The sequence below is a fragment of the Phreatobacter sp. genome (assembly GCF_016793595.1).
Taxonomy (GTDB): Bacteria; Pseudomonadota; Alphaproteobacteria; order Rhizobiales; family Phreatobacteraceae; genus Phreatobacter.
Genome location: NZ_JAEULY010000015.1, coordinates 225289 through 280639, shown reverse-complemented (window position 1 = coordinate 280639; position 55351 = coordinate 225289). Strand labels below are relative to the sequence as shown.

Sequence of the window (55351 nt, the reverse complement as noted above, 5' to 3'; positions counted from 1 at the left end):
CCTTCGCCACAAGGATGACTGTGGGTTGAACGGAACGCGCGAGGTGGATGGCCTGCGCGTCCCAACAGCGTTGCTAGAGGGCATTCGACATGCGGTGGGGCGTTCTCGCATTGGCGGCCGTGGTGCTGGCCGGCTGCAACAACCAGACGGTTTCCTCGTCCGGGCAGATATCCGATCGTGATCGCACGCTGATGGCGCAGGCGCCGCAGGTCGAGATGGACTACTGGCGCATGCCGCTGCGCGTGCCCTATCGCACGAACGAGGCGCCGGGAACGATCGTGGTCGAGACCGCGTCCAAGCATCTCTATCTGGTCGAGCAGGGCGGCACCGCCATCCGCTATCAGGTCGCGGTCGGCAACGAAGCCTTCGGCTGGACCGGCACCGCCATCATCCAGCGCAAGGCCGAATGGCCGACCTGGACGCCGCCGGCCGAGATGCGCCGCCGCTGGCCGACGCTGCCCGCCTTCATGGAAGGCGGCCCGCAGAACCCGATGGGCTCGCGCGCGCTCTATCTCTACCAGAACGGCCGCGACACGCTCTATCGCATCCATGGCACCAATTCGCCGCTGCAGATCGGCGAGGCCGTGTCGTCCGGCTGCATCCGCATGCACAACGAACATGCGATCGACCTCTACAATCGCGTCGGCAACGGCACGCGCGTCATCGTGCGCTGACCCGGCGCCGCCTCCGGGCGCGGCGGAATTTCGGCGGCGGCCTGCGGGCCGCCGTTGTCGTTTCAGGGCATGCATGTTCGCCGGCCCGGAACGGCAGAATTGCAGCTGCCGGGAGGGCACGCGTCTGGCTGGAGCGCAGTGCTTTGGCCGCCGGGCGGTCGGACCGCGGGCGGAGGCCGGTTGAACTGGCGCGCGACCAATCGCGCGCGGCGGTCAGGACTTGGTCGGCTTCTGAGGCTTGATGGCGCCGGCAACGGCCTTGAGGCCGACATTGCCGTAGCGGTCTTCCAGCCGAACCGCGCCCTTCACGGGCTTCGGCATGGTCTTCGTCGTCATGGTTTCCTCCGCGGGCGGGTTTTCCCGTCCTGATGCTTATGCGAATGATTCTACACGATGTCGGCAAAGCTTCGGAAGGACGTCGTCGTGCGCCGCAGCATGGCGGTTTGGCCGGTATCCGATGAATCGGGGATATCGGCCCGTTCCTGTGCAAAAGTCGCCGGGTCCGGGTTGCGCGCGGGCCGCCGCCTGACCACGGTGAAGCGAGACGTGCAGCAAGATGTTGAGGGTGCGGCGGGACGTCAACGCTAGATATGGCGTTTGGCGGCGATCCGTGGCAGCCTTCGGCCCAGTTCTTCAACCGCCCGGCATGTGATGCGATTTTCCCGTCTGCGCATTCACGGCTTCAAGACCTTCGTGGAGCCGACGGAATTCCTGATCGAGCCGGGCCTGACCGGCGTCGTCGGGCCGAACGGCTGCGGCAAGTCGAATCTCGTCGAGGCCCTGCGCTGGGTCATGGGCGAGAACTCGTTCAAGAACATGCGCGCGTCCGGCATGGACGACGTCATCTTCTCCGGCTCCGGCAACCGGCCCGCGCGCAACACCGCCGAAGTGATGCTGACGGTCGATAACGGCCAGCGTCTCGCGCCGGCCCAGTTCAACGACCACGACGTGCTGGAAGTCTCGCGCCGCATCGAGCGCGAGGCAGGCTCGCTCTACAAGGTCAATGGCCGTGAGGTGCGCGCCCGCGACGTGCAGATCCTGTTCGCGGACGCCTCGACCGGCTCGCGCTCGCCCGCGCTCGTGCGGCAGGGCCAGATCGGCGAGATCATCAACGCCAAGCCGCAGGCGCGCCGCCGCATCCTCGAAGAGGCCGCCGGCATTTCCGGCCTCCATGCGCGCCGCCACGAGGCCGAGACGCGCCTGAAGGCGGCTGAGACCAATCTGGAGCGGCTGGAAACCGTCCTCGCCCAGATCGAGACGCAGCTCGACAGCCTGAAGCGCCAGGCGCGCCAGGCCGTGCGCTATCGCGGCCTCTCGGCTGATATCCGCAAGGGCGAGGCGACGCTCGCCTTCCTGAAATTCCGCGAGGCCTCCGAGGCCGTGCGAGAGGCCGAGCGCCTTGTCGAGCTGGAGACGCGCGTGGTCGCCCAGCGCACCACCGATCAGGCTGCCGCTGCGAAGGATCAGGCGGTCGCCGCCCACCACCTGCCGGCGCTGCGCGACGAGGCCGCCAAGGCCGGCGCGGTGCTCCAGCGCCTGATCGTCGCGCGGGATCAGCTGGAGGGCGAGGAGAAACGCGCCCGCGCGCGCATGGAGGAACTCGAGCGCCGGCTCGCGCAGTTCGACGCCGACATCGCGCGCGAGCGTGCGATGGGCGCCGATGCCGACACCGTCCTCGCCCGGCTCGCTGCCGAGGCGGCGGAGCTCGCTGCCGCGGCCGAGGGCGCGAAGGGCGGCGAAGCGGCCGCCGCCACGAAGGTCGCTGCCGCCGAAACCGTGCTGGCCGCGTCCGAAAAGGCCTTCGCCGAAGCAACATCGGCGCTGGCCGAGATCGTCGCCCGCCGCAACCAGCTGGAACGCTCGATCCGCGACACGTCCGAGCGGATGGTGCGGCTGGAAGGCCAGCTCGCCGAGATCGACGCCGAGACCGCGAAGCTGGAGGCCGGCTCCGATCATGCCGCGCGGCTCGAAGCGCTCAAGACCCAGCTGGAACAGGCGGCTGAGGCTCTCGCCGCCGCCGAGGCCGAGGCCGTCGCCGCCGAACAGGGCCATGCGGTCGCACGCAGCCAGGAGGGCGATGCCCGTCGGCCACTGGCCGATGCCGAGCGCAACGTGCAGCGCCTCGATACCGAGGTGCGCACGCTCTCCAAGCTTCTGAACGTCGCGCACAAGTCGCTATGGCCGCCGGTGGTCGAGGCCATCTCGGTCGCGCGCGGCTTCGAGACGGCCTTGGGCGCGGCGCTCGGCGACGACCTCGACGCGCCGACCGCCTCGGCCTCGCCGCAGCACTGGGCGGGTGCGGACGCTTCTGGCGATCCGGCCCTGCCGGAGGGCGTCGAGCCGCTGTCGGCGCGGGTGAAGGCTCCCGCCGAGCTGGCCCGCCGCCTCGCCCAGATCGGCATCGTCGCCAAGGCCGATGGCGGCCGGCTGGCGAAGCTCCTGAAGCCGGGGCAGCGGCTGGTCTCCAAGGAAGGCGACCTCTGGCGCTGGGACGGCTTCGTTGTCGCCGCCAATGCGCCGACCGCCGCCGCGCGCCGTCTCGCCGAGCGCAACCGCCTCGGCGATATCGAGAAGGATCTGGTGACCGCCAAGGCCAAGGTCGACGATCTCAAGGCGCTGGCCGATGTCGCGGTCGGCGTGGTCAAGGCCGCCGCCGCCCGCGAACAGGCGGCCCGCGACGGCTGGCGTTCGTCTCAGCGCGCCGCCGACGGCCTGCGCGACCAGTTGCAGGCCGCCGAGCGCGCCGCCTCCGCCGTCACCACCCGGCTTGCCGCGCTGGTCGAGGCGCGGCTGCGGCTGAAGGCGAGCGTCGAGGAAGCCGCCGCGGTGAAGGCTGACGCCGTCCGCGCGCTGGAGGGGCTCGGACAGGCGAGCCGGCTCGAAGCATCGCTTGCCGAGATTCGCATGGAGGTCGCGCAGGGGCGGGCGGCGCTCGCCGAAGCGCGTGCCGAGGCGCAGGGTCTGGCCCGCGAGGCCGAGATGCGCACCCGCCGCATCGCCGAGATCGGCCGCGACCGCGAGGCCTGGGCGAACCGGCAGGCCAATGCCGGCCGCCAGATCGCCGACCTCGAACAGCGGCAGGTCGAGGCGAAGGCTGAGGCGCAGGCCCTTGCCGAAGCCCCCGACACCTATCTCGTCAAGCGCCGCGAGGTCATCGCGCGCATTCAGGAGGCGGAGGCCGCCCAGCGCGCCGCCGCCGACCAGCTCGCCGCCGGCGAAACCGCGCTGGCCGATGCCGACCGCGCGGCGCGCGCGGCGCTCGACGCCATGACCGGCGCCCGCGAGGCCTTCGTCCGCGCCGAGGCGCGGCTGGAAGCCTCCCGCCAGCGCATCCAGGAGATCGGCGCGGAGATCGCCGAGAAGTTCGAAACCGAGCCGCCGGCGCTCACCCGCATTGCCGGGATCGATGCGGAGGCGAACCTGCCCGCCGCCCGCGATGTCGAGGACAAGCTGGAGGGGCTGAAGCGCGAGCGCGAGCGGCTCGGCGGCGTCAACCTGCGCGCCGACGAGGAACTGACCGAGGTGCAGGCGCAGTTCGACGGCATGGTCTCCGAACGCGACGACCTCGTCGAAGCCATCAAGAAGCTGCGCACCGGCATCGGCGCGCTGAACCGCGAAGGCCGCGAGCGCCTGCTCGCCTCCTTCACCACGGTCAACGGCAATTTCCAGAAGCTGTTCACGACCCTGTTCGGCGGCGGCACGGCGGAACTGCAACTGGTCGAATCCGACGATCCGCTGGAAGCCGGCCTCGACATTCTCGCCCGCCCGCCGGGCAAGAAACCGCAGACCCTGTCGCTGCTCTCCGGCGGCGAACAGGCGCTGACCGCCATCGCGCTGATCTTCGCGGTGTTCCTCACCAATCCCGCGCCGATCTGCGTGCTGGACGAGGTCGACGCACCGCTCGACGACGCCAATGTCGAGCGCTACTGCGACCTTCTGGACGAGATGGCGCGGACCACCGACACGCGGTTCGTGGTCATCACCCACAACCCCATCACCATGAGCCGGATGAACCGGCTGTTCGGCGTCACCATGGCCGAGCGCGGCGTCTCGACGCTGGTCAGCGTCGATCTGGGACGGGCGGAGCGGCTGATCGCGGCGGAGTGAGGCCGGGTTCGGATCGGCGACCTCTCAAGACCTTCACCGCGTCATGCCCGGCCCTCAGCGGCCTTCAGCCGCCGTCTCTTGCTCTGAACGCCGAGGTAAATGCCTCGGCTATGCCGGGCATCCACGCCTTTCTCTGGCCTCGTGTTCAAGTCGTGGATGGCCGGGCTAAGCCCGGCCATGACGAATAGGTCGGTGCAGGTGGTCGCTTTCCTACGAGACCAAAATAGGATCAAAGTCCTTGACAGCGTAACGCTGTTTCGGTACCTTTCAGGCACGTTCGATAGCTGCGTCCGGCACGAGTTTTGAGCGGCGGCCGCCGATTTGCTCACGGCCAGACGCGATCCTGCGGCAGCTCGTCATTCCCGGCCGACCAAAGCGAATGGAAGGCAATCCAGCAGCCGCGGAAGGCTCCCAGCATTTCCTAGGCCTCGCCGCTGATCATGCAGCTGTGTGCTGCGCTCCTGCACGGCCGACATCGTATTGCTGAGGGTCTTCGCTGGATCGAAGGGCTCATCGCCGAAGGTGCGAGGCGTTGACATGAATGTATATACGTACGTATGATGGTACATCGGCGCGGACCAGCGCCTCATCGGCGATCGTGCCGACACGACAGGACAAGCATTTTGGTTCGGTTCGTGTCGGAGATATGCCGTGCAGTTCGAGTGGGATGAGAATAAGCGCCTCGCCAATATCGAGAAGCACGGGATCGACTTCGAGGACGCAGTCAACGTCTTCGATCAAGATGGCCCGGTGTATGAATCGTCCCACGCAGTTGAAGCGCGTTGGATAGCCATTGGATCGGTCGATGGCGTTCTGATCGCCGTCGTCTGGACCTTGCGTGGGGAGAGCCGCCGCCTGATCTCGGCCCGGCGTGCGAGGGACCATGAAAGAGAAGATTACGCGCGTCACGCTGGAGGACATTCGGTCCGGTAAGCTAAAGGGCGAGACCGACTGGGAGCGCGTGCGTGCGATGACCGACGAGGACATCGAACGCGCCATTGCCGAGGATCCCGATTCCGACTTCGACCTCGCCGGTTCCGAACTGGTCTTCGTCGGCAAGGTCTCGGAATGGACGCCGCCGCCGCGCAAGGCGGCGATCTCGATCCGGCTGGACGAGGACGTTCTCGCCTTCTTCAAGACGGAGAAGGGGCCTTACCAGACCCACATCAATGCGGTGCTGCGATCCTACATGAAGGCGAGCAAGGCGCGCCGGGGGAAGGGTGGCCCCGTCAGGCGCCGCCCGCCGAAGACTGCCGCCGAGTAACCCTCACCCGCAGCAACATCCATCCTTGCCCGCGCCAAGCTGCACGCTGGCATGGTTCTTCTCCGCGGGCAGGTCCATGGCGGGATTCTCCACGAAGAAGCCGTTGGGCTTCAGCATGAAGCCGGCATATTCCATCGGCATGACCGGGAAATCCTCGGGCTTGCAGACATGGGTGTGGCCGAAGGAGTGCCAGACCACGAGATCGGCATTCGCGATGGAGCGGCCCTGTTTGATGTAGGCTGGCAGGCCGTCGCCGCCGGCATGCTGGTTCGGATAGTTGCCGCTGGCATACCTCTCGGCAGGGTCGAAGGGCGTCACCCAGACGTGCTTGGTGGCGAAGCCGCCGCGCTGGGCGACGCTGGAACCCTCCTGCGCCAGCATGAGCGGGCTCGGCTGCACGATCAGCTTGTAGCCGGTCGGCTTGCCGACGCTGTTGCTGGCGTTGGGATTGGTGATCTTCCAGTAGCGGCCGGTCTTTCCGTCGGCCTCGCGGGCGGCGTCGCGCTCGTTGGCGAGGACGCGCGAGGTCGTGTCGAAGACATTGCCGTAGGGGTTGTCGGTGCCCCATGGCCGCGGCTGGAATTCATGCTCGGTGACGGTGTTGCCCTCGCCGTCCACGGCCATGTGCATGCGCACGTTGAAGAAGTGCTGGTGGGTCGGCCCGCCGAGGCCCTCGTCCACCATGCCGCCCCACGGATAGGTCTTGCCCGGCGCGACGGCGGCGGTCTGGATGATGCCGGTGAGCTTGGCTTCCAGCTGGATCGTGCCGTCCTGATAGAGGTACCAGTAGAAGCCGTAATCGTAATTGCCGACGGTCGCGAAGAACGAGATGACGAGGCGGCGCGAGCGGCGCGCCTCGAAGACGCCGGTGCGCATCTCGTAGTGCTTCCAGAGCAGCCCGTAATCCTCCTCGTGCATGCAGACGGCGTTGGGCATGACGGTGGAATTGCCGTTGTCGTCGGCCATCGGCACGTCGAAATAGTGGATCAGGCCGAGACAGTCGCAGCCGAGTTCGAGAGCATTGGCGAGCTTGCCGAGACCGTATTCGCCGGCGTCGAAGGCGCTCTTCCAGAAGTGGTTGGCGGTCGGGTCGGCGTAGGGCACGACCATTTCGGTGACGCTGGCCCGGTGCATGATCGGGCGGAGGCGGCCCTTGTCGTTGATGCCGAGCTGATGGAGCACGAGGCCCTCGCGGGCGGTGAAGCCGATGCGGAACGACCAGTTCTGCCAGTCGACCTTCCAGCCATCGACCTTGAAGCTCGGGCCCTCCGGCTGGACGATGTTCAGGGGTTTCAGGTCGGTGCGGGGCGGGGGCAGGGATTGGCGGTCGTAGTTGCGGCGCTTCCGCGGGATCGGGACGATCTCGGCTTCGTCGACGAGATGGACGACCCGGTTCTCGACGAGATCGACCAGGGCCACCACGCCCTCGATGGGCGAGGCATAGCCATTGTCGTTGATGTGCTCGCGCCAGTAGCTGACCGCGCTGACGAGGCGGCGGCCGAGTTCCGCGTCGCGACCGAAATAGCCGGCGGAGAAGGGATCGACCTGCACCAGCGCGATCTCGTCCTCGGTCAGGCCGCGACGGGCCATGGCGGCGCGCCAGCCGGGATCGGCCTTGACGATGTCGCCGGCCTTGAAGAACTCCTCGATGATGACGGCGGGCTGGCCGTAGGGGGGCGCCTTCGTGTCGCGGGTGGCGAAGGCGAGGACGGCCTCCGCGCCGATATCGATCAGCGCCTCGTGGACCGCGCCGGTGGCGGCATCGATGGTGATGGCGAAAGCGCGGCGGCGGATCGGCCGGCCCGGCGTCCAGGCGGCGATCTCGGCCTTCAGCGGCTCGTCGAGCTCGAGCGAGGCGAAGCGCGTGGTGTCGGGCAGCGCCTTCGCGGCGAAGAGGATGGCGCGCGCGGCGGCGATCTCGGCGCCGGACAGGGGATCGAGCGGGTGCAGCGCGGTCGCGGTCGCCGATAGTGCCGTTGTCATGCGGTGTCCCCATGGTCGAAAGTCGCCGCGGGCCTGGCGGCCCCGGTCGCGGCCCGCCTGCGGACGAAGCGTATCGCTTCCGCGCCGGAGTTTGCCTGCGATCTCGCGGCAAAGGCTAGCCTTGCGTGCCGCATGCTGCAGTGCGCGCGTGTTGTCGCAGAGCAGGGGCGACAATCGGTTCCATTGAAGTAATATCAAGCAATATCAATGCCTTGAACATGGATCGGCGATCCTTGACACCTTTTCGCCGCATCACTATAGGTGTGCCCGGCTTTCGGGGGTGGCAAACCGGCTTCTTTCCGGTGTTTTTGCTCCGACGACCGCCCGGCCGACGAGGTTGGCATGGTGGAAGACGGAAAAAGACAGGGATCGGATCAGGGCCCACCGACAGAAGCCGACCTCGACGCGCGTCGCCGCGCCCTCGAGTCCAAGCTTGCAGCCTACGAGCAGCAGCGGACCTCGGGCACGGCGCCGGTTGGCCAAGCGGCGGTTGAGCCGTCTGGCCTGGTGAAGCTCTTCCGCTTCTCCGCCGATTTCGTGTCCGGCGTTATCGCCGGCGCGCTGATCGGCTGGCTGGTGGATCGGTTCGCCGGAACGCGGCCCTGGGGTCTCATCGTGTTTCTTCTGCTGGGCTTCGCGACGGGTATCTACAACCTCGTCAGATCGGCCCAGCGGGCCAATCGGGGCGGCTGAGAAGCTGGTCCGATCACCGACTAGATCGCATGCGGGAGCAGACCGGCGATGGCCGATCCGATCAAACAGTTCGAGCTCGTCCCCATCGTTCCGATCAAGGTCGGCAACGCCGACTTCGCCTTCACCAATTCCGCCCTGCACATGTTCATCATCGTCGGGTTGACGGCGGCCTTCCTGCTGCTGTCGACGAGCGGGCGCCGCCTGGTTCCGACGCGCATGCAGTCGATGGCGGAGCTCGCCTATGAATTCGTCGCCGGCACGGTCAGGCAAACCGCCGGCACCGACGGCATGCGGTTCTTCCCGCTGGTCTTCTCGCTGTTCATGTTCGTGCTGTTCTCCAACCTGATCGGCATGATTCCCGGCGCCTTCACGGTCACCAGCCACGTCGTCATCACCGCCGCCCTGGCGCTGCTGGTCATCTCGACGGTCATCATCTACGGCATCATGAAGCACGGCACCCACTGGTTCGCGCTGTTCGCGCCGTCGGGCCTGCCGAAGGCGATCCTGCCGATCATCGTGGTCATCGAGGTGATCTCCTTCCTGTCGCGGCCGATCTCGCTGTCGCTGCGTCTGTTCGGCAACATGACCGCCGGCCATATCGCGCTGAAGGTCTTCGCCGGCTTCGTCGTCGCGATGGCCGGTGCCGGCGCCGTCGGCATGGTCGGCTCGGTTCTGCCGGTCTTCATGATCACCGCGCTCACCGCGCTCGAATTCCTCGTCGCTGTCCTGCAGGCCTATGTCTTCACGATCCTGACCTGCATCTACCTCAACGACGCCCTCCATCCTGGCCATCACTGATTATCGGTGACGGCAGGTCGCTAATCCTCCCTTCGCTCCCAACACCTCACAGGAGTTCAAAATGGATCCGGTTGCAGCCAAGTTCCTCGGCGCTGGTCTCGCTTGCCTCGGCATGGGCCTCGCCGCCATGGGCGTGGGCAACATCTTCGGCAACTTCGTTGCCGGCGCCCTGCGCAACCCGTCGGCCGCGGCCGGCCAGTTCACCAACGCCATCGTCGGCGCGGCGCTCGCGGAAGGCCTCGGCATCTTCGCGCTCGTCGTCGCCCTCGTCCTGCTCTTCGTGGTCTGATCCGCGGCGGGCGTCCCGGCTGCGTGGCGGAGCCTCGGGGCTCCGCCGTCGCGGCCGTTCCGGCGTTCACCGCCCGGCCTCGCGGCCGGCCTTCGATTTCGCGTGACGGGCGAGAAGCCCGGGCACGCCGATAGGGTGCCGCAATGGCGACGAACACCACTTCCGGGACGCAAGTCCCGTCCAAAGGCGGCTTCCCGGCCTTCCGGGTCGAGACCTACGGGTCGCAGCTCCTGTGGCTGGCGATCGCCTTCGGCCTGCTCTACTACCTGATGTCGCGGCACATCGCGCCGCGCATCGGCGGCATCCTGGAGGAGCGCTCCGGTCGCATCGCGGCCGATCTCGCCGCTGCCCAGTCGATGAAGGCGGAGGCTGACGCAGCCACGGCCTCCTACGAGAAGTCGCTGGCCGAGGCTCGCGCCAACGCCCAGGCCATCGCGGCCGAGACGCGCGGCAAGATCACCGGTCAGTCTGATACCGAGCGCAAGTCGCTCGAGGCGAAGCTCGCGGCCGACCTGTCCGCCGCCGAGGCCCAGATCGCCACGGCCCGCACGACGGCCATGGGCAACGTGCGGTCCATCGCGGTGGATGCTGCGCACGCCATCGTCGAGCGCCTTGCCGGCGCGAAGGCTGAGGCTGCGCGTGTCGAATCCGCCGTCGACGCCGCGCTGAAGAGCTGAGGAGGTCCGGATGAGCGAATATCTGCCGATCTGGATCGGCCTTCTCATTTTCTTCGCCATCGCCTGGAAGATGGGCGCCCATACCAGCCTGCTGAATGCGCTCGACGCGCGCTCGGCCCGCATCGCGTCCGACCTCGCCGAGGCCAAGCGCCTGCGTGAGGAGGCCGAGGCCATCGTCGCCGACTACCGGAAGCGTCAGACCGCCGCCGAGCAGGAGGCCAAGGACATCGTCGTCGCCGCCAAGGCCGACGCCGAGCGTCTCGCCGCCGAAGCCAAGGCGAAGATGGAAGACTTTGTCGCGCGCCGCACCAAGATGGCCGAGACCAAGATCGCCCAGGCCGAGGCGCAGGCGATCGCCGACGTGCGCGCCGCCGCCGCCGATGTGGCGACCTCCGCCGCCGGCGCCGTGCTTGCCGACCTCGCCAAGGGCGCGGGCGGCGAGGCCTTCATCAAGGCCGGCATCGACGAAGTGAAGTCGAAGCTGAACTGACCCCATTCAGCCGGCCTCGTCGGCCGGCAACGGACATACCGAAAAGGCCGCCGGGGCGATCCCTCGGCGGCCTTTTCGTTTGCGGGCAGGAAGTTTCGCCTGTGGGCACGAAGTCTCCGGCTTGCCGGAACCGTCGGGCAAAGGCCTCCGCGTCATGGCCGGGCCTGGCCCGGCCATCCACGAATTCCTTCATGGCGTCGTGTTCAAGTCGTGGCTGCCCGGCACAAGGCCGGGCATGACGGCGCGCGACCCCGCAACGCTCCGCAGGGGCGGTCGTCAGGCCGGCAGCAGCGGATCGATGACCTTCTCGAACTCGGCGACAGGTTGGGCGCCCAGCATGCGGCGGCCGTTGATGAAGAAGGTGGGAGTCGAATCGACGCCGAAGACGTTGGCGGCGCGCTCGCGGGTGGAGTTCAGCGCATCGAGGATCGGCTGGTTGTTGAGACAGGCCTCGAACTGCGCCTGCGTGATGCCGGCCTGCCGCGTGATGGCGGTCACGGCTTCCAGCGGATTGCCGCCGAAGGCCCAGGTCCGCTGCTGCTGGAAGAACACGTCGATCAGCGCGAAATAGCGGGCCTGATCGCCGCCCTCGGTCTTGCCGTCGGCGTTGAGCGCGCAGCGCGTCAGCATATAGACGGCGGCGTCGAGCTGGTTCAGGGCGAATTCGCGGAACACCAGCTTGGCTTTGCCCGTCTCGATATATTTCTTCTTGAGTTCGGGCAGGATCGTGGTGTGGAAGGTCGCGCAGTGCCCGCAGGTCAGCGAGGCATATTCGACGATGGTCACCGGCGCGTCGGCCTTGCCGAGCACGACGTCGCCGAGCGGGCCCGGCTGCATCAGTTCCTCGACATTGACGCGCTCGGCGGCCGGACGGCGGGCCTGCGCCGAAGCCGGGCCGGCGAGCGGCAGGGTCCCGAGGGTGGAAGCCAGCCCGAGGGCGGCGGAACCTTCCAGAAGATGGCGGCGCGACAGCATGGATCATGTCCTCGGGCGGCCGGAGAGGCCGGATCGACAGGGCATAACCCTCCCCCGAAGGCGTGGCAACATCGGGGCCGTCACATGAAGACCGCAGAAAGTCACGCTTGCGCGAGGATCGTCAGTTGCGGGCGATGATCTCGCGTTCGCGATGCACCGGCTGGCCGGCGAGCGCGCGGCCGGGCCGGCGGCGCATCAGGGCCTGCGGCCGGCGGGCGCGCAGCGCCGAGCGGCGGCGGCGACGCGGGCCGGGCTTGCCGAGGGCGACGGCGCCCATGCGGGCGAAGGCCTCGCGCAGCGAGCCGTCGGGTTGGCTGATCAGCAGCGGCATGGCGAGGGCATTGCCCCAGCGCTGCCATTCGGCGACCACGTCGGCGGTATCGCCGGCCGAGAACAGCGGCACGCTGAGGCCGGGATCGGCATGGACGAGGACGACTTCGACGGCATCGGCCTGCGCGGGCTCCGCGAGCCGCACCGCGACGCCCTGATAGGCGCTGACCGGCAGCTGCAGCTTCATCCGCGCGCCCGAGGCGGTCCGGCGGATCACCACCCGGCTGGCCGAGAGGTCGATGGACCGCTGGCCGCCATCCGCGCCCTTGTCGGGCGCGGAGTAGCGGGCGGGAAGATGAGTGGGATCGAGGCGCAAGGCGGCCCCGATCCCGGCGGCGGCACCGCCGGGCTCTGTCTGACGCGACACTGGTATGCTCCCTGGGATCTATGGCCTGTGCTCAGGCTCTCGTCCCTTCGTTGGGAGGACTGTCGCAGCATTCCTTGTCGGGGAGCTTAAGGCGGACGGTTAAACGGACCTCAATCCGACCGGGGAAAGTCGCCATCATTCCCTATGCTTGAGAAAGGCTTGGGGAGCTTGCTTTCCGAACACTTGGCGGGCGTGCTTTCCGGGAGCTTCACCGACAGGATGAACGGAATCTGTTCGTGGCGCGCTCCCCGGCGGACGCCGGCGCGGAGGCCGTGCCTTGAAACGGCCTGCCGCGATGCCTACACGGGGGAGGACACTGCTTCCCGCCCGGTTCCTTTCCAAGGCCCTTCATGACCGATCTTCTCGATACCGGCGCGCTCGTCGAGCGGGCCCGCCGCCTCGTCGATGCGGCGCGCAAGGCCGGCGCGGACGCCGCCGACGTCATGGCCGTGCGCGGCATGTCCGTCAGCGTCCAGATGCGCGAGGGCAAGGTGGAGGGGTCCGAACGTTCGGAGGGCGACGACCTCGGCCTGCGCGTCTTCGTCGGCCGCCGCAACGCCTCCGTCTCGTCCAACGATCCGCGCGAGGATTTCGCGGCGCTGGCCGAGCGGGCCGTCGCCATCGCGAAGGTCGCGCCCGAGGACCCCTATGCCGGCCTCGCCGACCCCGCCGACCTCGCCCGCAACTGGCCGGACCTCGATCTCCTCGATCCGGTGCTGACCAGCGTCGCGGAACTGGAGGATCTCGCCCGCCGCGCCGAGGCCGCTGCGCTCGCCGTGCCGGGCGTCACGAAGTCGGGCGGCGCGGGCGCGGGCGCGGGTCTCGGCGGCTTCGCGCTCGTGACCTCCACCGGGTTCGAGGGCGTCTCGCTCGGTTCGTCCACGTCCTTCTCGACCACGGCCATTGCCGGCGAGGGCACCGGCATGGAGCGCGACTACGACTACGCCTCGGTGCGTCACCGCGCCGATCTCGAAGCGCCGGAGACGATCGGCCGGAGCGCCGGAGAGCGCGCCGTCCGTCGCCTCAATCCCCGCAAGGTCGATACCCGCAAGGTGCCCGTGATCTTCGATCCGCGCACGGCGGGCAGCTTCCCCGGCTATCTCGCGGCGGCGGCCAATGGCCAGTCGGTGGCGCGCGGCACGTCCTTTCTGCGCGAGAAGCTGGGCCAGCGCGTGTTCCGGCAGGGTGTCGCCATCGTCGACGACCCGCATCGCCGCCGGGGCCTCGGCTCGCGGCCTTTCGATGGCGACGGCGTCGCGACGCGGCCGATGACCCTCGTCGACGACGGCGTGCTGACCGGCTGGCTGCTCGATACGGCGACGGCCCGCGAACTCGGCATGAAGACGACCGGCCATGCCTCGCGCGGCGTCGGCGGGCCGCCGGCCCCCGGCGCGACCAATCTCTTTCTCGCCGCCGGTACCGCGACGCCCCAATCGATGATCGGCGCGGTGAAGGACGGGCTCTATGTCACCGACATGATCGGCCACGGCGTCAACATGGTCACCGGCGACTATTCGCGCGGCTGCTCGGGCTACTGGATCGAGAACGGCGAACTGGCCTTTCCCGTCGCGGAGATCACCATTGCCGGCAATCTCGCCGACATCTTCCTCAACCTGACGCCGGCGAACGACCTGACGTTCCGCTATGGCACCGACGCGCCGACCGTCATGGTGGAAGGGCTGACCGTTGCCGGACGCTGAGGATCTCCAGCTCCGTGACCTGCTGTCCGATCTCGCCGTGCGTGCCGGCGCGATGGCGCTCGGCTATGCGCGCGCCAGCATGCGCACCTGGACCAAGGGCCATTCCTCGCCGGTGACGGAAGCCGACATCGCCATCGACACCTTTCTGAAGACGGAGCTGCGCGCGGCGCGGCCGGGCTTCGGCTGGCTGTCCGAGGAAACCGCCGACGATCCCGCCCGGCTCGACCGGCGCGAAGTCTTCATCGTCGACCCGATCGACGGCACCCGCGCCTTTGCCGGCGGGCTGCCCGACTGGACGATATCGGTCGCGGTGGTGCGCGATGGCCGCCCGGTGGCCGCCGCCCTCGCAGAGCCCGAGGCCGGCCGCGTCTTCACCGCCGCGCGCGGCCATGGCGCCTATCTCGGCAGCCGCCGGCTCGCGGCTGGCACGCGAGAGGGCCTGATGGGCGCGCGGGTCGCGGGGCCGAAGCCCATGCTGGACAAGGCGCAGCGCGGCGGCGCCATCCTGCTGCCGAAGGTCCATTCGCTGGCACTGCGCTTCGCCAAGGTCGCGGCGGGCGAGATCGACGCCGCCTTCGCCGGCGGCCAGAGCCATGACTGGGACCTTGCGGCTGCCGATCTTTTGGTGCAGGAAGCGGGGGCATCGCTGACCGGGTTCGACGGGGCTGTTCCTGTCTATAACAGGCCGGTTCCGGTTCATTTTCCGCTGGTTTGCGCCGGATCGCCGCTATACGACATTGTGCGGCGCGGCAGCTGACCGCCGCCGGACGATCATCGCGACGACTTATCGAGACGGGGACATCGCTGCCATGGCGGGCACTGAGGAATCCAAGCAGCTTCTTCATCTGGTGTTCGGCGGAGAGCTGACCCATCTCGCCGGCACCGAATTCCGCGACCTGTCGAAGGTCGATGTCGTCGGCATCTATCCGAATTACGCCGCCGCTCACGCCGCCTGGAAGGGCAAGGCGCAGCAGACCGTGGACAATGCGCATATGCGCTACTTCATCGTTCACCTGCACCGCCTGCTCGATCCGGACGCGGCCTGAGGACGGGCTCGGGCCCGGTGTCCTTCCTCAAGAAACTGGGGCGTTCGCCCGCCGTCCGCTCGGCGGCGGGGTCGTTTCTTGCCGGCTACCTGAGGCTCGTCTGGCGGACGGGCCGGTTCGCGCTCGATCCGCCCAACCTCCACGACTACGCGGAAGCCAACCTGCCCGTGATCTTCGCCATGTGGCACGGCCAGCACTTCCTGACGCCCTTCGTGAAGCGCCCGGAATATGACGCGGTCGTGCTGATCTCCCGCTCGGCCGATGGCGAGATGAACGCCATCGCCGCCGAGAAGCTCGGGATCCGGGCCATCCGGGGCTCCGGCGACCACAGCGGCCAGTTCGCCCGCAAGGGCGGCGTCGGCGCCTATTTCCAGATGGTCGAGGCGCTGGAGGCAGGGACGACCGTGGCGCTGACGGCGGACGTGCCGAAAATCGCCCGCAAGGCGGGGCTCGGCATCGTCATGCTGGCGAAACAGTCGGGGCGACCGATCCTGCCCATCGCGATTGCGACGAAGCGGCGCATCGACCTGAAATCCTGGGACAAGGCGAGCGTCAACCTGCCGTTCTCGAGGGGCGCCGTGGTCGCCGGCCCGCCGGTCTGGGTGCCGTGCGACGCCGACGCGGAAGCGCTTGAGGGCTATCGCCTGAAGGTCGAGCAGGCGATGAACGACGCCACCGCCCGCGCCTATGACATTGCCGAAGGCCGTGCCACGCCGGCCATGTGGTCGGAGGCGACCATTGACGAACTCGCGGCGTCGCGCGAGGCGACGGCGGCGCTGCGGGCGGGCACCGAGCGTCGGGGGCGGGCGCATGCGTGACACGCGCGCCATCCGCACGCCCGCGCCGCTGCGCGCCTATGCGCGAGCAACGGCCGTCCTCTCGCCCTTCGTTGCCGGAATCGTCGCGAGGCGGCGGTTGCAGCGCGGCAAGGAAGACCCGGACCGCGTCCGCGAGCGTCGGGGCGAGCCGACCGTGGAACGGCCGCATGGCAGGCTCGTCTGGCTGCACGGCGCGAGCGTCGGCGAATTCCTGTCGATCGTGCCGCTGGTCGAGCGGCTGCAGGCGCGCGGCGTGACGGTGCTCGTGACCACGGTCACGCTGTCGGCCGCAAGGCTCGCCGCCAAGCGCCTGCCGCCGGGCGCCATCCATCAGTTCATGCCCTGGGACGTGCCGGCCTATGTCGACCGCTTCCTGAACCACTGGGAGCCGGACCTCGCCATCTTCGCGGAATCCGAGCTCTGGCCGAACATGATCATGCGCACCACCGCGCGCGGCACGCCGCTCATCCAGGTCAATGGCCGGATGTCCGAGCGTTCGTTTCGCGGCTGGCAGCGCGTGCCGCGTTCCATCGGCGCGCTGCTGTCGCGCTTCGAGCTGTGCCTGATGCAGACGGTGGACGATGCCCGCCGCGTCGAGGCGCTCGGTGCGCCGCGCGTCTCGACCACCGGCAACCTCAAGTTCGACGTGCCGGCCCCCGAGGCCGAGCCCAATGCCGCCATGGCGCTGGCCAAGGCGATCAGCTACCGGCCGGTCTTCCTCGCCGCCTCGACCCACGAGGGCGAGGACGAGATCGTCCTGGAGGCCCATCGCCTGATGGCGCCGAGGCTCACCAATCTCCTGACCATCATCGCGCCGCGCCATCCCGAGCGCGGCGAGGCCATCGCGGCGCTTGCCGAGCGGGACGGCCTGCAGGCCGTGCGCCGTTCGGAAGGCGCGCTGCCGGCGATCCGCCACGCCGTCTATGTCGCCGACACGCTCGGCGAGATGGGCCTGTTCTATCGGGCGGCCCCGGTTGCCTTGCTCGGCGGTTCGCTGATCCGCCATGGCGGCCAGAATCCGATCGAGCCGGCGAAGCTTGGCGCGGCCATCGTCCATGGCCCCAACGTCGCCAATTTCGCCGCGGTCTATGCGGCGCTGGCCGAGGCCGGCGGCGCCGTCGCCGTCAGGGACAGCCAGTCTCTCGCCGAGGTGACGCTGTCGCTGCTGACCGACAAGGCCGAGCGCCAGCGCCAGCGCGACGCGGCGGCCGAGGCGGTCGCCGCCCTCGGGGGCGCGCTGGATCGGACGCTGGCGGCTATCGAGCCCTATTTCCTGTCCCTCGCCATGCGGCAGGGGTGAGGCCGCCATGAGGGCCCCGGCCTTCTGGTCCGATCCCGACGGCCTTGCGGGCCGTCTGCTCGCGCCGCTGGGATGGGCGGTCGGCGCCGTGACGCTGGCGCGCATGGCGAAGCCGGGAGCCGACGCCGGTATTCCCGTCATCTGCATCGGTAATCCGACGGTCGGCGGCTCCGGCAAGACGCCCATCGCGCGGCTGGTCGCCAGCCGTCTGCGGGCGAGCGGGCGCAGTCCGGTCGTGCTGCTGCGCGGCTATGGCGGCTCGCTCGCCGGTCCGGTGCTGGTGGGTTCCGATGCGACGGCCGCGGAAGTCGGCGACGAAGCCCTGCTTCACGCCGGCGGCGGGCCGACGATCGTCGCCCGCGACCGGCTGGCCGGGGCCCGGCTGGCGGCGGTCTCCGGCGCGGACGTCATCGTGATGGATGACGGTTTTCAGAACCCGGCCCTGGCCAAGACTCTTTCGCTGCTCGTCGTCGACGGCGCCCACGGCCTCGGCAATGGCCTGGTGCTGCCGGCGGGTCCCCTGCGCGCGCCGTTCGCGCCGCAGCTCGCCCGCGCCGAGGCGCTGGTCGTGGTCGGGGCGGGGCGTGCGGGCGACGGTCTCGCGGCGGCGGCCGCCGCTGCCGGCCGTGCCGTGCTGCGGGCCTCGCTCCGGGTCGACCCAGCGATTTCGCAGTGGCTGGACGGCCGCGATGTGCTCGCCTTCTGCGGCATCGGCCGCCCCGCGAAATTCGCCGAGACGCTCGGACAGGCCGGCGCGCGCAACGCCGTGCTGCGCCCCTTCGCCGACCACCATGCCTATGGGGATGCCGACGCCGACAGGTTGCTGGCGGAGGCCGGGCGCACCGGCCTACCGCTGGTCACGACCGAAAAGGATGCGGTGAAGCTGAAGGGCTCGCCGGCCCTCGATGCGCTGGCGGCTGCGGCGACGGTGGTGCCGGTCCGCGCCGTGATCGACGACGAAGCCGCGCTCGACCGGCTGCTGGCCGGCGTCAGGCGCCCGCCGGACGTCTGACCCGCTCGGGGTGGAGCCGGGCCATCACCGCTTCCGGGGTGGCATAGGCCTCCTGATGCGCGACGCTCCAGTATTTCAGGTCGTCGAGCAGGATGTGCTGGCCGGTCACGGCGCAGCGCACATAGGCACCCGGCCGGATGACGCGGTAGTCGCCGTCCAGATAGCGGATTTCAGCCTCGCCATCGGTCGGCCGGCCTGACAGGCGGTTCAGCATGATGGCAGGCCCTGCCTCAGCGACCGGTGCCGGCGGCGGGGTCCTGCCCCGGGGACTGGCGGTTATAGGCGGCATGCGGATCTTCCGGACGCCGGCCGACCGGTCCGTAGGGCGCATCCGGCGAAGCGGTGCGGTAGCCCGGCGGCGGCTCGACCAGACGGCGGCGCGGCGCTTCGCCGGGGAAGGCAACGACCTCGTTGTCGCGCGACGAGCCGAACAGCGAGCCGACCTGAGACCAGATCGGCTGGACGCCCATCTGGGATGCGGTGGCGGGCGCGGCGATCTGCGCCTCGGACTGCTGGCGCGTCGCATCGACGCGTCCGCCGCCGAACCAGCCGCCGCCGCCCTGACGGGCGCGCATCTCGGCATTGGTCAGGGTGCGGCCGTTATCGTCGCGGACGATGGGGGCGTTGGCGGCAAGACCCGCGGCGCGGGCGCGCGCGACGTCCGGGTCGTTCGGCCAGTTGGGGTTGCGGGCGGCGCCCGCTTCCTGCGGCGGTGGCAGGTTGTTGCTGCGTGGCAGGACGAGGGGCGCGCGCTCGCGGTAGTCGATCGGCGGCCGCTCGTCGCCGGTTACGCCGAGGCCGCTCAGCAGACCCTGGAACAGCGAGCGCTCGATGCCGCTCGTATCCTGGGACTGGGCGCCGGCGGCGCCGGCGGAAAGGCAGATCGCGGTCGCCAGAACGGCGGTGCGGATGCGCGTCATGTTGGTCACCCTTCAGGACGGGAGGGCCGGTCGCCCCTTGCGAATGCGGCTCTATCCATCAGGATCATGCCGATTTCGAGGCGGTCGAGGAACCGCCGAAGAGGGACTCATACAGAAGCAGGCCGACCCCGGCAACGATGGCGACATCGGCGAGGTTGAACACGTACCAGCGGAACTGCCAGGTGGACGTGGTGATATGGAAGGCGAAGAAGTCGGCCACCGCGCCATGGATGACGCGATCTATGCCGTTGCCGAGCGCGCCGCCGGCGATCAGGCCGAGCGCGATGGCGGTGAAGCGGCTCTCCGCCTTCCACAGCCACCACGCGATCAGCGCGACCGCGCCGATCTTGAACGCCACCAGCGCCCATTGCCCCAGTTCGCTGTCCTGCTGGAACAGGCCGAACGAGACGCCGTAGTTCCAGGCCATGACCAGGTCGAGCACCGGCGCGAGCGTGATCACCTGACCCGTGACCATGCCGACGCCGTACAGCATGGCGAGCTTGAACCCCTGGTCGATGGCGAGCGCCACGACGAGCGCGATGAGGCCGGCACGGAAATAGGGCGATGGCGTCACGGGGCTTCCTTCGCTGGTCGATGCCGGACGTGGCTCGCCGGCGCGCCAAGGTCAAGCCTGTTTCGCGCGGGAATGTCTCGACATCCGCGCCGGTCGGGGACATATCCGCCTGGACACATTCAGACCGACGCCATGCACCAGACCCTGCCGAAGCTCTATTTCATCCGCCACGGCGAGACCGACTGGAACGCCGAGGGCCGCCTGCAGGGCCAGCGCGACATTCCGCTGAACGATGTCGGACGCGTGCAGGCCGAGGAGACCGGCGCCATCCTCGCCCGGCTGGACGCGCGCTACGAGGACCTCGCCTACTGGGCGAGCCCGCTGTCGCGCACCCGCGAAACCATGGAGATCCTGCGGGCCCGGCTCGGCCTGCATCCGCCGGCCTATCGGACCGACGACCGGCTGAAGGAGGTCTCGTTCGGCGATTGGGAGGGCCTGACCTGGCCCGAGGTCGAGGCCCGCTCGCCTGTCGTCGCCGAAGCCCGCATCGCCGACAAGTGGCATGTCTCGCCGCCGGGCGGCGAGAACTACGAGACGGTGGCGGAACGGCTCGGCGCCTTCATGGCGCAGATCGAGCGGCCGAGCGTGGTGGTCGCCCATGGCGGGGTCGGCCGGGCGCTGATGGCGCTCACCGCGAGCATGAGCCGCCAGAAGGCCGCCGAGGTCTTCGTGCGGCAGGGCGTCGTCTATGTCTTCGACGGACCGCGCTTCACGGTCGAGACGCCGTAGAACCTCAGTAGCCGCCGAACAGGCCCCAGAAGCTGCGCGCCGTCGGGTAGCGCGGCTGGCCGTTGCGGCGCGCCATCGGGCACTGGTACTGCGAGCCCGCGACGGTGTCGTCGACATTCGAGGGGAAGCATTTCGGCGCCGTGCCGGGCGCGAGCGTGCCGCGGCTCTGGTGGACGAGGAGCACGCGGTCGCGGGTCTCGTCCTGCATCACCTGCGCGCTGGCGGCGCCTGCGGACAGGGCGATTGCGAGAGCGGCGAGGGCGGTGGGAATCGCTGATGTCATGACGGTTCCTGCACTGGGATTTGAGGATCACGATTACCAGAAACGGCGAATGGCGTCACCGCGTTCCCGCCGGGGCCCTGCCGATGGCGCGGCCGAGACGGTCAAGCGAGCGGCGCAGCGCCTCGTCCTCGACCGTTTCGATGGCTTTTGCGAGGCGGGCTTCGTCCGGCGGCGCCGGGCGCGCGGGCTTGGGCTTGCGCGGCGCGAGCGGCGCCTGCGACAGCCGGACGTTCGCGACGCAGCGCCACCCGAAAAAGGCATTGACCCGTTCGACGATGGTGGCGCTGAGATGCTGGATATCCAGCGCGAAGGGCGTCTCGACGCGGATGTGCAACGTGCCCGGCTCCTGCTCGCCGGCATCGCGTCCCTGCGGCCGGCGCGGCCAGGCGATCTTCACGGGAGCGGAGCGGCGGGCGAGGTCTTCGCCGACGATCTCGTCCCAGCGGGTGACGACTTCCGTGGCGGCGAAGCCGGCCTGGCGCAGCGCGCCGGCGATGGGCGCGGCGGCGATATCGGCCAGCGGTCGCGGTCCCCTTGGACGGAACGTCTGTGAACTCATGGTTGCGCCGGTTGAACGGGACGGTCGATGAGGCCAGTGTCGGCCTCGATGAGTCCCAGCCTCGTGAAGCCCAGACTAGCACGCTCCCCCGCCGCGCGGGAAACCTCGCGCGAGGCCGCCGCCCTGCTTGGCTGGTACGACCGGCATCGCCGGCGGCTGCCCTGGCGCGCCCTGCCGGGCGAGGCCGTCGATCCCTACCGCGTCTGGCTGTCGGAGATCATGCTGCAGCAGACGACGGTCGCGGCGGTCGGGCCCTATTTCACCGCTTTCCTTGCCCGCTGGCCGGATGTGGCGAGCCTCGCCGTGGCGCCCATCGAGGAGGTGATGCGTGCATGGGCCGGGCTCGGCTACTATTCGCGGGCGCGCAACCTGCACGCCTGCGCCATCGCGGTGACGCAGAACCATGACGGGCGCTTTCCCGATACGGTCGAGGGCCTGCGCGCCCTGCCGGGCATCGGCGACTATACGGCGGCGGCCATTGCGGCGATCGCCTTCGGCAGGCCGGCGGCGGTGGTCGACGGCAATGTCGAGCGCGTGGTGACGCGGCTCGATGCCATCGAGACCGAGTTGCCGGCGGCGAAGCCGCTGATCAAGGCGCGGGTGGCGGAACTGCTCGATGCCGGACGGCCCAGCGATTTCGCGCAGGCCATGATGGATCTCGGCGCGACCATCTGCACGCCGAAGCGGCCGGCGAGCGCGCTGTGCCCGCTGAACGTCTGGTGCCGGGCCTGCGCCGAGGGCACGCAGGAGACCTATCCGCGCAAGGCGCCGAAAAAGGCCGGCGTGCTCCGGCGCGGCGCTGCCTTCGTTGTGGTGCGCGAGGACGGGCATCTGCTGGTGAGGACGAGGCCCGCGCGGGGCCTGCTCGGCGGCATGGCGGAGGTGCCGGGCACCGAATGGTCGGCGGATTTCGACGCGGCGAGAGCACTCGATGCCGCCCCGCTCGCACTGTCGTTCATGCGGCTGGCGGGGACGGTGGCCCACGTCTTCACGCATTTTCCGCTGGAGCTGACCGTGTTCCGCGCGGCAGCACCGGCCGGCTTTGCCGCGCCCGCCGGCAGCCGGTGGATCGCGCTGGCGGAAGTGCCGGACGAGGCCTTCCCGACGCTGATGCGCAAGGTCATCGCCCACGCGCTTCCCGAATGACGCGCGACGGCCTTGCCCTCGTCATCAGCCCGCCATCAGCCGAGACAGAATGGCGCGGCGATCGAAGCTTGACGGCGAAGCGCCGGCAGGCATCCTGAGACAGGTTTCACAGATGCCGCGTGGCATTTCAGCAATGGTTCGCCGATGAGTGCCGAAGACGGCCGCCCGCTGGGCCTGACCTGGCGCTATGATCGGGCCGAGATGATCGCCGACGGCGTCGTCCATGGCCTCGGCGTGGTCGCGGCGGTCTTTGCCGCCGGCGCCCTGGTCGGCATCGGGCTCTATCGCGCCGAACTCGCCACTGTCTCGTCGCTGGTCGTCTATGCGGCGACGCTGATCACGGTCATGGCCATGTCGGCCGCCTACAATATGTGGCCGGTGTCGCGGACCAAATGGATTTTGCGCCGCTTCGACCATGCCGCCATCTACCTGCTGATCGCCGGCACCTATACGCCGTTCATGATCCATGCCGGCACCGGTGAGGCCTATGCGATGCTGGCGGGCGTCTGGGTCGCCGGCCTTGCCGGCGCGGTGTTGAAGCTCGCGGCGCCCGGCCGCTACGACCGCGTCGCCGTGCTGCTCTATCTCGCCATCGCCTGGAGTGGCGTCGCCATCGCCCATCAGGTCTTCGCGACCCTGCCGATGCCGGCCATCGTGATGCTGGTCGTGGGCGGCCTGATCTATTCGGCGGGCGTGATCTTCCACCTCTGGCAGTCGCTGCGTTTCCAGAACGCCATCTGGCACGGATTCGTGCTCGTCGCCGCGGCGTGCCAGTATGTGGCCGTGCTGAACGGCGTCGCGCTCTCCATCTGAGACGACCTCCGGGCAACCAGAAGAGCGGCTGCGATGGATCTGTCAGGCTTTCTCGTCTTCTGCGGCGTCTATGCCATGGCGACCTTCTCGCCGGGGCCGGCGGTCGCGGCCATCGTCGCGCGCACGCTGGCGGTCGGCGCGAGGCGCACAGCGCCGTTCATTTTCGGCGTCATCGCCGGCGACCTCGTCTGGTTCGCGCTCGTCGCGCTTGGGCTCGCGGCGCTGGCGCAGAATTTCCAGACGCTGTTCCTGGTCATCAAATATGCCGGCGTCGCCTATCTGCTCTATCTGGCGTTCAAGCTTTGGACCGCGCCGGCCGACGCGCCGAAGGAAGCCCCGCAGGCGCGCGGCGAGGGCTGGAAACTGTTCCTCGGCGGTCTCGCGCTGACCATGGGCAATGCCAAGGTCATGGTCTTCTTCGTCTCGATCCTGCCGCTGGTGGTCGATCTCGCCGCGCTGACGCCGCTGCTGGCGATGGAACTGGCCGTTACGATGATGCTGATCCTCTCGGCGGCGATGTGGACCTATGCGCTGGCGGCGTCCCGCGCGCGCCGGCTCATCTCAAGCCCGCGCGCCATGCGCCTCGTCAATCGCGGGACGGGAGCCGTGATGGCCGGGGCGGCGGTGGCCGTGGCTGCGCGGAGCTGAGCGGGAAGGCTGGGTCGGCCCCCACCTCTCCCCGCCGGGGAGAGGCGAAGGTGAGCTAACCCAATCCAGATCCGTCACACGTCGAAGAACACCGTCTCGTCCTCGCCCTGCAGGCGGATGTCGAGGCTGTAGGTCTGTCCCTCGCGCGCCGCGATCAGCGTCTGGCGGCGGTCGGCGGGAACCAGTGCGAGGATGGCGTCCTCGGCATTGGCGGTCTCGTCTTCGAAATAGAGCCGGGTGTGGAGCTGTTTCAGCATGCCTCGGCCGAACACGGCGACGACCAGATGCGGCGCCTGATCCTTGCCGCCGGGGCCCGGCACGCGGCCCGGCTTGATCGTCTCGAAGCGGAAGGTGCCGTCCGCCCTGGTGTCGGAGCGGCCGAAACCCATGAACGTGTTGCTGGCGCGCGGACGCTTGTCGTTCGGATGGGCGTAACGGCCTTCCGAATCGGCCTGCCAGATCTCGATCATGGCATCGGGCACCGGCTGGCCCTCGCCGTCGAGCACCCGGCCGGTGACGATGATGTGCTCGCCGGGCGTGCCGCGCGCGGCGACATGGCCGTCGGCGGAGACCGGCACGTGCGGATAGGCCTCGCCGGGCGTCAGGCCGTAGTGAAAGAACGGGCCGACCGTCTGCGACGGCGAGATGCCGTCCGGGCGCGTGGTGTCCTGGCTGGTCTCAATGGTCATGCGGCTCTTCCGTGGGGGTCGCGTCGCGGCCGCGAAGCACGATGTCGAACTGATAGCCGAGCGCCCATTCCGGCTGGGTCGTCTCGAGGTCGAAGCGGGCGATGAGGCGATTGCGCGCGCGCTCGTCCGGGATGCCGTTGAAGATCGGATCGAACGGGAACAGCGGATCGCCCGGGAAATACATCTGGGTCACCAGCCGCGACAGGAAGGACGGGCCGAAGACCGAGAAATGGATATGGGCGGGACGCCAGGCATTGTGGTGGTTGCGCCAGGGATAGGCGCCGGGCTTGACGGTGGTGAAACGGTAGCGGCCGTCCTCGCCGGTGAGATAGCGGCCGGCGCCGGTGAAGTTCGGATCGAGCGGAGCCGGATGCTGGTCGCGGGTGTGGACGTAGCGGCCGGCGGCGTTGCACTGCCAGAGCTCGACGAGCGCGCTCGGCACCGGGCGGCCGTCCTCGTCCAGCACGCGGCCGGTGACGATGATCCGCTCGCCGAGTGGCTCGCCGTCATGCTGGCGGGTGAGGTCGGAATCGCTCTCGCGCACCTTGTCGTGGCCATAGACCGGGCCGGTCAGCTCGGAGAGCGTGTGCGGCACGAGGATCAGCGGCTTTTTCGGCGCGCGCAGCACCGTGCTCGTATAGGCCGGATGCAGGCTCGGCGGATGAGCCCTGGTCGATTCCCGCGGCAGGATCAGCGTCATCGCCGTCGTTTCCTCTGGTTTGTTCTCGTTGCCGCGGACGATGTTGCGCCCCGCCCGCGGCTGCATTGATCCGCGTCAGTTCACCCGCTCGACCGCCAGCGCCACGCCCTGGCCGACGCCGACGCACATGGTGGCGAGGCCGTAGCGGCCGCCGGTCTTCTCCAGCTGGTGGACTGCGGTCGCGGCGATGCGCGCCCCCGACATGCCGAGCGGATGGCCGAGAGCGATGGCGCCGCCATTGGGGTTCACGTGATCCGCATCCTCGGCGATGCCGAGGCCGCGCAGCACCGCGATGCCCTGGCTGGCGAAGGCCTCGTTGAGCTCGATGACGTCGAAGGCGGAAATCTTCAGGTCGAGCCGCTCCATCAGCTTCTTCACCGCGGGGATCGGGCCGATGCCCATGATGCGGGGCGGCACGCCGGCCGAGGCGAGGCCGAGCACGCGGGCGCGGGGGGTGAGGCCATATTTCTTCACGGCCTCGGCCGAGGCGATGATCATGGCGCAAGCGCCGTCATTGACGCCGGAGGCGTTGCCGGCGGTGACCGTGCCCGGCTGGCGCACGAAGGCCTTGAGCTTGGCGAGGCCCTCGGCGGTGGTCTCCGGGCGGGGGTGCTCGTCCTTGTCGACGACGATCGGGCCGGCCTTGCCGCCCGGCACCGCGACGGGAACGATCTCCTCGGCGAAATAGCCCGAGGCAATCGCCTTGCCCGCCTTCTTCTGCGAGGCCAGCGCGAAGGCGTCCTGCGCCTCGCGGGAGACCTGGAATTCCTCCGCCACGTTCTCGCCGGTCTCCGGCATGGAATCGACGCCGTATTGCTGCTTCATCAGGGGGTTGATGAAGCGCCAGCCGATGGTCGTGTCGAAGATATCGGCCGAGCGGCCGAAGGCCTCCTGCGACTTGCCCATGACGAAGGGCGCGCGGGTCATGCTCTCGACGCCGCCGGCAATGGCGAGATCGATCTCGCCGGCCTTCACGGCGCGGGCGGCGGCGCCGACCGCATCGAGCCCGGAGGCGCAGAGCCGGTTGACGGTCATGGCCGGCGTGGCGTCGGGCAGGCCCGCCAGCAGCGAGGCCATGCGGGCGACGTTGCGATTGTCCTCGCCGGCCTGATTGGCGCAGCCGAAGACGATTTCGTCGATGGCGTCGCGGATCTGCGGGTGGCGCGCGAGAAGCGCCTTCAGCGGCACGGCCGCCAGATCGTCGGCCCGCACCTTGGCGAGCGCGCCGCCGTAGCGGCCGATCGGGGTGCGAACCGCGTCACAGATGAAGACATCGGCCATGGTCATCTCCTTCGAATCGGTCAGGCCGCGTGGGCGGCCTTGGTGCGCGCGTGCAGGTCGCGCAGCACGGTGAGTTCGGTGGTGTCGGGCGCGCGGGTTTCCTTCACCTCGCGCGCGAATTTCACCGGCCAGCCGCAGTTCTCCTGGATCTGCTCGCGGGTGACGCCCGGATGAACAGAGGTGACGGTCAATTCGCTCGTCTCCGCGTCCGGCTCGAAGATGCAGAGGTCCGTGATGAGCTGGGTCGGCCCGCGCGTCTTGACGCCCAGCGCCTCGCGCGAACCCTTGCCGGTGCCGTGGCCGAGCGAGGTGATGAAGGGCAGCTTCTCCATGAAGGCGCGCTGGCCCATGGCCATGATGATGAAGATCTGGCCGCAATTGATGGCGATCTCCGGCGCGCCGCCGCCGCCGGGCAGGCGCACCTTCGGAGCGTCGTAGGGACCGACGACCGTGGTGTTGAGATTGGCGAAGCGGTCGATCTGCGCGCCGCCGAGGAAGCCGATGGTGATGCGCCCGCCCTGCAGCCAGTAGCGGAACATTTCCGGCACCGAGACGGTGGTCAGCGCGGTGTCGCAAAGCTCGCCGTCGCCGATGGACAGCGGCAGGACGGTGGGCCGCGTCGACAGCGTGCCGCTCTCGTAGATCAGCGTGATCTTCGGCGCGTGGGTGAGGCGCGCGAGGTTGCAGGCGGCCGACGGCGCGCCGATGCCGACGAAGCAGACATCGTCATTGGTGAGCAGCCGCGCCGCGGCGATGGTCATGATCTCGTTGGGGCTGTAGTCGGTCATCGCGTCTGTCCCCTCACTCGGCCGCGACCGCGAAGCGGCGGGCATGGGCCTCGAAGCTCTCGGGCCCCTTGTTCATGACGTTCTCGTCCATCCATTTCAGGAACGTCGCCTTGTCGCGGGCGATCTTGTCCCAGGCGATGTAGAAGGCGTTGTCGCGCTTGTAATAGCCCTGCGCATAGGAGGGATGGGCGCCGCCGGGCACCTTGGCGATCGCGCCGACCGTCCAGGACGGCAGGATCACCGCATTGGCGTTGCGCGGGCCGAAGTCATCGACGATCTCCTCGACGGTCACGACCGAGCGCCTGGCGGCGAGCACCGCCTCCTTCTGCACGCCGACAATACCTTCCAGCATGACGTTGCCCTCACGGTCGGCCTTCAGCGCGTGGATGATCGAGGCATCCGGGCGCACGGCCGGCACGGTCGCCAGAACCTCGCCGGTATAGGGGCAGGTCACCGAGCGGATGTTCGGATTGACCTTCGGCAGATCGACGCCCTTGTAGCCCCGGAACACGGCGAAAGGCAGGTTGGCCGCGCCGGCCTCGAAGGCATTGGCCATGGCGGCGTGGGAATGCTCCTCGATGGCGAGGCGGCCGGCCTCGATCTCCTCGCGCACCCGGTGCAGCGAGCCGACGCCGGGATTGCCGGCCCAGGAGAAGACGAGCTTCTTGGCGAGGCCCATGCCGATGATCTGATCGTAGAGGATGTCCGGGGTCATGCGGATCAGCGTCAGATCCTTCTTGCCCTGGCGGATCACCTCGTGGCCGGCGGCATAGGGGATCAGATGCGTGAAGCCCTCCATCGCGACGGTGTCACCGTCGCGGACCGCGCCGGCGATCGCCGCGCTGAGGGACATGAACTCGGCCATGGCCTGCCCTTACCTGTTGTCGCGTTTCCGCCTCCGTCCTCGCGCCGGAGACCGGCTCTGTCAAGTGCGATATTCAGACGACTGTGCGCTAAACGAACATTGATCTGCCAGCGCCGAATCCCGTGCCTTGGCGTGAGGTCGGGAAGCGGTGCCTGGTCCAGATAGGGGCCGGAAAGGGAGATAAGCGGACCAGCTGCTTGCGCGGCGGCCGGGCCCGTCGCGGCCGGGGCAACGGGCGGCCCGATGCCCAAAGACCGGGCCTGCTGCCGAATAAGGCGCCCGACGCTCTGTCGGCCGGCCTCATTCTGTCCCATCGGTACGACATTCCCCGGAAAAGTCCTTATGGCACGGCGCTTGCCACGCGTTACCGTGAGCGACCGGAGCGGCATCGGCGGGTCAGTCGATTCCGACGGCGAATCCACCCCTCGCTCACAGGACGAAGTCCGGAGCTGCAGGGGTTCCAGGGGAGAATGACACTATGGACCGCAGGACTTTCATCAGGGCGGGCGCTGGCGCCGGTCTCGTCGCGGCCTCGGGCGGCCTGTCCGCCCCGGCCATCGGGCAGGGCGCGGCGGCGAAGACGCTACGCTTTGTGCCGCAGGCCAATCTCGCGAATTTCGACCCGATCTGGGGGACGCAATATGTCGTCCGCAACGCCGCCGCGCTGGTCTGGGACACGCTCTACGGCGTCGACGACAAGCTGGTCCCGCAGCGCCAGATGGTTGATTCCGAGGAGGTCTCCTCCGACGGCCTGACCTGGACGTTCAAACTGCGCTCGGGCCTCAAGTTCCACGACGGCACGCCGGTTCTGGCCAAGGACTGCGTCGCCAGCCTCATCCGCTGGTCGTTCCGCGATCCCATGGGCCTGATGATCAAGGCGATCCAGGAGGAGATCGTCGCGGTCGACGACACCACCTTCCGCTGGCGGCTGAAGCGGCCCTATCCGAAAATGCTGCTGGCGCTCGGCAAGAACAATTCGCCCTGCTCCTTCATCATGCCGGAGCGCATTGCCAAGACCGATCCGTTCCAGCAGATCACCGAATATATCGGCTCCGGCCCGATGAAATTCGTCCGCGGCGACTGGGTGCCCGGCGCCAAGGCCGTGTTCGAGAAATTCGCCGACTACGTGCCGCGTTCCGAACCGGCCTCCTGGCTCGCCGGCGGCAAGCGCATGCTGGTCGACCGGATCGAATGGGTGATCATGCCGGACCCCGCCACCGCCTCGGCGGCGCTGCAGAACGGCGAGATCGACTGGTGGGAGAATCCGATCGCCGACCTCGTGCCGGTGCTGAAGCGCAACCGCAATATCCGCGTCGATATCGGCGATCCGCTCGGCAATATCGGCGCCTTCCGCCTCAACCACCTGCACCCGCCCTTCAACGACGTGCGGGCGCGCCGGGCGATCCTCATGGCGCTCGACCAGGAGGAGTTCATGCGGGCCATCGTCGGCTCGGACGACAACCTCTGGAAGCCGCTGCCGGGCTATTTCACCCCCGGCACGCCCCTCTACAACGAGGAGGGCGGCGAGATCCTCAAGGGCCGCCGCGACATCGAGGGTGCCAAGCGCCTGCTCGCCGAGAGCGGCTACAAGGGCGAGCCGGTGACCATGGTCGTGGCGCAGGACCAGCCGGTGACCAAGGCGCAGGGCGACGTCGCGCACCAGTTGCTGAAGCGAATCGGCATGAACGTCGATTTCGTCGCCACCGACTGGGGCACGACCGGCCAGCGCCGCGCGCTGAAGTCCCCGCCGGCGCAGGGCGGCTGGAACATCTTCTTCTCGTGGCATGCGGGCGCCGACTGCATCAACCCGGCCGCCTATACGGCGATCCGGGCAAACGGCGACGGCGCCTGGTTCGGCTGGCCGAACATTCCGGCGGTCGAGCAGCAGGTGACCAACTGGTTCGAGGCCAAGAACCTCGACGAGGAGAAGGCCGCCATGCGCGCGCTCAACAAGGCGGCGCTTGACAATGTCGTCTACGTGCCGCCCGGCTTCTTCCTGACCTACACGGCCTGGCGCAGCAATGTCAGCGGCATCACCAAGGGACCGCTGCCGTTCTTCTGGAACGTCGCCAAGGCCTGACGCTGATCGGCGGAACGGCGGGCCTTGCGCCTGCCGTTCCGCATCCTGAAAGGCAGGCCCGATGCTGACCTATATTCTGCGGCGGATACTCGCGACGATCCCGGTCATGGCCGTCGTCGCGCTGTTCGTGTTCTCGCTGCTCTACATCGCGCCCGGCGACCCCGCGGCGGTCATCGCGGGCGATCAGGCGACGCCGGAAGATGTCGAGAAGATCCGCCAGAGCCTCGGGCTCGACCGGCCGTTCCTGGTGCGGTTCGGCGAGTGGGTGTGGCAGATCGCGCGGTTCGACCTCGGCACCTCGATCTTCACGGGGCTGCCGGTGACGCAGCTGATCGCGCAGCGGGTCGAGCCGACCCTGTCGCTGATGGTCGTGACCCTGGTCCTCGCCATCGTCGTCGCCGTGCCGATGGGCGTGCTGGCGGCATGGCAGGCGGGAACCTGGGTCGACCGGACGATCATGGCCTTCGCCGTGTTCGGCTTCTCGGTGCCGGTCTTCGTCGTCGGCTACATCCTCGCCTACATCTTCGCGCTGGAGCTCGACTGGCTGCCCGTGCAGGGATACACGCCGATCGCGCGAGGGGTGAAGCCGTGGCTTGAGAACCTCATCCTGCCGGCGGTGGCGCTCGGCTGCGTCTATGTCGCGCTGATCGCCCGCATCACCCGCGCGACCATGCTCGAAGTGCTCCAGCAGGACTATATCCGCACCGCGCGCGCCAAGGGCGTCAGCCAGCGCGACGTCCTGTTCCTGCACGCGCTGAAGAACGCCGCCGTGCCGATCGTCACGGTGATCGGCATCGGCGTGGCGCTGCTGATCGGCGGGGCGGTGGTGACGGAGAGCGTCTTCGCCATTCCCGGGCTCGGACGGCTGACGGTGGATGCGATCCTGCGCCGCGACTATCCGGTAATCCAGGGTCTCGTCCTGCTGTTCTCCTTCGTCTACGTGCTGGTCAACCTGATGGTCGACCTCGTCTATACCCTCGTCGATCCGAGGATCCGCTATTGACCGCGCATAGCCCCGATACCTCCGCTCCCATCGACGTCGCCGAGCAGTCCCCCGTACGCCGGCGCATGACCCCCCTTCGCTTCGTCCGCCGTTACCCGACGATCACGATCGGCACGGTGATCCTGTTCTCGGTGGTGTTCATCGCCATCTTCGCGCCCTTCCTCGGCACGATCGACCCGACGGCGATCTCGACGCGCCTGCGCACGCGCGAGCCCTCGGCGCAGTTCTGGTTCGGCACCGACATGCTCGGCCGCGACATCTATTCGCGCGTGCTCTACGGCACCCGCGTCTCGTTGATCGTCGGCTTCTCGGTGGCGATATGCGCCTCCATCGGCGGCCTGATCATCGGCCTGATCTCCGGTTACATCAGGAAGGTGGATGCGGTCCTGATGCGCGTGATGGACGGCATCATGTCGATCCCCTCGATCCTGCTCGCGGTGGCGCTGATGGCGCTGACCCGGGGCTCGGTCGGCAATGTCATCCTCGCCATCACCATCGCGGAGATTCCGCGCGTCTCGCGTCTTGTTCGCGGCGTCGTGCTGTCCCTGCGCGAGCAGCCCTATGTCGATGCGGCCATCGCCTCCGGCACCTCGACGCCGGTGATCATCGTCAAGCACATCCTGCCGAACACGCTGGCCCCGATCATCGTTCAGGCGACCTATATCTGCGCCGCCGCCATGATCACCGAGGCGATCCTGTCGTTCATCGGCGCCGGCACGCCGCCGATCATCCCGTCCTGGGGCAATATCATGGCCGAGGGCCGGGCGCTCTGGCAGGTCAAGTTCTACATCGTGCTGTTTCCGGCCCTGTTCCTCTCCGTCACGGTCCTTGCGGTGAACCTGCTCGGCGACGGCCTGCGCGACGCGCTCGATCCGCGCCTGGCGAAGCAGTTCTGAGGCAAATCGGGGGGCATCGACGACGCGGCGGGGGTGGCCGGGCCGGTTCCCCTCGCCGCGACACGACGGCGCGGGCCGCTGGCGATCCGAAAAAAATGCCTTATTTGTGCGTCCGACTGCGGGTAGACTACGAACCAGTTCGCGGATGATCGCGTGGGTCGAGCTCCGCTCCCGAAAGACGGCCGCCATGAACAACGCATTCGACATCTATACGATCATCTTCCTCGCCCTTGCGGTGTTCATCTTCTTCCGCCTGCGCAGCGTGCTGGGGACGAAAACCGGCTCCGAGCGCGATCCGTTCCGGCCCCGCGACAACAACAATCGCGAGATGGGCGGCCGGGACGGCGGACCGGGCGCGCAGCCCCCGGGCGAGGTCATCCCGATGCCGGCCCGCAACGGCGCCGCGCCGCCGCCCTTCCCCGTCGCCGATCCGTCCGAGCCGCGCTGGGGCGACATCGCGCCGCCCGGCTCGCCGCTGGCCCGCGGCTTCGACGCCATTGCCTCGCGCGATGCCTCGTTCGAGCCGGCCGGCTTCGTCGGTGGCGCCAAGGCGGCCTATGAGATGATCGTGCTCGCCTTCGCCTCCGGCGACCGCAAGACCCTGCGCGACCTGCTCGCCAAGGACGTGTTCGACGGTTTCGAGGCCGCGATCCGCGACCGCGAGAGCCGTGGCGAGAGCGTCGAGACCCGCTTCGTCGGCATCGAGAAGGCCGGGATCACCGACGCCCAGCTGCGTGGCGACCAGGCGCAGGTGACGCTGAAATTCGTCTCGCAGCTGGTCACCGCGACCCGCGACCGCGGCGGCAATGTCGTCGATGGCTCGCCGGATCGCGTCACCGACGTCACCGATGTCTGGACCTTCGCGCGCAATGTGACGGACCGCGACCCGAACTGGCGACTGATCGCCACCGAAGCCGGCGCCTGATCCGGCACGGGAGCGAGAGCGTTCATGGCCGGCCGCAGGACCAGCGCCGCGAGCGTCGCGGTCCTCGCGGCGGCGGTGGCCCTGTGCGGGCTGGCCGGTCCGGCCGCCGCCGGTTCCAATGACCTTCTGATCCTCCTGCGGCCGCAGCAGGCAGCGTCCGGGTCGTCCCCCGCCGTCCCGCAATCTGCCGCCGAAACGTCTCCCGCCACCCCGCAATCGGCGGAGGTGCCCGCGCCATCGCCCGCCGCGCCCGCTTCGTCCGAGCAGGCAGCCGTTCCCTCGGTGGAACCTGCCCCTCCCGGTCCGCAAGCCTCCCTGCCGCCCCACGGTCCGGGACCGTCGCCGACAGAACCGCAGCCGACGCCTCCCGCCGCTGACGCGACGGCCGCTCCGCCCGAACTTGCGGTGCATCCGTCCGGCTTTCCCTTCGTCTATCCCGAGACCTGGAGCGAGGCGGTGCCCTTCGCCGCCGTGCCTGGTTGGGCCGAGGACCGGCAGGACCTGGCCCTCAAGGCCTTTCTGATCTCCTGCCGGCAGGTGATGGCCGCGCGCAATCCGCCGCGTTCCGCGCCGGTCGTCTGGCAGGCGCTGCGCGAGGTCTGCCCGCGCGCGCTGGCGCTGCCGCAGCCGGTTGGCCGCGAGGCCGCGCGCGCCTTCTTCGAGGCGGAGTTCCGGGCCGTGCGTTTCGCCCGGTTCGGCGACCAGATCGAGGCCGACGGCTTCCTCACCGGCTATTACGAGCCCGAGGTTCTCGCCTCGCGCGAGCGCACCGACGAATTCACCGCGCCCTTCATGCTGCGCCCGGACGACCTCGCCTCGGCGCGCGGCCGCACAGCCGGGTTCGATGCGCGCTCCGGCGCCGGCCGCTGGGTCGGCGGGCGCTTCCAGCCCTATTTCGACCGTGGCGAGATCGAGCAGGGCGCGCTGGATGGCCGTGGGCTGGAGATCGCCTGGGCGCGCGATCCCGTCGACGTCATGTTCACGCAGATTCAAGGGTCGGCGCGGCTGCGCTTCGCCGACGGCTCGACGCTGCGGATCGGCTATGCCGCCCATAACGGCCACCGCTACGTGCCGGTCGGCCGGGTCATGATCGAGCGCGGCATCGCCACCCGCGCCGAGATGTCGATGGACTTCATCCGCAACTGGATGGCGCAGAACCCGGAGCCCGCCCGCGACATCCGCTGGCAGAACCGTTCCTATGTCTTCTTCCGGGTGAAGACCGAGCTGTCCGCCGAGGACGGCCCGGTCGGCGCGCAGGGCGTGCCGGTGTCCGACTGGCGCTCCATCGCGGTGGACCGCAACGTTCACGCCTACGGCACGCCGGTCTTCATCGACGCGCATCTGCCGACCGGCCCGACCGAGACGGGCGAGCCCTTCCGCCGGCTGATGGTGATGCAGGACACCGGCTCGGCCATTGTCGGCCCGGCGCGCGGCGACCTCTATATCGGCACCGGACTGGAGGCGGGCTCGATCGCCGGCCGCATCCGCCACCGCGCCGACTGGTACGTGCTGCTGCCGCGGGCGATTTCACCCGACGCGACCGAGGTGCCGGTGCCCGAACCGCGCCCGCGCCGATGAGCCGCCGCCCGAGGGGCCTTTCGGCCGAGGACCGCAAGCTCTGGTCGCATGTGGCGCGCAGCGTGAAGCCGCTCGACCCCGCGCGCATGCCGCCGGCCGAGGAGCCCGCGCCGGAGCCGGAGGCGGCGCCCGCGACGGCGCGCAAGCCGCCGGTCAGGAGCAAGGTCCCGGCGGCCCCTGCCGTGCCCGCGCCGCCGCCGCTGGCGGCGCTGGAGAAGGGTCTCCGGCGCAAGCTCTCGCGCGGCATGGCCGAGGTCGATGCCCGCATCGACCTGCACGGCCTCACCCAGGAGGCCGCGCATCGCCGCCTCGTCGCCTTCCTGCGGCGGTCGCAGGCCGAGGGCTGCCGTCTCGTCGTCGTCATCACCGGCAAGGGCGCGCCCAAGCGGCTGCGCGGCCTCGACGACGACCCATGGCGGCCCGACGCCTATGCCGAGCGCGGGGTGCTGCGCCGCGTCGTGCCGGAATGGCTGACGCTGCCGGACATGCGCCCACTGGTCATCGGCTTCGAGGAAGCCGGCATCGCCCATGGCGGGGCGGGCGCGCTCTACGTGCGCATCCGGCGGCCGTGAAGCCGGCCGGACTGTGTCCTGGCCGCTCTTGACCCCGGCCGCCGGGACGTGGATCGTCGCGCAACCTGCCCGGAGCATCCTGCCATGCGGATTTGCGCCCTTTTTGCCGGCCTGTTCGGCCTCGCCCTGATCGCCACCGACGCCTCGGCCCAGGGCCTCTGGTATGGCGACGGCCCGCGCGGGCTCAACGGCTCGACCTATACGACCGGCCGCGTGCCGGGCGGCGATTATCCCCGCGCGCGCGCGGACCAGCTCGGCCGCCTCGGGCTGGCCGGCGCGGTCCTGTTCCGCGATCCGCGCTTCCAGAATGCGCTGCTGCCCTGTGACGACAGCGCCGCCCTGGAACGCATCCGCGCGCGGTTCGCCGAGAAGGAGGCGAAGTTCTGGAATTCGCCGCTGACCATTGCCGGGTTCGACCGCCTGCGCGTGGTGGCGAGCAATCCCTGGGGCCAGAACAATATTCCGCGCCGCTACTGCACCGGCCGCGCCCATCTCTCCGACGGCCGCGTGCGCACCGTCAGCTACGCCATCATGGAAGACCAGGGCTTTGCCGGTTTCACATGGGGCGTCGAGTGGTGCGTTCACGGCCTCGATCGCGGCCGCAGCTTCGACCCCGCCTGCCGCATGGCGCGGCCCTGAGCGCGCCTGCCGGCGGCTGAGCGGCGGCCGGGCCCCGGTGCGGCGGATCAGCCGGCAGGCTGGCGTGGCGGGCGGCATCCGGTAACATACGTTCTTTTTTTGTTCTCATCGCGCCAATAATCTTCGCGGCACGGTGCTGGAGGAGATCATGGCGAAGCGGTTTGCAGCCCTGTTGCGTTCTGTCGTGGTCGGCGCGGCCCTGCTGCTGGCCGCCGGCCAGGCTCCGGCCGCGGCGCAGGCCCGCCATGGCGTCACGCCCGGCGAGTTCGATTTCTACGTTCTGGCGCTGTCCTGGTCGCCGTCCTTCTGCGAAGCGTCGGGCGAGCGCAGCGCGCGCTCCATGCAATGCGCGGGCGAGCGGCCTTTTCACTTCGTCGTGCATGGGCTCTGGCCGCAATTCACCCGCGGCTTCCCGGAATATTGCCAGGTGCCCGCGCCGGAGCTCGAGCGCCGCACCGTCAATGCCATGCTCGACATCATGCCGGCCCCGGGCCTCGTCCGCCACCAATGGGCCAAGCACGGCACCTGTTCGGGCGAGCGTTCGGCCTCGGTCTTCTTCGAGCGCGTCAGGCAGGCGCGCGCCAAGGTGCGCATCCCCGCCGAGTTCGAGACCGTCTCCGACTACCGGACCGTATCGCCGGACGAGGTGGAGGACGCTTTCGTGCGCGCCAATCCGGGCCTCACGCGCGAGATGATCGCGGTTCAGTGCGACGAGCGCCGGCTGCGCGAGGTGCGCATCTGCATCGGCCGCGACATGAACTTCACGGCCTGCCAGGAGATCGATCGCCGGGCCTGCCGGCGCGACAGGCTGGTCATGCCGCCGGCCCGCAGCGGCCGTTCCTGACGGCAAGGCCTCGTCTTTCCGCATGTCGCGGAACGGCTTCTTAGGAGTTCCCGGCTAGACTGAGCGGGCTGTCACAGGAGCGTTCCCGCGCCGCCATGAGCCCAAAGCCGTGAGCTTCATCCTTGCCCGTTTGCGCTCCGCCGTTCCGGCCTGGGCGCTCGCCTATGCGGCGCTGTGGACGGTTGTGCTCTTGGCGCTGCATCTGGAAGCCCCGCTACAGGCGCTGGCCGGCTGCGCGGCCGACACCGAGGCGCCGCTGCCGCTCTGGACCTGCGGCGAGGGTCTCGGTTCGACGCTGGCCGGGGCCATGGTCAATTCGGCGCTGCTGACCGTCGTCTGGGCGCCCGCGCTCGTCGCCGCCGCCTTCGTCCGGCCGGACGCGATCCCGCTGGCCGTCGTCGCCTTCGGCTCGCATCTCGTCGGTCTTGGCTCGGTCATGGCCATGGTCGCGCGCGGCGTACGCCTCGTCATGCGCCGCGTCGCCGCCGCCTGACGCTCCGGCGTTCGGGCGCCCATCCCGATCCGCCTGGCGGCCGGCTCCGGCCCGTTCCAGCGGCCCCTCAGCCAAGATCTGCCCCGTCCGGCATCAGCGTCCCTGCTGCTCGCCGCTGGCCTGTCGGCGGCCGCTCTTCCCCTGCCCGGCTGGCGGAGCGGGCTTCGGCGTCGAGCCTCCCGCGCCTGACGATCAACCGGGATGCGGCGGCCGCCGCGCGCCCCTCGCGGCGCGGTAGGACAGGAAGGAGCGGGGCGCTTCTGCTGACCTGCGACCCAGTCTCGTTCGCGATATCCCGTTTCGCCGCGCCAAAGTCCCGCGCGGGCAATCCGCCGTCACGCCGTTAACGATTGGATCGATCAGCGAACGAACCATGTCCGAATCGCTGATTTCCGGATGTTCGCGCTATGGCCCGCCGGCCGGGCCGCGTCGGGCCGGCAATCGGCGCGCTGTCCAAGGCAGCTTTCAGGACGAGTTCCGCATGGTCCTGCCGGAAAACCACGGTCCCGCCGGAAACACCATGCGCTCGCCGGGACCGCCGCTTCGTCCTGACGCTCCGCCCATCCAGGCGCGGAGGTCGCGCCCGCATGCCGGCCGTCAACCTTTCGTCCCGGTTCGGCACGCGGGCCGGGGGTCAGGGCAGGGCCTTGAGATAGCGGACCGGCCGGCCGGTCGTCAGCGCCTGCGCCGCGTGAAGGATGGCGTTGGTGTCGATGCCGTGGTGGCGGTAGAGATCGTCGACCGTGCCGGTCTGGCCGAAATGCTCGACGCCGAGTGCCTTGACACGGTGGCCGTCGACGGCTCCGAGCCAGGCGAGGGTCGCGGGATGGCCGTCGATCACCGTGACGATGCCGCAGTCGCGCGAGAGGGGGCTAAGCAGCCGCTCGACATGGCTCATGGCGCCGTGATGGCCGCGCTGGCGCGCGCGCTCGGCCGCCGTCCAGCCGGCGTTCAAGCGGTCGGCCGAGGTGATGGCGAGGACGCCGACGTCGCGATGGCTTTCGGCCAGCAGGCCGGCGGCGGCGACGGCCTCGGGCGCCACCGCGCCCGTGTAGGCGATGATCACCTGCGCATTGGGGCCGGGTGGGCGCATCCAGTAGGCGCCATCGATGATGTCGCCGGCGAGTTCCGGCGTCATCGTCCGCTGCGGCTGCTCGATGGTGCGCGTCGACAGGCGCAGATAGACCGAGCCGCCGGTCTCGTCGCGCAGCCAGGTCCGCTCGTCCGGATCGCCCTCGCCGTCGCGCTGCATGTAGTCGAAGCCGAAGCGCATGATCGCGGCGGTCTCGTCGACGAAGGCCGGCTCGAAGGCGGCAAGGCCGTCCTGCGCCATGCCGATCAACGGTGTCGCGATCGACTGATGCGCCCCGCCCTCGGGCGCGAGCGTCACGCCGGCCGGCGTCGCCACCAGCATGAAGCGCGCATCCTGGTAGCAGGCATAGTTCAGGGCATCGAGGCCGCGCTGGATGAACGGGTCGTAGAGCGTGCCGACAGGCAGCAGCCGCTCGCCGTGGATCGAGTGCGTCAGGCCCAGCGCCGAGAGCAGGATGAACAGGTTCATCTCGGCAATGCCGAGCTCGATATGCTGTCCCCCGGGGGAGAACTCCCAGGCGAAGGTCGAGGGAATGCGCTCCTGCTTGAACGTGTCGGCCATGGACTGGCGCGCGAACAGGCCGCGCCGGTTGACGAAGCCGCCGAGATTGGTCGAGACCGTCACGTCCGGCGAGGTCGTCACGATCCGGTCGGCGAAGGGCTCCCTGGCGCGCGCGATCTCGTTGAGGATCAGGCCGAAGCCCTGCTGTGTCGACATGGCGGCCTGCGCGGGGAAAGCGAGCGTCGCCGGGATCGGCAGCTTGGGCGCCTCGTAGCGGCGGCGGCCCTCGGCGAAAAAGGGCACGGTCTTCAGGAAACTCTCGATCTGCGCCGCCGGCAGTTTCAGGCCCTCGAACCGGTCCCATTCATGGCCCGGCCGAACGCCCATGGCCTGCCGCCAGTTCTCCATCTGGGCCGGCGTCATCAGCCCGGCATGGTTGTCCTTGTGGCCCTGGAACGGCAGGCCGAAGCCCTTGATCGTATAGGCGATGAAGCAGACGGGCCGGTCATGGTCGACGGCCTCGAAAGCCTCCAGCAGCGTCGGCATGTCGTGGCCGGCGAGATTGGTCATGAGGCGCGCCAGTTCGTCGTCGCTGCGCCGGTCGAGGAGTTTGGAGACCTTGCCCTGATCGCCGATATCGTCGGCGAGCCGCTTCCGCCACGCGGCCCCGCCCTGATAGCAGAGCGCCGAGTAGAGCTGGTTCGGGCAGGTGTCGATCCACCGGCGCAGCGCCTCGCCGCCGGGCTCGGCAAAGGCGGCTTCGAGGAGCTTGCCGTATTTGAGGATCACCACGTCCCAGCCGAAATTGCGGAACATGGTCTCGAAACGCTCCCACAGGCCCTCGCGAACGACGGCGTCGAGGCTCTGGCGGTTGTAGTCGACCACCCACCAGGTGTTCCGCAGGCCGTGCTTCCAGCCCTCGATCAGCGCCTCGTAGATATTGCCCTCGTCCATCTCGGCATCGCCGATGAGCGCGACCATGCGGCCCTCCGGCCGGCCGGCGCCCCAGCCATGGGCGCGCACATAGTCCTGCGCCAGCGAAGAGAACAGCGTCTGCGCCACGCCGAGGCCGACCGAGCCGGTGGAGAAATCGACATCGTCCACGTCCTTGGTGCGCGAGGGATAGCTCTGCGCGCCCTTGAAGCCGCGGAAGTTCTCCAGCTTCTCGCGCGTCTGGTTGCCGACGAGATACTGGATCGCGTGGAAATTCGGGCTGGCATGCGGCTTCACCGCCACCCGGTCCTGCGGCCTGAGGACCGCGAAATAGAGCGCGGTCATGATGGTGGCGAGCGAGGCGGACGAGGCCTGATGGCCGCCGACCTTCAGCCCGTCGCGATTGTCGCGCACATGGTTGGCGTGATGGATGGTCCAGGAGGCGAGCCAGAGCACCTTGCGCTCAAGGGCGGAGAGCATGGACAGGCGGTCGGTCATCGCGGCGTTCCGTGCGGAGGGAGGGCATGATCATGCCAGAGCCGGATGAGCCGCGCATGCCAAATGCGATGGTCCGGATTGGCCATGTTGGCCGATTCATGCAGAATGCTGCGCAACATTTGGCAGGAATCACCAATCCATGCGTCTCGATGCCATCGACCGCCGCATCCTCGCCGAGCTCCAGAGGGATGGCCGGATGACCAATCAGGCGCTGGCGGAGCGCGTCGGTCTGTCGCCGACGCCATGCCTCAGGCGCGTCCGCATTCTGGAGGAGGCCGGCGTCATCCGCTCCTATGTCGCGGTGGTCGACCAGAAGGCGGTGGACCTGCCGGTTAGCGTCTTCATCTCGATCAAGCTGGAGCGCCAGCGCGAGGAGGATCTCGACCGCTTCGCGGCGGCGGTCGCGCGTTGGCCGGAGGTGATGGAGTGCTACCTGATGACCGGCCAGCGCGACTATCTGCTGCGCGTCGTCTGCGCCGACCTGCCGGCCTACGAGCGCTTCCTGAAGGACAAGCTGACCAAGCATGACGGGCTCGCCTCCATCGAATCGAGCTTCGCGCTGACGCAGGTGAAACACACCAACGTCCTGCCCATCGGGTGACGGCGGCGCGCCCGGCGGCGCTTGGCGACGGTAGCGCCATCGCCTACCCTTGCCGCGACCAACGAGGATCGCCATGCCGAGACTGTCCCGCCGCTCCGTGCTGACCCTCGCCGCCGCCGGCGCTGGCGCCGGCCTGATCGCGCCGCGCGCGCGGGCGCAGGGCGAAACGGAGACGCATGGCATCTCGTCCTTCGGCGACCTGAAATATCCGGCCGATTTCCGTCATTTCGACTATGTGAACCCCAATGCGCCGAAGGGCGGCGCCTTCGTGCACACCGCGTCGAGCTGGGGCTACAACCAGAACCCGACCACCTTCAACACGATGAACACGCTGGTGCTGCGCGGCGACGCGCCGCCCGCGCTCGACGGCATTTTCGCGCGGCTGATGGTCGGCGCCGGCGACGAGCCGGACAGCATGTATGGCCTTGCCGCCGAGAAGGTGCGGATATCCGCCGACGGACTGACCTACCGCTTCACGCTGCGCGACATCGCAACCTTCCACGACGGCGCGAAGATCACGGCCGAGGACGTGGCCTGGTCGGTCATGACCCTGAAGGAGAAGGGACATCCGCTGCTGCGCGTCGTCCTGCGCGATGTCGCGGGCGCCGAGGCCGAGGATGCCAGGACCGTGGCGATCCGCTTTGCGCCGGGCCGCTCGCGCTCGCTGCCGCTGACCACGGCGGGCCTGCCGATCCTGTCGAAGGCCTGGTATGCGGGCCGCGATTTCGAGGCCTCGACCATGGACGTGCCGCTCGGCTCGTCCGCCTACAAGGTCGGGCGCTTCGAGGCCGGCCGCTTCATCGAATACGAGCGCGTGAAGGACTGGTGGGGCGCGGGCCTGCCGGTGTCCGTGGGGCAGGACAATTTCGACATCGTGCGGCTCGAATTCTTCCGCGACCGCGATGTCGCCTTCGAGGGGTTCAAGAGTCGCACCTATGCCTTCCGCGAGGAATTCACCTCGCGCACCTGGGCGACGCAGTACGATTTCCCCGCCGCGCGGGACGGCCGCGTGGTGCGCCGCGAGGTGTCGGACGAGACGCCGTCGGGCGCTCAGGGCTGGTTCATCAATACGCGCCGCGAGAAATTCGCCCACCCGAAGCTGCGCGAGGCGCTCGGCCTCGCCTTCGACTTCGAATGGACCAACAAGAACGTGATGTTCGACAGCTACAAGCGGACGCACTCGTTCTTCCAGAACTCGCCGATGATGGCGACGGGCAAGCCGGAGGGCGAGGAACTGGCACTGCTGGAGGCGTTCCGCGGCAAGGTGGCGGACGAGGTTTTCGGCGAGCCCTATGCGCCGCCGGTCTCCAACGGCTCGGGACAGGACCGCAACCTGCTGCGGCAGGCGACGCAGCTCCTGCGCGAGGCCGGCTTCACGCTGCGCGACAACCGGCTGCTGGACGCGCAGGGGCGGCCGATGACGGTGGAGTTTCTCGATTTCGAGCCCTCGCTGGAGCGCCACACCCAGCCCTTCGTCGCGAATCTTCGCCGGCTCGGCATCGAGGCGGGAATCCGGCGCGTGGATTCCGCTCAGTACCAGAGCCGGCTGAAGGACTACGATTTCGACCTGACCATCCGCCGCTATTCCCTGTCCATGACGCCGGGCGAGAGCATGCGGACCTTCTTCGGCTCGGCGAGCGGCCGGCAGCCGGGCTCGCAAAATCTCGCCGGCATCGCCGATCCCGTGATCGATGCCCTGATCGACAAGGCGCTGGCGGCGAATACACGGGCCGAGCTTGTCACCGTCTGCCGCGCGCTCGACCGCGTGCTGCGGGCCGGGCGCTACTGGGTGCCCAACTGGTACAAGGCGAGCCACTGGCTGGCCTACTGGGACCAGTTCGGCTTTCCCGAGACCAAGCCGAAATATGCCCGGGGCGTGCCGGGCACCTGGTGGTTCGATCCGGCCAGGGCGGCGCGCATCGAGCGGACGTGAGGTTGTTCGGTCAGCCTGTCCAGGCGCGGCTCGTCATGGCCGGGCTTGCCCCTGCCATCCACGACTTGACCACGTCGGTCGAGGAATTCGTGGATGCCCGGCACAGGGCCGGGCATGACGGATGCGTTGCTCCGGCCGAGCTTCGGATTGGATCGAACAGTCTCTTCACAGCCCCATCTGGCGGCTGGCGAGATCCTTCATGATCTCCTCGGTGCCGCCGCCGATGGCGTTGACCTTCACCTCGCGATAGATGCGCTCCACCTTGGCGCCGCGCATGAAGCCGGCGCCGCCGAAGATCTGCACGGCCTCCGACGCGCAGAAGGCCATGGTCTGCGTCGCCTGGTTCTTCAGCATGCAGATATCGGCGACGGGGTTCTCGCCCTGCTCCAGACGCCAGGTCAGCATTTCGAGCCAAGCCTGACCGGCCGCGACCTTCTGCGCCATGTCCACGAGCTTGTGGCGGATCACCTGATGCTGGGTCAGCGGCTTGCCGAAGGTGACACGCTCCTTCGCGTAGGAGCTTGCCTCGTCGAGGCAGACGCGGCTCGCGGCTATGCAGCCCGCCGCCATGGTCAGGCGCTCGTGATTGAAATTGCGCATGATGATCTTGAAGCCTTGCCCTTCCTGCCCGAGCAGGTTGCCGGCGGGCACGCGGACATTGTCGAAATGCAGAGTCGCCGTGTCGGAGGCCCACCAGCCCATCTTCTTGAGCGGTGTGCGGGTGAAGCCCTCGCGCTCGCGCTCGATGACGAGGAGGCTGACGCCGCCGGCACCCTGTGCATCGATGCCCTCGCCGCCGGTCCTCACGGCGACCGTGTAGTAGTCGGCGCGCATGCCGGAGGTGATGAAGGTCTTCTCGCCGTTGACGACGTAATGGTCGCCGTCGCGCCGCGCGGTGGTCTTGAGGTTCGCGACATCCGAGCCGCCGCCCGGCTCGGTGATGGCGAGCGCGGAGATTTTCTCGCCGGCGAAGATGCCCGGCAGCACCCGGCTCTTGAGGTCGTGAGAGCCGGCATTGGCGATCGGCGGGGTGCCGATGGCGTGACTCATCAGGCTGGCGCTGATGCCGCCGGCACCGGGCCGCGCCAGTTCCTGCGTCGCGATGATCCACATGAACCGGTCGGCGGCGAAACCGCCATATTCCTCCGGGAAGCCGAGGCCGATCAGGCCGATGGCGGCGGCCTTGGCGTAGAGCTCGCGCGGGAACTCCTCCGCCTCGTCCCACTGGCTGGCATAGGGCTCGATCTCGCGGGCGACGAAACGCCTGATCTGGTCGCGGAAGGCCTCGTGATCGGCCGTGTAGAAGGGATGCGTCACGGCGCGCTCCTGCGGGTTTTTGCTGCGCGCATGCTGCGCAAAAAAGAAGACGCCGCCGGGCTGGCCGGCGGCGTCTCCCGATCGTGCCCTCAATGCGTCGGCGTGGCGCCGCGCACCCAGCCCTGGGTGACCACCCAGCGGCCGTTCCGCACCTGCGACAGGCGCGCCGCATTGTTGCAGAGCCGGTTCTGCGGCGTGATGTTGCAGCCCTGGCTGTCGAACATGTCGCTGCCGAACTGCGTCGTCTCGATGGTGCGCAGGAAGCTGTCCACCGTCAGGTCGCGGCCGGTCTTTTCCGCGACCTGCGCGAACAGGTCACCGATGATCCAGCCATAGGCGGAGAACACCGTCGCATCCTCGCCGAACTTCGCCTTGTAGCGGGCGGCCCAGTCGCGGATCTGCGGGTTCGGATCATCCGGATAGGGGTGGGCGGTGGTGGTCACCGCGTAGAAGCCCTCGGCGACCGGTCCGCCCAGCGCCGGGATAAGGTGCGTATAGGCCGCGCTCGTCCCGACGAAGGTGACGGTGAGGCCGATCTTGCGCGCCTCCGCCAGCACGCCGACGGTCTCGCGGATGATCGTGCCCATCACCACGAGATCGCAGTTCGCGGCTTTCAGGCGGGCCACCTGCGAGGAGAACTCGGTCGCGCCGCGCTTATAGGTGGCGCGTTCGACGAAGGCCATGTTCATGGTCCTCAGCGCCGCCTCGCCGCCGCGCATCACCTCGAGGCCGAACTCGTCGTCCTGATAGACGGTGCAGACGCGGGTGGCCTTCTTCTCCTGGACGATGCTCGGCAGCATGGTCAGGAGCTGATCGTAATAGGCGGTGGCGAAGGCCATCTTCAGGCGGGTCGGCGGCAGGTACATTTCGCGCGCCGCGGTGACCGGCATGAAGTTCGGCACGTTGCGCTCGAACTGGACCGGCATCGCCGCCATGTTCTGCGCCGTGCCGATATGGCCGAGCATCATGAAGATGCGGTCGGAATTGACCAGCTTCTGGGTGGCGAGCAGCGCCTTGCGCGGGTCATAGCCGTTATCCTCGACGAGGAGGCGCACCTGACGGCCGTGAATGCCGCCGCGGGCGTTGAGCTCGTCGAAGAACATCTGCATGCCGTTGCGGGTCTGCTTGCCGAAGGCGGCGATCGGACCCGAAAGATCCTGGATCGTCCCGATGGTGATCTGGGTGTCGGTGATCCCCTGGGTCTGTGCCATCGCCGGGCCAGCAACGATGCCGGCGGCAAGGGCGAAACATGCGCTCAATCTGAGAGTCATGGTGTCCTCCATCTGGATGGGCCCGGTATGTCCGGAACCTTGTTTCTGGCCGGTCCCTGCCGGTCCTTGTGGCAGATGCTAGTACGGGACCGATGCCGGGCCTATAGGGGCCCTTACGCAGCGGAACTGCGGTACATGCCGGCGATCAGGTCGGCATATTTCTTCTGCACGAGATTGCGCTTCAGCTTCATGGTCGGCGTCAGCTCCTCGTCCTCTGCGGTGAGGCGCTGCTCGATCAGGCGGAAGGCCTTCACCTGCTCGACGCGGGCGAACTTCCTGTTCACCCGGTCCATCTCGCCCTGGATCAGGTCGAGCACGGCCTTGGCGCGGCACAGGCTCGCATAGTTCGAGAAGGGGATGTCGTGGTCCTGCGCGAACTTCTCGACATTCTCCTGGTCGATCATGATCAGGGCGGTGAGATAGGGCAGCTTGTCGCCGATGATCACCGCGTCGGTGACATAGGGTGAGAATTTCAGCTCGTTCTCAAGTTCGCTCGGCGTGATGTTCTTGCCGCCCGCCGTGATGATGATGTCCTTCATCCGGTCGGTGATGCGGAAGAAGCCTTCGTTGTCGACCGAGCCGACATCGCCGGTGTGCAGCCAGCCGTCGCGGATCGTCTCGGCGGTCTTCTCGGGCTGGTTGAGGTAGCCCTTGATGATGGTGGGGCCGCGCGCGAGGATTTCGCCGTGCTCGCCGATCCGCATCTCGATGGCGCTGGTGGGCCGGCCGATGGTCCCCGGCTTGACCTTGTCGATGGGCACGACGGAGCCGGCGCCCGAGGTTTCGGTCATGCCCCAGATTTCCAGCATCGGCACGCCGAGGGCGAAGTACCAGCGGATCAGATCCGGCGAGATGGGCGCCGCGCCCGTCGCGAGGAAGCGGCAGCGATGGATGCCGATGGCCTTGCGGATATTGTCGAGGGCGAGCCAGCGGCCGAGCTTCATCTTCAGCCGGAGCGCGGCCGGCACCGGCTTGCCGTCGATGGCGAGGTCGGCGGCCTGCCGCCCTTGCGCGATCGCCCAGCCATAGATCGCGCGCTGCAGCGGCGTCGCCTCGGCGAGGCGAATGGTGACGCCCGAATAGAACTTCTCCCAGATGCGCGGCACCGCGAAGAAGATGGTCGGCGCGATCTCGCGGACATTGTCCGGCACGGTCTCGGGATTCTCGACGAAGTTCAGCGTCGCGCCGGAATAGAGCGCGAGGAACTGGCCGCCGACCCGCTCGGCCACGTGGCAGAGCGGCAGGAAGGCCATGCGCTGGTCGTCCTCGTTCTGGCGGATCGATTCCGAGGCGATCACCTCGATGGCCGAGAGGATGTTGCGATGGGTGATCATCGCGCCTTTCGGCTTGCCGGTGGTGCCGGAGGTGTAGACGAGGATGGCGAGGTCGTCGGGTCCGCGCGCGTCGCGTCGCCGCTCCCATTCGCCGGGATTGCGGGCATCCTCCTCGCGGCCAAGCTTGCGCAGGTCGTCGAGGGTCATGACCTGCTCGTCGGAGAAGCGGGTCAGGCCCTCCGTCTCCATGACGATGATCTTGTCGAGCAGCGGCAGGCGCGCGCGCACCTCGAGAATCTTGTCGAGCTGCTCCTCATCCTCGACGAAGACGAAGCGCGAGCCGGAATCGCTCATCAGATACTCGCACTGACCCGGCGCGTCGGTCGGATAGATGCCGTTCGAGACGCCGCCCGCGCCGATCACGGCATAGTCGGCATAGGTCCATTCCTGCCGCGTATTGGCGAGAATCGAGGCGGTGTCGCCGGGCTTCAGGCCGAGCGCCACGAGGCCCATGCCGATTTCGCGCACGGCGCGGCCCATCTCCGCCCATGTCGTCTCCTGCCAGATGCCGAACTCCTTCTGCCGCACGGCGACTCTGGTCTCGCGCAAGGCTACCGCCGCGTCGAAGACGCGCGCGATGGTGTCGCCCCTGGGGATGGTCGGGAGCCGGATGTCCTGGTTCGGCCAGATGTCGAGAAGGCCCATCATCACCTCCACATCTTCTTCTTCTTCCAGCGCCGCTGGCCGCGCACGCCGACATCCTTCTGGCCGAGATAGAACTCCTTCACGTCGTCCTTCTCGGCGAGTTCGGCGGCGGGGCCTTCCATGACGATGCGGCCGAGCTCCAGAATGTAGCCGATATCGGCCGTCGCCAGCGCCAGCGCGGCGTTCTGCTCGACGAGGAGGATGGTCACGCCGCGCTCGCGGTTGATCCGCCTGACGATGGCGAAAATCTCCTGCGTCAGTTTCGGCGACAGGCCGAGCGAGGGCTCATCGAGCAGCAGGAGATCGGGATTCGCCATCAGCGCGCGCGAGATCGACAGCATCTGCTGCTGGCCGCCTGAGAGAAGGCCGGCTTCCTGATCCGCGCGTTCCTTCAGGATCGGGAAATAGCTCTCGACCAGCTCGATGTCGCGCGCCACCTGATCGCGATCCGAGCGCGTATAGGCGCCCATCATCAGGTTGTTGCGCACCGACAGCAGCGGGAAGACCTCGCGGCCTTCGGGCGCCTGGCTGATGCCGCGCCGAACGATGTCGGCGGGGTCGCGCCGCTCGATGGCCTCGCCCTTGAAGGCGATCGAGCCCTTCTGCGGATCGAGTATGCCCGAGATGGTCTTGAGGATCGTCGTCTTACCGGCGCCGTTCGCGCCCAGCACCGTGACGATGGCGCCCTTGGGAACCTTGAGCGACACGCCGCGGATCGCCTTCACCGCGCCGTAGGCGGCCTCGACATTGGCGAGCGTCAGGATCGGCTCGTTCGGCATCGGCTCGCTCATGACGCCTTCTCCAGCGGCGCCATGCCGGGACCGGCCGGCGTGCCGATATAGGCTTCGACCACGGCGGGGTGGCGTTGCACCTCGGCTGGCGCGCCCATGGCGAGGATGCGGCCCTGGTTCATCGCCAGAACCCGGTCGGAGACGCGCGAGACCAGCGTCATGTCGTGCTCGACCATGATGACGGTGATGCCGAGATCCTTGGTGATGTCCTCGATCCAGAAGGCCATGTCCTCGGTTTCCTCGACATTGAGGCCGGAGGAGGGCTCGTCCAGCAGCAGCAGCTTCGGCCGCGTGCACAGGGCCCGGCCGAGCTCGACGACCTTGCGCGCGCCATAGGGCAGGCCGGCGACCATGGAGTCGCGGTGGACGGCGAGATCGAGCAGGTCGATCACCTCCTCCACCTTCTCGCGCAAGGCGACCTCGGCCCGCTTCACCGAGGGCAGGAACAGCGCCTCGGCGACGGGGTTCGTCGCGCGATGGACATGCGCGCCGATCAGCAGGTTCTGCAGCACGGTCGCATGCTCGAACAGCTCGATGTTCTGGAAGGTGCGGGCGATGCCAAGTTTGGCGATGCGATGCGCGGGAACCTCCGTGATGTCCTCGCCTTCCAGCACCACGCGGCCGGCGCTCGGGTCGTAGATGCGGCTGATGATGTTGAAGACCGTCGTCTTGCCGGCGCCGTTCGGTCCGATGATGGTGAAGACCTCGCCCTTGTCGACGGTGAAGCTGACGCCGTCGACGGCCTTCAGCCCGCCGAACTGGACGGAGATTCCTTCGGCCTGGAAGAAGGGCGCGCTCATTTCAGCCGGTCCGATTTCTGGAACGCCTTCTGCCGGCGGAACATGCCCTGCCGGTAGAAGGGGAAGAGGTCGAAATAGGTCCGCGTCTTCAGCCAGGCGCCGTAGATGCCGAGCGGTTCGAACAGCACGACCAGCACGAGGACGAGGCCGAATATGGTCGGCTGCAGGCCGGTCGCCTCGGAGAGGAACAGCGGCAGGAACGGCTTCACCGCATTGATCGCCTGCGGCAGGGCGATGAGGAAGATCGCGCCATAGACCGCGCCGTGGATCGAGCCGAGCCCGCCGATCACCACCATCATGATCAGTTCGATCGACTGGACGACGGTGAACTGGTCCGGCGACAGGAAGCGGATGTTGTGGGCGTAGAGCGCGCCCGCCACCCCCGCGAAGGCCGCCGAGATGGCGAAGGACATGGTCTTGTAGACGGCGAGGTTGACGCCCATCGACTGGGCGGAAATCTCGGAGTCGCGGATGGCGACGAAGGCGCGCCCCGTCGGCGAGCGCAGGAGGTTGATGAGGATCAGCCCCGCCGCCACCGCGAAGGCGAAGGCGAGATAGTAGAAGGCCGGGCCGTCGGCGAAGCGCATGCCGAACAGGTTGATCGGTGGCACCATCAGGCCGGCATTGCCGCCGGTGATCGGCTCGGCGCGCGCGATGATCTCCTCGATGATCGTGCCGAAGGCGAGCGTGGCGATGCCGAGATAGAGGCCCTTCACCCTGAGCGCCGGCAGGCCGACGATGATTCCGACGATGGCGGCGAACAGGCCGGACAGCGGCACCGAGACGAGGAACGGCACGCCGGCTGTCGCCAGAACCGCTTCCGTGTAGGCGCCGACGGCGAGGAAGGCGGCGTGGCCGAGCGACAGCTGGCCGGTGAAGCCGGCGAGCAGCATCAGGCCGAAGGCGACGATGGAATAGATGAAGATCTGGCTGAGCTGCGTCAGCACATAGGACGAGACGACGAAGGGCGCGGCCATGAGGACGAGGCCGAGGACGGCGTACCAGAAGACCTGGCCGCCATGCTGGAAGAGGTTGATGTCCTGCTCGTAGCGGGTCTTGAAGATGAAGCGCATGGCGTCACACCTTCTTCGCAAGCCGTTCGCCGAACAGGCCGTTCGGCTTGAAGACCAGCATGGCCAGCACGACGATGAAGGGCGCCGCGTCCTTGAAACCCTCGATCAGGTAGAAGCCGGCGAGCTGCTCGACGACGCCGATGATCAGGCCCCCGACAATGGCGCCGGGCAGCGAGGTGAAGCCGCCGATGACGGCCGCCGGGAAGGCCTTGATGCCGATCAGGCCCATATTGGCGTGGATGAAGGTGAGCGGCGCGAGCAGGATGCCGGCGATTGCGGCGACGGCGGCGGCGATGGCCCAGACGAGGCTGGAGAGCCGCTTCACGGGGATGCCCATGTAATAGGCCGCGAGCTGGTTCTGGCTCATGGCCTGCATCGCGACGCCGACCTTGGTGTAGCGGAACAGCGCCGCCAGCAGCGCGCAGAGCACGATGGTCGTGACGATGATGACGATGTGCTCGGCCGAGATGACGAGGCCGCCGACGCGGAACACCTCACCCCGGAACGGCACGGGCAGGGTGTGCGTGTCGGTGCCGACCACCGGCAGCATGGTGATGAGGCCGCGCGACATGTAGCCGATGCCGATGGTGACCATGACGATGGACACCGCCGACTGGCCGAGGATCGGGCGCAGCACCACGCGCTCCAGCCCGAAGCCGACGATGGCGGTGGCGATCATAGCCGCGACCAGCGCCAGCCAATAGGGCAGGCCGAGCACGGTCGAGGCGAAGAGACCGGCGAAGGCGCCGATCATCAACAGCTCGCCCTGTGCGAAATTGACCGTTTCTGTCGCCTTGTAGATCAGCACGAATCCGAGCGCGATCAGGCCGTAGATGCAGCCCTGCGCAAGCCCGCTGATGACGAGCTGGATGAATTGCAAGCCGGGTCTCCCCTTGTCGGCATTCCCCAAGGCACTTTTCTGGTCGGCCGGTATTCCGGCTCGGCAGGCACTTCGAAAGGCAGGCACTTCGAAAGGCAGGCAATTCAGAAAGGCGTCAGGCGATCTTCAGGATCGCGCGTGCCTCCGCGGGGCTGGCGATGGATCGTCCGGCGGCTCGCGCCGTCGCGGCGATCTCCGCGATCAACTGCCCGTTGGAGGTCACCTTCTCCCCGTCGGCCTTGTAGAACGTGTCTTCGAGGCCGGTCCTCAGATGTCCGCCGAGTTCAGCACAACGGCGGTGCAGAGGCCAGATGTTGGCGCGGCCGATGGCGGTCACCTGCCAGTTGGAATCCGGGGCCTTCAGCTTCAGCAGGATCGGCAGCAGGTCCGGGTCCGCCGGCATGCCGGATTCGACGCCCATGACGAAGTTGTACTGCAGCGGCCCGCCATAGAGCCCGGCGCGCCGGAACATCTCGACGCAGCGGACGATGCCGGTGTCGAAGCACTCGAACTCGGGCAGCGAACGGGACGCGATCATCACGTCGAGATAGGCCTTCACCTTCTCGACCGGATTGTCGAACAGGTGCGGCGGCCAGGCCCACGAGCCGTCCGACTTCACCTTGAGATAGTTGAGCGAACCGGCATTGCAGGCCGCGACCTCCGGCTTCGTCCGCGCGATGCAGTCGAGCGCGCCCTGATAGTTCGGACCGACCACGCCGGACGTGTGATTGATGATGACGCCCGGGCAGGCCGCGCGGATCGCCGCCTGCACCTCCGCCGAGAGGGCCGGGTCCCAGGAGGGCAAGTGGCCCTTGCCCTCGCCCTGCTGGCGCAGGTGGATATGCATCATCGCCGCGCCCGCCTCGAAGGCGCGTTTGGCCTCGGCCGCCATCTCGGCCGGCGTCACCGGCACGGCGTGCTGCTTCGGATCGGTCAGGACGCCGTTGAGGGCGCAGGTGATGATGACCTTGTCGCTCATGGGGCTGATCGTTCCAGCCTCGCCGGTGTTCGTCTTGCGTTGAGCCGCTACTGTATCGACGCCGTTAGATCTGACGCGTCATGGCCGAGCTTGTCCCGGCCATCCACGACCTGAACACCGCGCTCAATGAGAATTCGTGGATGCCCAGGCCAAGCCCGGGCATGACGGCGAGGGAGTGCGACTGCGTGCTACCGCCCAGTCCAGACCGGCTTGCGCTTTTCCTGGAACGCCGCGATGCCCTCCTTCGCATCCTCGGTCGCGGCGGTCAGCGCGATCTGCCCCTCGGTGTAGGCGATGGCTTCGTCGAAGCTCATGGCGTGGATGGCGCGCATCGCATATTTGCCGCGCCGGATGGCGGCCGGCGACTTGTCGGTGATGCGGCCGATCAGCCAGTCGACCTTGGCGTCGAGCCCGCCCGCCGGCGCGACGTGGTTGATCAGGCCGGCGGCCTTCGCTTCCTCGGCCGTGAAGGGCTCGCCGGTGAGGCACCACTCGGCGACGAGACGGCGCGGCACGGTGAGCTGGAGAAGGCTCAGCACCTGCATCGGGAAGACGCCGACCTTCACCTCCGGCAGGCCGAATACGGCATTGTCGGCGGCGACCGCCATGTCGGTCATGCACAGGAGCCCCATGCCGCCGGCCATGCAGGTGCCGTTGACCCTGGCGATGGACGGTTTGGTGGCGTTCTGGGTCAGGCGCAGGAGGTCGGCATAATCGCTGTTGGGTTTGGAGAAGTCCTGGAACGCGCCCTGTCCGCGTCCGAGATCGGCGCCGGCGCAGAAGGCCTTGTCTCCGGCGCCGGTCAGCACGATGACGCGGATGTCGTTGTCCTCGTGCGCCGCCCGCCAGCCCGCCGCGATGCCGGCGATGACCTCGGCGTTCATGGCGTTGCGCTTGTCGGGCCGGTTGATGGTGACGGTCAGGACGTGGCCGGATTTGGCGGTCAGGACGTCGGACATGGCGTGTCTCCGCTCAGGCGGTCTTCTCGATGGCGGCCATCAGACGGCCGGTTGTGACCTGTTCGCCGGGCGTGACGGCGATCTCGACCAGCCTGCCTGCGACAGGGGCGGCGTGCACGTGCTCCATCTTCATCGCCTCCAGCGTCACCAGCGGCTGGCCCGCCGCCACGTCCTCGCCAATAGCCGCGTGGACGGCGACGATACGGCCGTTCATGGCCGCGACAAGCCTGCCATCGCTGCCGTCGCTCCCCGCCGGCTTGGTCGCAGCGCGCGTGAGGTCGCGAACGTGGATCTGGTCCGCACCGCGCTGGATGAAGAGATCAGCTCCCACGCGGTGGAACGGCACGTCCAGCGCCAGCGCGCCGAGGCGCAGCCTGAGGCCGGCCGCCGATATCGCTTCGACGATGACGGTGGTCCGCTGATCGCCGGCATCGATCCGATAGCCGCCGTCCCGGTCGCGGTGGATCGCCACTTCGGATTTTGTCCCGCCGATCTCCACGAGCATGGGCACCGGCAGCGGCGGGCCGACATGGCGCGCGCGGGCGCGGTGTCGTGGCGCGCTGTCGGCCACGAACAGGATGAGCGCCGCCAGCGCGGCATCGGGCAATATCGCCGATGGCCGCGACGCGAGCGCCTCGCCATGCGCGCCGACAAAGGCCGTGGTCGCCTCGCCGGCCGCGAAGGCCTCGTGTTCCAGCACCCGCTTCAGGAAGCCTTGATTGGTCGCGACGCCGAGCGCGGTGGCGCGGGCCAGTCCTTCCGCGAGCATCAGCCGCGCCGCGTCCCGCGTCGGCCCGTGCGCGATGAGCTTGGCGACCATGGAATCGTAGAAGGGCGGCACCTCGGCGCCATCGGCCATGGCGGTCTCGACGCGCAGCATCTCCGGCATCGCCCATGCGCCGAACCGGCCCGATTGCGGCATGAAGTCGTGGGCCGGGTCCTCCGCGCAGAGCCGGACCTCGATGGCGTGGCCCGCGAAGCGCAGTTCGTGCTGGGCGAGCGGCAGGGCCTCGCCCGCGGCCACGCGAAGTTGCCACTCCACGAGATCGAGCCCGGTAATCGCCTCCGTCACCGGATGCTCCACCTGCAGGCGGGTGTTCATCTCCATGAAGTAGAAGCCGCCGTCGCGGTCGAGCAGGAATTCGAGCGTGCCGGCGCCCTCGTAGCCGAGCGCCTGCACCGCCTTGACGGAGACCTCGCCCATGCGCGCGCGCAGTGCATCCGAGACAGCGGGCGAGGGTGCTTCCTCGACCAGCTTCTGGTGGCGGCGCTGGACCGAGCAGTCGCGCTCGCCGAGATGCAGCGCATTGCCGTGGCAGTCGCCGAAGACCTGGATCTCGATATGGCGCGGCGAGACGACGGCCTTTTCGATCAGCACGGTCGCGTCGGCGAAGGCGTTCTTCGCCTCCGATTGCGCACTCGCGAGCAGGGCCGGCAGGCTCGCCGCATCGGCCACGAGGCGCATGCCGCGCCCGCCGCCGCCGGCCACGGCCTTGATCATCACGGGAAAGCCGATCGTCTGGGCTTCGGCTGCGAACCGCGCCTCGCTCTGGTCGTCGCCCTGATAGCCGGGCACGACCGGCACGCCCGCCGCCTGCATGAAAGCCTTGGCGCGCGCCTTGTCGCCCATGGCCTCGATGGATTCAGGCGAGGGGCCGATGAAGACGAGCCCGGCCTCGCGGCAGGCATTCGCAAAGGCGGCGTTTTCGGCGAGGAAGCCGTAGCCGGGATGGACAGCATCGGCGCCGGAAGCTTTGGCGGCGTCGATGATGGCGGGGATGTCGAGGTAGGATTCGGCGGGCAAGGGGCCGCCGATCAGCACCGCGCGGTCGGCGAAGCGAACATGGGCGGAGGTCGTGTCGGCGCTGGAATGGACGGCGACCGTGCCATAGCCCATGCGGCGGGCGGTGCGCATGACCCGCAGGGCGATCTCGCCGCGATTGGCGACGAGTACGGTGCGGAAGGGAGTGGCGGTCGTCCTGGTGGCGGTCATGGTCACGGCCTCGCCACCGAGAACTGCATCGGCACGGGCTTGCGCCTTTCCGCCTCGCGGCAGGCGGCGAGCGTCTCGGCCAGCACGGCGCGGGTGTCGCGCGGATCGATCACGCCGTCGTCGAGCAGGCGTGCCGACGTCGTGAACACGTCCATCTGGCTCTCGAACAGTTCGGTGATCTGAGCCTTCATCGCGCCGATCT

56 protein-coding genes (1 of these 56 cut by a window edge) are annotated in these 55351 nt (G+C 68.6%); 30 read left to right on the top strand and 26 right to left on the bottom strand.

The genetic code is table 11. From position 1 onward, the window contains the following. Positions 1-89: 89 nt before the first annotated feature. Entirely contained in the window at positions 90-674 is a 585-nt protein-coding gene (locus tag JNK84_RS16310; protein ID WP_293425703.1) for a L,D-transpeptidase, read from the top strand. Between the two features lie 213 nt (positions 675-887). Here the strand turns inward: JNK84_RS16310 and JNK84_RS16305 are convergent, their stop codons facing one another. Further along, positions 888-1010, bottom strand: coding sequence for a hypothetical protein (locus JNK84_RS16305; RefSeq protein WP_293425701.1), 123 nt, complete (start codon positions 1008-1010; stop codon positions 888-890). 315 nt (positions 1011-1325) lie between these two features. Between JNK84_RS16305 and smc the strand changes: the two genes are divergently transcribed. From smc to JNK84_RS16290, 3 genes are all read left to right on the top strand, one after another. After that, positions 1326-4781, top strand: coding sequence for a chromosome segregation protein SMC (gene smc, locus JNK84_RS16300; protein WP_293425700.1), 3456 nt, complete (start codon positions 1326-1328; stop codon positions 4779-4781). A 651-nt stretch (positions 4782-5432) separates the two neighbouring features. Further along, positions 5433-5714 (top strand): BrnT family toxin, encoded by a 282-nt coding sequence (locus JNK84_RS16295; protein ID WP_293425698.1) that lies wholly within the window; start codon positions 5433-5435, stop codon positions 5712-5714. Next, complete coding sequence (locus JNK84_RS16290) at positions 5665-6045, top strand: BrnA antitoxin family protein (RefSeq protein WP_293425696.1); 381 nt, start codon at positions 5665-5667, stop codon at positions 6043-6045. Before JNK84_RS16295 ends, JNK84_RS16290 begins: the two co-directional genes overlap by 50 nt. A gap of 3 nt (positions 6046-6048) precedes the next feature. Here the strand turns inward: JNK84_RS16290 and JNK84_RS16285 are convergent, their stop codons facing one another. After that, positions 6049-8028, bottom strand: coding sequence for a primary-amine oxidase (locus JNK84_RS16285; RefSeq protein ID WP_293425694.1), 1980 nt, complete (start codon positions 8026-8028; stop codon positions 6049-6051). Positions 8029-8370: 342 nt separating this feature from the next. Here JNK84_RS16285 and JNK84_RS16280 point away from each other — a divergent pair, with 342 nt between their 5' ends. From JNK84_RS16280 to JNK84_RS16260, 5 genes are all read left to right on the top strand, one after another. Beyond that, positions 8371-8721 (top strand): AtpZ/AtpI family protein, encoded by a 351-nt coding sequence (locus tag JNK84_RS16280; RefSeq protein ID WP_293425692.1) that lies wholly within the window; start codon positions 8371-8373, stop codon positions 8719-8721. Between the two features lie 48 nt (positions 8722-8769). Next, positions 8770-9519 carry a F0F1 ATP synthase subunit A gene (locus tag JNK84_RS16275; RefSeq protein ID WP_293425690.1) on the top strand — a complete coding sequence of 250 codons (750 nt, stop codon included), beginning with the start codon at positions 8770-8772 and terminating at the stop codon, positions 9517-9519. Between the two features lie 61 nt (positions 9520-9580). Then, positions 9581-9808: a F0F1 ATP synthase subunit C gene (locus tag JNK84_RS16270; RefSeq protein WP_106750262.1), complete on the top strand. Its 228-nt coding sequence runs from the start codon at positions 9581-9583 to the stop codon at positions 9806-9808. 143 nt (positions 9809-9951) lie between these two features. Beyond that, positions 9952-10485: a F0F1 ATP synthase subunit B gene (locus tag JNK84_RS16265; RefSeq protein WP_293425685.1), complete on the top strand. Its 534-nt coding sequence runs from the start codon at positions 9952-9954 to the stop codon at positions 10483-10485. A gap of 10 nt (positions 10486-10495) precedes the next feature. Next, on the top strand, positions 10496-10975 hold the full coding sequence (locus tag JNK84_RS16260; protein ID WP_293425683.1) for a F0F1 ATP synthase subunit B family protein: 480 nt from the start codon (positions 10496-10498) through the stop codon (positions 10973-10975). A gap of 276 nt (positions 10976-11251) precedes the next feature. Here JNK84_RS16260 and JNK84_RS16255 read toward each other — a convergent pair whose 3' ends face one another. Together JNK84_RS16255 and JNK84_RS16250 are read right to left on the bottom strand one after the other, a co-directional pair. Beyond that, positions 11252-11950 carry a DsbA family protein gene (locus JNK84_RS16255; RefSeq protein ID WP_293425681.1) on the bottom strand — a complete coding sequence of 233 codons (699 nt, stop codon included), beginning with the start codon at positions 11948-11950 and terminating at the stop codon, positions 11252-11254. A gap of 121 nt (positions 11951-12071) precedes the next feature. After that, positions 12072-12647 (bottom strand): DUF6101 family protein, encoded by a 576-nt coding sequence (locus JNK84_RS16250; protein WP_293425679.1) that lies wholly within the window; start codon positions 12645-12647, stop codon positions 12072-12074. Positions 12648-12997: 350 nt separating this feature from the next. Here JNK84_RS16250 and JNK84_RS16245 point away from each other — a divergent pair, with 350 nt between their 5' ends. From JNK84_RS16245 to lpxK, 6 genes are read left to right on the top strand one after another with little or no spacing between them, the layout of a single operon-like run. Beyond that, entirely contained in the window at positions 12998-14347 is a 1350-nt protein-coding gene (locus tag JNK84_RS16245) for a TldD/PmbA family protein (RefSeq protein WP_293425677.1), read from the top strand. After that, positions 14334-15104, top strand: a complete 771-nt coding sequence (locus tag JNK84_RS16240) for a 3'(2'),5'-bisphosphate nucleotidase CysQ (protein ID WP_293425675.1) — start codon at positions 14334-14336, stop codon at positions 15102-15104. The genes JNK84_RS16245 and JNK84_RS16240 overlap by 14 nt, the downstream gene beginning before the upstream one ends. A gap of 52 nt (positions 15105-15156) precedes the next feature. Further along, the gene (locus JNK84_RS16235) at positions 15157-15393 is read left to right on the top strand and encodes a DUF4170 domain-containing protein (RefSeq protein WP_293425673.1); all 237 of its coding nucleotides are present in this window, start codon (positions 15157-15159) and stop codon (positions 15391-15393) included. A 17-nt stretch (positions 15394-15410) separates the two neighbouring features. Further along, positions 15411-16211: a lysophospholipid acyltransferase family protein gene (locus JNK84_RS16230; RefSeq protein WP_441343256.1), complete on the top strand. Its 801-nt coding sequence runs from the start codon at positions 15411-15413 to the stop codon at positions 16209-16211. Then, positions 16204-17511: a 3-deoxy-D-manno-octulosonic acid transferase gene (locus JNK84_RS16225; protein ID WP_293425671.1), complete on the top strand. Its 1308-nt coding sequence runs from the start codon at positions 16204-16206 to the stop codon at positions 17509-17511. The genes JNK84_RS16230 and JNK84_RS16225 overlap by 8 nt, the downstream gene beginning before the upstream one ends. 7 nt (positions 17512-17518) lie before the next feature. Continuing rightward, positions 17519-18523, top strand: a complete 1005-nt coding sequence (gene lpxK, locus JNK84_RS16220; RefSeq protein ID WP_293425670.1) for a tetraacyldisaccharide 4'-kinase — start codon at positions 17519-17521, stop codon at positions 18521-18523. On the opposite strand, the gene JNK84_RS16215 is transcribed toward lpxK, so the two are convergent. The 3 genes from JNK84_RS16215 to lspA form a co-directional block, all read right to left on the bottom strand. Next, positions 18501-18737: a DUF2093 domain-containing protein gene (locus tag JNK84_RS16215; protein WP_293425668.1), complete on the bottom strand. Its 237-nt coding sequence runs from the start codon at positions 18735-18737 to the stop codon at positions 18501-18503. The genes lpxK and JNK84_RS16215 overlap by 23 nt on opposite strands. A 16-nt stretch (positions 18738-18753) precedes the next feature. Then, complete coding sequence (locus JNK84_RS16210; protein ID WP_293425667.1) at positions 18754-19443, bottom strand: hypothetical protein; 690 nt, start codon at positions 19441-19443, stop codon at positions 18754-18756. Positions 19444-19507: 64 nt separating this feature from the next. Beyond that, positions 19508-20017, bottom strand: coding sequence for a signal peptidase II (gene lspA / locus JNK84_RS16205; RefSeq protein ID WP_293425665.1), 510 nt, complete (start codon positions 20015-20017; stop codon positions 19508-19510). Positions 20018-20149: 132 nt separating this feature from the next. On the opposite strand from lspA, the gene JNK84_RS16200 reads away from it, so the two are divergent. After that, on the top strand, positions 20150-20746 hold the full coding sequence (locus tag JNK84_RS16200; protein ID WP_293425663.1) for a histidine phosphatase family protein: 597 nt from the start codon (positions 20150-20152) through the stop codon (positions 20744-20746). 4 nt (positions 20747-20750) lie between these two features. Here JNK84_RS16200 and JNK84_RS16195 read toward each other — a convergent pair whose 3' ends face one another. Next, positions 20751-21029 (bottom strand): hypothetical protein, encoded by a 279-nt coding sequence (locus JNK84_RS16195; RefSeq protein WP_293425661.1) that lies wholly within the window; start codon positions 21027-21029, stop codon positions 20751-20753. 55 nt (positions 21030-21084) lie between these two features. Beyond that, positions 21085-21588: a DUF721 domain-containing protein gene (locus JNK84_RS16190; RefSeq protein ID WP_293425659.1), complete on the bottom strand. Its 504-nt coding sequence runs from the start codon at positions 21586-21588 to the stop codon at positions 21085-21087. Positions 21589-21636: 48 nt separating this feature from the next. Between JNK84_RS16190 and mutY the strand changes: the two genes are divergently transcribed. The 3 genes from mutY to JNK84_RS16175 all read left to right on the top strand — a co-directional run bounded on the left by mutY (position 21637) and on the right by JNK84_RS16175 (position 24195). Next, on the top strand, positions 21637-22734 hold the full coding sequence (gene mutY / locus JNK84_RS16185; RefSeq protein WP_441343255.1) for an A/G-specific adenine glycosylase: 1098 nt from the start codon (positions 21637-21639) through the stop codon (positions 22732-22734). A 144-nt stretch (positions 22735-22878) separates the two neighbouring features. Further along, complete coding sequence (gene trhA, locus JNK84_RS16180; protein ID WP_293425655.1) at positions 22879-23547, top strand: PAQR family membrane homeostasis protein TrhA; 669 nt, start codon at positions 22879-22881, stop codon at positions 23545-23547. 33 nt (positions 23548-23580) lie between these two features. After that, entirely contained in the window at positions 23581-24195 is a 615-nt protein-coding gene (locus JNK84_RS16175; RefSeq protein WP_293425653.1) for a LysE family translocator, read from the top strand. Between the two features lie 74 nt (positions 24196-24269). On the opposite strand, the gene pcaG is transcribed toward JNK84_RS16175, so the two are convergent. The 5 genes from pcaG to JNK84_RS16150 all read right to left on the bottom strand — a co-directional run bounded on the left by pcaG (position 24270) and on the right by JNK84_RS16150 (position 28518). Continuing rightward, on the bottom strand, positions 24270-24884 hold the full coding sequence (pcaG, locus tag JNK84_RS16170; RefSeq protein ID WP_293425651.1) for a protocatechuate 3,4-dioxygenase subunit alpha: 615 nt from the start codon (positions 24882-24884) through the stop codon (positions 24270-24272). Continuing rightward, complete coding sequence (gene pcaH / locus JNK84_RS16165) at positions 24874-25584, bottom strand: protocatechuate 3,4-dioxygenase subunit beta (RefSeq protein ID WP_293425650.1); 711 nt, start codon at positions 25582-25584, stop codon at positions 24874-24876. Before pcaH ends, pcaG begins: the two co-directional genes overlap by 11 nt. Before the next feature lie 75 nt (positions 25585-25659). Further along, complete coding sequence (pcaF, locus tag JNK84_RS16160; RefSeq protein WP_293425648.1) at positions 25660-26865, bottom strand: 3-oxoadipyl-CoA thiolase; 1206 nt, start codon at positions 26863-26865, stop codon at positions 25660-25662. 20 nt (positions 26866-26885) lie between these two features. Next, complete coding sequence (locus JNK84_RS16155; RefSeq protein ID WP_293425646.1) at positions 26886-27653, bottom strand: CoA-transferase subunit beta; 768 nt, start codon at positions 27651-27653, stop codon at positions 26886-26888. A gap of 13 nt (positions 27654-27666) precedes the next feature. Further along, positions 27667-28518, bottom strand: a complete 852-nt coding sequence (locus JNK84_RS16150; protein ID WP_293425644.1) for a CoA transferase subunit A — start codon at positions 28516-28518, stop codon at positions 27667-27669. Between the two features lie 478 nt (positions 28519-28996). Between JNK84_RS16150 and JNK84_RS16145 the strand changes: the two genes are divergently transcribed. The 9 genes from JNK84_RS16145 to JNK84_RS16105 all read left to right on the top strand — a co-directional run bounded on the left by JNK84_RS16145 (position 28997) and on the right by JNK84_RS16105 (position 37548). Beyond that, entirely contained in the window at positions 28997-30598 is a 1602-nt protein-coding gene (locus tag JNK84_RS16145) for an ABC transporter substrate-binding protein (RefSeq protein WP_293425642.1), read from the top strand. A gap of 61 nt (positions 30599-30659) precedes the next feature. Continuing rightward, positions 30660-31601 carry an ABC transporter permease gene (locus JNK84_RS16140; RefSeq protein WP_293425640.1) on the top strand — a complete coding sequence of 314 codons (942 nt, stop codon included), beginning with the start codon at positions 30660-30662 and terminating at the stop codon, positions 31599-31601. A 29-nt stretch (positions 31602-31630) separates the two neighbouring features. Beyond that, the gene (locus tag JNK84_RS16135; RefSeq protein WP_293425925.1) at positions 31631-32497 is read left to right on the top strand and encodes an ABC transporter permease; all 867 of its coding nucleotides are present in this window, start codon (positions 31631-31633) and stop codon (positions 32495-32497) included. A 187-nt stretch (positions 32498-32684) separates the two neighbouring features. Further along, positions 32685-33422, top strand: coding sequence for a Tim44/TimA family putative adaptor protein (locus JNK84_RS16130; protein WP_293425638.1), 738 nt, complete (start codon positions 32685-32687; stop codon positions 33420-33422). A 24-nt stretch (positions 33423-33446) separates the two neighbouring features. Beyond that, the gene (gene mltA, locus JNK84_RS16125; RefSeq protein ID WP_293425636.1) at positions 33447-35000 is read left to right on the top strand and encodes a murein transglycosylase A; all 1554 of its coding nucleotides are present in this window, start codon (positions 33447-33449) and stop codon (positions 34998-35000) included. After that, positions 34997-35572 (top strand): Smr/MutS family protein, encoded by a 576-nt coding sequence (locus JNK84_RS16120; RefSeq protein WP_293425634.1) that lies wholly within the window; start codon positions 34997-34999, stop codon positions 35570-35572. The genes mltA and JNK84_RS16120 overlap by 4 nt, the downstream gene beginning before the upstream one ends. An 84-nt stretch (positions 35573-35656) precedes the next feature. Further along, a complete protein-coding gene (locus JNK84_RS16115) occupies positions 35657-36211 on the top strand; it encodes a hypothetical protein (RefSeq protein WP_293425632.1) in 555 nt (184 codons plus the stop codon). A 148-nt stretch (positions 36212-36359) separates the two neighbouring features. After that, on the top strand, positions 36360-37055 hold the full coding sequence (locus tag JNK84_RS16110; RefSeq protein WP_293425630.1) for a ribonuclease T2: 696 nt from the start codon (positions 36360-36362) through the stop codon (positions 37053-37055). A gap of 109 nt (positions 37056-37164) precedes the next feature. Further along, positions 37165-37548, top strand: coding sequence for a hypothetical protein (locus JNK84_RS16105; protein WP_293425628.1), 384 nt, complete (start codon positions 37165-37167; stop codon positions 37546-37548). Positions 37549-38182: 634 nt separating this feature from the next. Here the strand turns inward: JNK84_RS16105 and JNK84_RS16100 are convergent. Next, positions 38183-40573: a transketolase-like TK C-terminal-containing protein gene (locus tag JNK84_RS16100; RefSeq protein WP_293425627.1), complete on the bottom strand. Its 2391-nt coding sequence runs from the start codon at positions 40571-40573 to the stop codon at positions 38183-38185. A 139-nt stretch (positions 40574-40712) separates the two neighbouring features. Between JNK84_RS16100 and JNK84_RS16095 the strand changes: the two genes are divergently transcribed. Both JNK84_RS16095 and JNK84_RS16090 read left to right on the top strand, forming a co-directional pair. Then, positions 40713-41174, top strand: a complete 462-nt coding sequence (locus tag JNK84_RS16095) for an Lrp/AsnC family transcriptional regulator (RefSeq protein WP_293425625.1) — start codon at positions 40713-40715, stop codon at positions 41172-41174. A gap of 73 nt (positions 41175-41247) precedes the next feature. Next, on the top strand, positions 41248-43107 hold the full coding sequence (locus JNK84_RS16090; RefSeq protein WP_293425623.1) for an extracellular solute-binding protein: 1860 nt from the start codon (positions 41248-41250) through the stop codon (positions 43105-43107). Positions 43108-43272: 165 nt separating this feature from the next. On the opposite strand, the gene JNK84_RS16085 is transcribed toward JNK84_RS16090, so the two are convergent. From JNK84_RS16085 to JNK84_RS16035, 11 genes are all read right to left on the bottom strand, one after another. Next, entirely contained in the window at positions 43273-44424 is a 1152-nt protein-coding gene (locus JNK84_RS16085) for an acyl-CoA dehydrogenase family protein (RefSeq protein ID WP_293425622.1), read from the bottom strand. Positions 44425-44513: 89 nt separating this feature from the next. Next, a complete protein-coding gene (locus tag JNK84_RS16080) occupies positions 44514-45695 on the bottom strand; it encodes an ABC transporter substrate-binding protein (protein ID WP_293425620.1) in 1182 nt (393 codons plus the stop codon). 113 nt (positions 45696-45808) lie between these two features. Continuing rightward, positions 45809-47674, bottom strand: a complete 1866-nt coding sequence (locus JNK84_RS16075) for an AMP-dependent synthetase/ligase (protein ID WP_293425619.1) — start codon at positions 47672-47674, stop codon at positions 45809-45811. A 2-nt stretch (positions 47675-47676) separates the two neighbouring features. Then, the gene (locus JNK84_RS16070) at positions 47677-48465 is read right to left on the bottom strand and encodes an ABC transporter ATP-binding protein (RefSeq protein ID WP_293425617.1); all 789 of its coding nucleotides are present in this window, start codon (positions 48463-48465) and stop codon (positions 47677-47679) included. Continuing rightward, complete coding sequence (locus tag JNK84_RS16065; protein ID WP_293425615.1) at positions 48462-49265, bottom strand: ABC transporter ATP-binding protein; 804 nt, start codon at positions 49263-49265, stop codon at positions 48462-48464. The genes JNK84_RS16070 and JNK84_RS16065 overlap by 4 nt, the downstream gene beginning before the upstream one ends. Next, entirely contained in the window at positions 49262-50338 is a 1077-nt protein-coding gene (locus JNK84_RS16060) for a branched-chain amino acid ABC transporter permease (protein ID WP_293425613.1), read from the bottom strand. Before JNK84_RS16060 ends, JNK84_RS16065 begins: the two co-directional genes overlap by 4 nt. A 4-nt stretch (positions 50339-50342) precedes the next feature. Beyond that, positions 50343-51218, bottom strand: a complete 876-nt coding sequence (locus JNK84_RS16055) for a branched-chain amino acid ABC transporter permease (RefSeq protein WP_293425611.1) — start codon at positions 51216-51218, stop codon at positions 50343-50345. Positions 51219-51333: 115 nt separating this feature from the next. Next, positions 51334-52197, bottom strand: a complete 864-nt coding sequence (locus JNK84_RS16050) for a 3-keto-5-aminohexanoate cleavage protein (RefSeq protein ID WP_293425609.1) — start codon at positions 52195-52197, stop codon at positions 51334-51336. A gap of 188 nt (positions 52198-52385) precedes the next feature. Further along, a complete protein-coding gene (locus tag JNK84_RS16045; protein ID WP_293425608.1) occupies positions 52386-53156 on the bottom strand; it encodes an enoyl-CoA hydratase/isomerase family protein in 771 nt (256 codons plus the stop codon). 13 nt (positions 53157-53169) lie between these two features. Next, entirely contained in the window at positions 53170-55149 is a 1980-nt protein-coding gene (locus JNK84_RS16040; protein WP_293425606.1) for an acetyl/propionyl/methylcrotonyl-CoA carboxylase subunit alpha, read from the bottom strand. A gap of 2 nt (positions 55150-55151) precedes the next feature. Further along, positions 55152-55351, bottom strand: the end of a protein-coding gene (locus JNK84_RS16035) for an acyl-CoA carboxylase subunit beta (protein WP_293425604.1). Its footprint extends 1423 nt past the window's final position; 200 of the gene's 1623 nt are visible here — the last part of the coding sequence; the start codon falls outside the window, past its right edge; the stop codon is at positions 55152-55154.

Coding starts and splice junctions, on each gene's coding strand:
- JNK84_RS16195 (WP_293425661.1), bottom strand. CDS start 21,029: ATGACATCAGCGATTCCCACCGCCCTCGCCGCTCTCGCAATCGCCCTG.
- JNK84_RS16255 (WP_293425681.1), bottom strand. CDS start 11,950: ATGCTGTCGCGCCGCCATCTTCTGGAAGGTTCCGCCGCCCTCGGGCTG.
- JNK84_RS16075 (WP_293425619.1), bottom strand. CDS start 47,674: ATGGGCCTTCTCGACATCTGGCCGAACCAGGACATCCGGCTCCCGACC.
- mutY (WP_441343255.1), top strand. CDS start 21,637: ATGAGTCCCAGCCTCGTGAAGCCCAGACTAGCACGCTCCCCCGCCGCG.
- JNK84_RS16045 (WP_293425608.1), bottom strand. CDS start 53,156: ATGTCCGACGTCCTGACCGCCAAATCCGGCCACGTCCTGACCGTCACC.
- JNK84_RS16130 (WP_293425638.1), top strand. CDS start 32,685: ATGAACAACGCATTCGACATCTATACGATCATCTTCCTCGCCCTTGCG.
- JNK84_RS16275 (WP_293425690.1), top strand. CDS start 8,770: ATGGCCGATCCGATCAAACAGTTCGAGCTCGTCCCCATCGTTCCGATC.
- JNK84_RS16310 (WP_293425703.1), top strand. CDS start 90: ATGCGGTGGGGCGTTCTCGCATTGGCGGCCGTGGTGCTGGCCGGCTGC.
- JNK84_RS16175 (WP_293425653.1), top strand. CDS start 23,581: ATGGATCTGTCAGGCTTTCTCGTCTTCTGCGGCGTCTATGCCATGGCG.
- JNK84_RS16060 (WP_293425613.1), bottom strand. CDS start 50,338: ATGCGCTTCATCTTCAAGACCCGCTACGAGCAGGACATCAACCTCTTC.
- JNK84_RS16095 (WP_293425625.1), top strand. CDS start 40,713: ATGCGTCTCGATGCCATCGACCGCCGCATCCTCGCCGAGCTCCAGAGG.
- JNK84_RS16150 (WP_293425644.1), bottom strand. CDS start 28,518: ATGGCCGAGTTCATGTCCCTCAGCGCGGCGATCGCCGGCGCGGTCCGC.
- pcaG (WP_293425651.1), bottom strand. CDS start 24,884: ATGACCATTGAGACCAGCCAGGACACCACGCGCCCGGACGGCATCTCG.
- JNK84_RS16260 (WP_293425683.1), top strand. CDS start 10,496: ATGAGCGAATATCTGCCGATCTGGATCGGCCTTCTCATTTTCTTCGCC.
- smc (WP_293425700.1), top strand. CDS start 1,326: ATGCGATTTTCCCGTCTGCGCATTCACGGCTTCAAGACCTTCGTGGAG.
- JNK84_RS16050 (WP_293425609.1), bottom strand. CDS start 52,197: ATGAGCGACAAGGTCATCATCACCTGCGCCCTCAACGGCGTCCTGACC.
- JNK84_RS16190 (WP_293425659.1), bottom strand. CDS start 21,588: ATGAGTTCACAGACGTTCCGTCCAAGGGGACCGCGACCGCTGGCCGAT.
- JNK84_RS16080 (WP_293425620.1), bottom strand. CDS start 45,695: ATGACTCTCAGATTGAGCGCATGTTTCGCCCTTGCCGCCGGCATCGTT.
- JNK84_RS16155 (WP_293425646.1), bottom strand. CDS start 27,653: ATGACCGACTACAGCCCCAACGAGATCATGACCATCGCCGCGGCGCGG.
- JNK84_RS16100 (WP_293425627.1), bottom strand. CDS start 40,573: ATGACCGACCGCCTGTCCATGCTCTCCGCCCTTGAGCGCAAGGTGCTC.
- lpxK (WP_293425670.1), top strand. CDS start 17,519: ATGAGGGCCCCGGCCTTCTGGTCCGATCCCGACGGCCTTGCGGGCCGT.
- pcaH (WP_293425650.1), bottom strand. CDS start 25,584: ATGACGCTGATCCTGCCGCGGGAATCGACCAGGGCTCATCCGCCGAGC.
- JNK84_RS16070 (WP_293425617.1), bottom strand. CDS start 48,465: ATGAGCGAGCCGATGCCGAACGAGCCGATCCTGACGCTCGCCAATGTC.
- JNK84_RS16090 (WP_293425623.1), top strand. CDS start 41,248: ATGCCGAGACTGTCCCGCCGCTCCGTGCTGACCCTCGCCGCCGCCGGC.
- JNK84_RS16140 (WP_293425640.1), top strand. CDS start 30,660: ATGCTGACCTATATTCTGCGGCGGATACTCGCGACGATCCCGGTCATG.
- JNK84_RS16210 (WP_293425667.1), bottom strand. CDS start 19,443: ATGACGCGCATCCGCACCGCCGTTCTGGCGACCGCGATCTGCCTTTCC.
- JNK84_RS16115 (WP_293425632.1), top strand. CDS start 35,657: ATGCGGATTTGCGCCCTTTTTGCCGGCCTGTTCGGCCTCGCCCTGATC.
- mltA (WP_293425636.1), top strand. CDS start 33,447: ATGGCCGGCCGCAGGACCAGCGCCGCGAGCGTCGCGGTCCTCGCGGCG.
- JNK84_RS16200 (WP_293425663.1), top strand. CDS start 20,150: ATGCACCAGACCCTGCCGAAGCTCTATTTCATCCGCCACGGCGAGACC.
- JNK84_RS16290 (WP_293425696.1), top strand. CDS start 5,665: ATGAAAGAGAAGATTACGCGCGTCACGCTGGAGGACATTCGGTCCGGT.
- JNK84_RS16270 (WP_106750262.1), top strand. CDS start 9,581: ATGGATCCGGTTGCAGCCAAGTTCCTCGGCGCTGGTCTCGCTTGCCTC.
- JNK84_RS16285 (WP_293425694.1), bottom strand. CDS start 8,028: ATGACAACGGCACTATCGGCGACCGCGACCGCGCTGCACCCGCTCGAT.
- JNK84_RS16305 (WP_293425701.1), bottom strand. CDS start 1,010: ATGACGACGAAGACCATGCCGAAGCCCGTGAAGGGCGCGGTTCGGCTG.
- JNK84_RS16215 (WP_293425668.1), bottom strand. CDS start 18,737: ATGCTGAACCGCCTGTCAGGCCGGCCGACCGATGGCGAGGCTGAAATC.
- JNK84_RS16040 (WP_293425606.1), bottom strand. CDS start 55,149: ATGACCGCCACCAGGACGACCGCCACTCCCTTCCGCACCGTACTCGTC.
- pcaF (WP_293425648.1), bottom strand. CDS start 26,865: ATGGCCGATGTCTTCATCTGTGACGCGGTTCGCACCCCGATCGGCCGC.
- JNK84_RS16145 (WP_293425642.1), top strand. CDS start 28,997: ATGGACCGCAGGACTTTCATCAGGGCGGGCGCTGGCGCCGGTCTCGTC.
- JNK84_RS16110 (WP_293425630.1), top strand. CDS start 36,360: ATGGCGAAGCGGTTTGCAGCCCTGTTGCGTTCTGTCGTGGTCGGCGCG.
- JNK84_RS16225 (WP_293425671.1), top strand. CDS start 16,204: ATGCGTGACACGCGCGCCATCCGCACGCCCGCGCCGCTGCGCGCCTAT.
- JNK84_RS16280 (WP_293425692.1), top strand. CDS start 8,371: ATGGTGGAAGACGGAAAAAGACAGGGATCGGATCAGGGCCCACCGACA.
- JNK84_RS16120 (WP_293425634.1), top strand. CDS start 34,997: ATGAGCCGCCGCCCGAGGGGCCTTTCGGCCGAGGACCGCAAGCTCTGG.
- trhA (WP_293425655.1), top strand. CDS start 22,879: ATGAGTGCCGAAGACGGCCGCCCGCTGGGCCTGACCTGGCGCTATGAT.
- JNK84_RS16245 (WP_293425677.1), top strand. CDS start 12,998: ATGACCGATCTTCTCGATACCGGCGCGCTCGTCGAGCGGGCCCGCCGC.
- JNK84_RS16065 (WP_293425615.1), bottom strand. CDS start 49,265: ATGAGCGCGCCCTTCTTCCAGGCCGAAGGAATCTCCGTCCAGTTCGGC.
- JNK84_RS16235 (WP_293425673.1), top strand. CDS start 15,157: ATGGCGGGCACTGAGGAATCCAAGCAGCTTCTTCATCTGGTGTTCGGC.
- JNK84_RS16265 (WP_293425685.1), top strand. CDS start 9,952: ATGGCGACGAACACCACTTCCGGGACGCAAGTCCCGTCCAAAGGCGGC.